At 60.9% G+C, this 57,671-nt stretch carries 48 protein-coding genes and 4 tRNA genes (2 of these 52 cut by a window edge); 42 read left to right on the plus strand and 10 right to left on the minus strand.

Annotation, left to right across the window (positions count from 1 at the left end):
- From H3T88_RS06240 to hemH, 9 genes are all read left to right on the plus strand, one after another.
- Positions 1–209, plus strand: the final stretch of a protein-coding gene (locus H3T88_RS06240) for a shikimate dehydrogenase family protein (RefSeq protein ID WP_198203969.1). 766 nt of this gene lie to the left of the window's left edge; 209 of the gene's 975 nt are visible here — the last part of the coding sequence; the start codon falls outside the window, past its left edge; it ends in the stop codon at positions 207–209.
- 2 nt (positions 210–211) lie between these two features.
- A complete protein-coding gene (gene rapZ / locus H3T88_RS06245; RefSeq protein ID WP_015021839.1) occupies positions 212–1,105 on the plus strand; it encodes an RNase adapter RapZ in 894 nt (297 codons plus the stop codon).
- Between the two features lie 120 nt (positions 1,106–1,225).
- Entirely contained in the window at positions 1,226–2,185 is a 960-nt protein-coding gene (gene whiA / locus H3T88_RS06250; protein WP_015021838.1) for a DNA-binding protein WhiA, read from the plus strand.
- Between the two features lie 79 nt (positions 2,186–2,264).
- Positions 2,265–3,461 carry a phosphoglycerate kinase gene (locus H3T88_RS06255; RefSeq protein WP_198203970.1) on the plus strand — a complete coding sequence of 399 codons (1,197 nt, stop codon included), beginning with the start codon at positions 2,265–2,267 and terminating at the stop codon, positions 3,459–3,461.
- A gap of 87 nt (positions 3,462–3,548) precedes the next feature.
- The gene (gene tpiA / locus H3T88_RS06260) at positions 3,549–4,331 is read left to right on the plus strand and encodes a triose-phosphate isomerase (protein ID WP_015021836.1); all 783 of its coding nucleotides are present in this window, start codon (positions 3,549–3,551) and stop codon (positions 4,329–4,331) included.
- A 60-nt stretch (positions 4,332–4,391) separates the two neighbouring features.
- A complete protein-coding gene (gene secG, locus H3T88_RS06265) occupies positions 4,392–4,640 on the plus strand; it encodes a preprotein translocase subunit SecG (RefSeq protein ID WP_015021835.1) in 249 nt (82 codons plus the stop codon).
- A 233-nt stretch (positions 4,641–4,873) separates the two neighbouring features.
- Entirely contained in the window at positions 4,874–5,632 is a 759-nt protein-coding gene (gene hemQ, locus H3T88_RS06270; protein WP_198203971.1) for a hydrogen peroxide-dependent heme synthase, read from the plus strand.
- A 55-nt stretch (positions 5,633–5,687) separates the two neighbouring features.
- On the plus strand, positions 5,688–7,034 hold the full coding sequence (locus tag H3T88_RS06275) for an MFS transporter (RefSeq protein WP_232347217.1): 1,347 nt from the start codon (positions 5,688–5,690) through the stop codon (positions 7,032–7,034).
- Positions 7,027–7,950: a ferrochelatase gene (gene hemH, locus H3T88_RS06280; protein ID WP_198203972.1), complete on the plus strand. Its 924-nt coding sequence runs from the start codon at positions 7,027–7,029 to the stop codon at positions 7,948–7,950. Before H3T88_RS06275 ends, hemH begins: the two co-directional genes overlap by 8 nt.
- A gap of 112 nt (positions 7,951–8,062) precedes the next feature.
- Here the strand turns inward: hemH and tal are convergent, their stop codons facing one another.
- Positions 8,063–9,172, minus strand: a complete 1,110-nt coding sequence (gene tal, locus H3T88_RS06285; RefSeq protein ID WP_198203973.1) for a transaldolase — start codon at positions 9,170–9,172, stop codon at positions 8,063–8,065.
- 157 nt (positions 9,173–9,329) lie between these two features.
- A complete protein-coding gene (tkt, locus tag H3T88_RS06290) occupies positions 9,330–11,432 on the minus strand; it encodes a transketolase (RefSeq protein WP_198203974.1) in 2,103 nt (700 codons plus the stop codon).
- A gap of 184 nt (positions 11,433–11,616) precedes the next feature.
- On the opposite strand from tkt, the gene hrcA reads away from it, so the two are divergent.
- A complete protein-coding gene (gene hrcA / locus H3T88_RS06295; protein WP_110417213.1) occupies positions 11,617–12,690 on the plus strand; it encodes a heat-inducible transcriptional repressor HrcA in 1,074 nt (357 codons plus the stop codon).
- 84 nt (positions 12,691–12,774) lie between these two features.
- A complete protein-coding gene (gene dnaJ, locus H3T88_RS06300) occupies positions 12,775–13,911 on the plus strand; it encodes a molecular chaperone DnaJ (protein ID WP_198203975.1) in 1,137 nt (378 codons plus the stop codon).
- A 10-nt stretch (positions 13,912–13,921) separates the two neighbouring features.
- On the opposite strand, the gene H3T88_RS06305 is transcribed toward dnaJ, so the two are convergent.
- A complete protein-coding gene (locus H3T88_RS06305; RefSeq protein ID WP_198203976.1) occupies positions 13,922–14,716 on the minus strand; it encodes a fructosamine kinase family protein in 795 nt (264 codons plus the stop codon).
- 145 nt (positions 14,717–14,861) lie between these two features.
- Between H3T88_RS06305 and H3T88_RS06310 the strand changes: the two genes are divergently transcribed.
- The 4 genes from H3T88_RS06310 to H3T88_RS06325 all read left to right on the plus strand — a co-directional run bounded on the left by H3T88_RS06310 (position 14,862) and on the right by H3T88_RS06325 (position 24,603).
- The gene (locus H3T88_RS06310; RefSeq protein WP_198203977.1) at positions 14,862–15,737 is read left to right on the plus strand and encodes an undecaprenyl-diphosphate phosphatase; all 876 of its coding nucleotides are present in this window, start codon (positions 14,862–14,864) and stop codon (positions 15,735–15,737) included.
- A gap of 258 nt (positions 15,738–15,995) precedes the next feature.
- Positions 15,996–19,259, plus strand: a complete 3,264-nt coding sequence (locus H3T88_RS06315; RefSeq protein WP_198203978.1) for an RCC1 domain-containing protein — start codon at positions 15,996–15,998, stop codon at positions 19,257–19,259.
- 493 nt (positions 19,260–19,752) lie between these two features.
- Positions 19,753–23,265: an RCC1 domain-containing protein gene (locus tag H3T88_RS06320; RefSeq protein WP_198203979.1), complete on the plus strand. Its 3,513-nt coding sequence runs from the start codon at positions 19,753–19,755 to the stop codon at positions 23,263–23,265.
- A gap of 684 nt (positions 23,266–23,949) precedes the next feature.
- On the plus strand, positions 23,950–24,603 hold the full coding sequence (locus H3T88_RS06325; RefSeq protein WP_015021824.1) for a helix-turn-helix transcriptional regulator: 654 nt from the start codon (positions 23,950–23,952) through the stop codon (positions 24,601–24,603).
- Positions 24,604–25,204: 601 nt separating this feature from the next.
- Here the strand turns inward: H3T88_RS06325 and H3T88_RS06330 are convergent.
- The 4 genes from H3T88_RS06330 to H3T88_RS06345 form a co-directional block, all read right to left on the minus strand.
- Positions 25,205–25,277 (minus strand) — tRNA-Val (locus H3T88_RS06330).
- A 31-nt stretch (positions 25,278–25,308) separates the two neighbouring features.
- Positions 25,309–25,380 (minus strand) — tRNA-Val (locus H3T88_RS06335).
- A 23-nt stretch (positions 25,381–25,403) separates the two neighbouring features.
- Positions 25,404–25,474 (minus strand) — tRNA-Cys (locus H3T88_RS06340).
- 27 nt (positions 25,475–25,501) lie between these two features.
- Positions 25,502–25,574: transfer RNA gene (locus tag H3T88_RS06345), tRNA-Gly, on the minus strand.
- Positions 25,575–25,736: 162 nt separating this feature from the next.
- Between H3T88_RS06345 and H3T88_RS06350 the strand changes: the two genes are divergently transcribed.
- The 17 genes from H3T88_RS06350 to H3T88_RS06430 all read left to right on the plus strand — a co-directional run bounded on the left by H3T88_RS06350 (position 25,737) and on the right by H3T88_RS06430 (position 43,348).
- Positions 25,737–26,567 carry a PAC2 family protein gene (locus tag H3T88_RS06350; protein WP_015021823.1) on the plus strand — a complete coding sequence of 277 codons (831 nt, stop codon included), beginning with the start codon at positions 25,737–25,739 and terminating at the stop codon, positions 26,565–26,567.
- Positions 26,568–26,643: 76 nt separating this feature from the next.
- The gene (gene thrS / locus H3T88_RS06355) at positions 26,644–28,689 is read left to right on the plus strand and encodes a threonine--tRNA ligase (protein ID WP_198203980.1); all 2,046 of its coding nucleotides are present in this window, start codon (positions 26,644–26,646) and stop codon (positions 28,687–28,689) included.
- Positions 28,690–28,692: 3 nt separating this feature from the next.
- Positions 28,693–29,367: a phosphatidylinositol phosphate synthase gene (gene pgsA / locus H3T88_RS06360; protein WP_198203981.1), complete on the plus strand. Its 675-nt coding sequence runs from the start codon at positions 28,693–28,695 to the stop codon at positions 29,365–29,367.
- 4 nt (positions 29,368–29,371) lie between these two features.
- Entirely contained in the window at positions 29,372–30,382 is a 1,011-nt protein-coding gene (locus H3T88_RS06365) for a phosphatidylinositol mannoside acyltransferase (RefSeq protein ID WP_198203982.1), read from the plus strand.
- The gene (locus H3T88_RS06370) at positions 30,357–31,643 is read left to right on the plus strand and encodes a glycosyltransferase family 4 protein (protein WP_198203983.1); all 1,287 of its coding nucleotides are present in this window, start codon (positions 30,357–30,359) and stop codon (positions 31,641–31,643) included. The genes H3T88_RS06365 and H3T88_RS06370 overlap by 26 nt, the downstream gene beginning before the upstream one ends.
- Before the next feature lie 61 nt (positions 31,644–31,704).
- Complete coding sequence (locus tag H3T88_RS06375; protein WP_198203984.1) at positions 31,705–32,460, plus strand: YebC/PmpR family DNA-binding transcriptional regulator; 756 nt, start codon at positions 31,705–31,707, stop codon at positions 32,458–32,460.
- Positions 32,461–32,464: 4 nt separating this feature from the next.
- Positions 32,465–33,046, plus strand: a complete 582-nt coding sequence (gene ruvC / locus H3T88_RS06380) for a crossover junction endodeoxyribonuclease RuvC (RefSeq protein WP_015021817.1) — start codon at positions 32,465–32,467, stop codon at positions 33,044–33,046.
- Between the two features lie 42 nt (positions 33,047–33,088).
- Positions 33,089–33,700 carry a Holliday junction branch migration protein RuvA gene (gene ruvA, locus H3T88_RS06385; protein ID WP_198203985.1) on the plus strand — a complete coding sequence of 204 codons (612 nt, stop codon included), beginning with the start codon at positions 33,089–33,091 and terminating at the stop codon, positions 33,698–33,700.
- A gap of 3 nt (positions 33,701–33,703) precedes the next feature.
- Positions 33,704–34,780, plus strand: coding sequence for a Holliday junction branch migration DNA helicase RuvB (gene ruvB, locus H3T88_RS06390; protein ID WP_232347218.1), 1,077 nt, complete (start codon positions 33,704–33,706; stop codon positions 34,778–34,780).
- A 66-nt stretch (positions 34,781–34,846) separates the two neighbouring features.
- Positions 34,847–35,461 carry a preprotein translocase subunit YajC gene (locus H3T88_RS06395; RefSeq protein WP_198203986.1) on the plus strand — a complete coding sequence of 205 codons (615 nt, stop codon included), beginning with the start codon at positions 34,847–34,849 and terminating at the stop codon, positions 35,459–35,461.
- A gap of 108 nt (positions 35,462–35,569) precedes the next feature.
- On the plus strand, positions 35,570–36,154 hold the full coding sequence (locus tag H3T88_RS06400; RefSeq protein ID WP_198203987.1) for an adenine phosphoribosyltransferase: 585 nt from the start codon (positions 35,570–35,572) through the stop codon (positions 36,152–36,154).
- A 22-nt stretch (positions 36,155–36,176) separates the two neighbouring features.
- Positions 36,177–37,391 (plus strand): ADP-forming succinate--CoA ligase subunit beta, encoded by a 1,215-nt coding sequence (gene sucC / locus H3T88_RS06405; RefSeq protein WP_198203988.1) that lies wholly within the window; start codon positions 36,177–36,179, stop codon positions 37,389–37,391.
- Positions 37,388–38,311 carry a succinate--CoA ligase subunit alpha gene (gene sucD, locus H3T88_RS06410; RefSeq protein ID WP_198203989.1) on the plus strand — a complete coding sequence of 308 codons (924 nt, stop codon included), beginning with the start codon at positions 37,388–37,390 and terminating at the stop codon, positions 38,309–38,311. Before sucC ends, sucD begins: the two co-directional genes overlap by 4 nt.
- The gene (locus H3T88_RS06415) at positions 38,308–39,684 is read left to right on the plus strand and encodes a cell division protein PerM (RefSeq protein WP_198203990.1); all 1,377 of its coding nucleotides are present in this window, start codon (positions 38,308–38,310) and stop codon (positions 39,682–39,684) included. Before sucD ends, H3T88_RS06415 begins: the two co-directional genes overlap by 4 nt.
- 52 nt (positions 39,685–39,736) lie before the next feature.
- Complete coding sequence (gene purH / locus H3T88_RS06420; protein WP_198203991.1) at positions 39,737–41,338, plus strand: bifunctional phosphoribosylaminoimidazolecarboxamide formyltransferase/IMP cyclohydrolase; 1,602 nt, start codon at positions 39,737–39,739, stop codon at positions 41,336–41,338.
- Between the two features lie 131 nt (positions 41,339–41,469).
- Positions 41,470–42,843, plus strand: a complete 1,374-nt coding sequence (locus tag H3T88_RS06425; protein WP_198203992.1) for an NAD-dependent succinate-semialdehyde dehydrogenase — start codon at positions 41,470–41,472, stop codon at positions 42,841–42,843.
- Positions 42,844–43,003: 160 nt separating this feature from the next.
- Positions 43,004–43,348, plus strand: a complete 345-nt coding sequence (locus H3T88_RS06430; protein WP_232347220.1) for a DUF3017 domain-containing protein — start codon at positions 43,004–43,006, stop codon at positions 43,346–43,348.
- Between the two features lie 30 nt (positions 43,349–43,378).
- Here H3T88_RS06430 and H3T88_RS06435 read toward each other — a convergent pair whose 3' ends face one another.
- Positions 43,379–44,608 carry an MIP/aquaporin family protein gene (locus H3T88_RS06435; RefSeq protein WP_198203993.1) on the minus strand — a complete coding sequence of 410 codons (1,230 nt, stop codon included), beginning with the start codon at positions 44,606–44,608 and terminating at the stop codon, positions 43,379–43,381.
- A gap of 170 nt (positions 44,609–44,778) precedes the next feature.
- Between H3T88_RS06435 and H3T88_RS06440 the strand changes: the two genes are divergently transcribed.
- The 4 genes from H3T88_RS06440 to H3T88_RS06455 all read left to right on the plus strand — a co-directional run bounded on the left by H3T88_RS06440 (position 44,779) and on the right by H3T88_RS06455 (position 50,174).
- Entirely contained in the window at positions 44,779–45,552 is a 774-nt protein-coding gene (locus tag H3T88_RS06440; protein WP_198203994.1) for a pseudouridine synthase, read from the plus strand.
- On the plus strand, positions 45,549–47,657 hold the full coding sequence (gene der / locus H3T88_RS06445) for a bifunctional cytidylate kinase/GTPase Der (RefSeq protein ID WP_198203995.1): 2,109 nt from the start codon (positions 45,549–45,551) through the stop codon (positions 47,655–47,657). The genes H3T88_RS06440 and der overlap by 4 nt, the downstream gene beginning before the upstream one ends.
- Positions 47,658–47,896: 239 nt before the next feature.
- Positions 47,897–48,373, plus strand: a complete 477-nt coding sequence (locus H3T88_RS06450; protein ID WP_198203996.1) for a GNAT family N-acetyltransferase — start codon at positions 47,897–47,899, stop codon at positions 48,371–48,373.
- Positions 48,374–48,815: 442 nt separating this feature from the next.
- Positions 48,816–50,174 (plus strand): HEPN domain-containing protein, encoded by a 1,359-nt coding sequence (locus H3T88_RS06455; protein ID WP_198203997.1) that lies wholly within the window; start codon positions 48,816–48,818, stop codon positions 50,172–50,174.
- 208 nt (positions 50,175–50,382) lie between these two features.
- Here H3T88_RS06455 and H3T88_RS06460 read toward each other — a convergent pair whose 3' ends face one another.
- Positions 50,383–51,111, minus strand: coding sequence for an SdpI family protein (locus H3T88_RS06460; RefSeq protein ID WP_198203998.1), 729 nt, complete (start codon positions 51,109–51,111; stop codon positions 50,383–50,385).
- Positions 51,112–51,121: 10 nt separating this feature from the next.
- Complete coding sequence (locus H3T88_RS06465) at positions 51,122–51,460, minus strand: metalloregulator ArsR/SmtB family transcription factor (RefSeq protein WP_110417199.1); 339 nt, start codon at positions 51,458–51,460, stop codon at positions 51,122–51,124.
- Between the two features lie 284 nt (positions 51,461–51,744).
- Between H3T88_RS06465 and H3T88_RS06470 the strand changes: the two genes are divergently transcribed.
- From H3T88_RS06470 to H3T88_RS06495, 6 genes are all read left to right on the plus strand, one after another.
- Positions 51,745–52,419 carry an HAD family hydrolase gene (locus H3T88_RS06470; RefSeq protein WP_198203999.1) on the plus strand — a complete coding sequence of 225 codons (675 nt, stop codon included), beginning with the start codon at positions 51,745–51,747 and terminating at the stop codon, positions 52,417–52,419.
- A gap of 189 nt (positions 52,420–52,608) precedes the next feature.
- Positions 52,609–53,163, plus strand: a complete 555-nt coding sequence (locus H3T88_RS06475; protein ID WP_198204000.1) for a DNA repair protein — start codon at positions 52,609–52,611, stop codon at positions 53,161–53,163.
- 306 nt (positions 53,164–53,469) lie between these two features.
- The gene (locus H3T88_RS06480) at positions 53,470–54,510 is read left to right on the plus strand and encodes a zinc-dependent alcohol dehydrogenase family protein (RefSeq protein WP_232347221.1); all 1,041 of its coding nucleotides are present in this window, start codon (positions 53,470–53,472) and stop codon (positions 54,508–54,510) included.
- A gap of 315 nt (positions 54,511–54,825) precedes the next feature.
- Complete coding sequence (locus H3T88_RS06485) at positions 54,826–55,557, plus strand: ABC transporter ATP-binding protein (protein WP_232347222.1); 732 nt, start codon at positions 54,826–54,828, stop codon at positions 55,555–55,557.
- A 32-nt stretch (positions 55,558–55,589) separates the two neighbouring features.
- Positions 55,590–56,978, plus strand: a complete 1,389-nt coding sequence (locus tag H3T88_RS06490; RefSeq protein WP_198204002.1) for a hypothetical protein — start codon at positions 55,590–55,592, stop codon at positions 56,976–56,978.
- Positions 56,979–57,290: 312 nt separating this feature from the next.
- Positions 57,291–57,671, plus strand: the 5' portion of a protein-coding gene (locus H3T88_RS06495; RefSeq protein ID WP_198204003.1) for a ClbS/DfsB family four-helix bundle protein. The gene runs 153 nt beyond the window's last position; 381 of the gene's 534 nt are visible here — the first part of the coding sequence; the start codon lies at positions 57,291–57,293; its stop codon lies off the right edge, out of view.

Here is a 57,671-nt window from a genome sequence, read left to right on the forward strand (position 1 = left end):
GACGACTGGGTCCGGTCCTGCTCGACGTGGTCTATGACCCCCGGCCCACCCCGCTCATGAGGGCCTTCCGCCGCCAGCCGGGCGGTCGGGTGATAAGCGGTGAACGCATGTTGCTCTATCAGGCCGTGCGTCAGGTGGCACTGATGACCGACCGACCCCTGGCCGCTGTTCCGGTGGCTGCTATGGACCAAGCTTTGAGGGAGGCATGACGATGACGACGGAAAAACCGCCCTTCGCAGGCTTCGAAGTATTGCTGATCACGGGCATGTCCGGCGCAGGCCGCTCCCGCGCTGCCGATTCCATGGAGGACATGGGCTGGTATGTGGTCGACAACATGCCCCCGCGCCTGCTGGTGCCACTGGTCGACATGATGACCTCGGCCGGGAGTTCCCTGCACCGCCTGGCTGCCGTCATCGATGTTCGCTCCCGCTCCTACTTCGACGACCTGTCAGCTGTGCTCAGCCATCTGGACGACCTGGGCGTACGTTGCCGCATCCTCTTTCTGGATGCCTCCGATCAGGTGCTGGTCAAACGATATGAGTCCGTCCGCCGTCCCCACCCCCTGCAGGGCTCGGGCCGCCTGATCGACGGCATCCACGAAGAGCGCCGCCTGCTGGGTGGACTCAAGGAGCGCGCCGATATAGTTATCGACACCTCCAACCTGAGCATCCACCAGCTCTCAACCCGACTCTATGAAATGATCCTGGGCTCCGGTCCGACCACCGTGGGCGTGCACATCATGAGCTTCGGATTCAAATACGGCCTGCCCATCGATGCCGACTTCGTCGCCGACGTCCGCTTCCTGCCCAACCCCTACTGGGTCCCCGAGCTGCGCGACCTGAATGGCCATGATGGCCCCGTCCGTGACTATGTGATGGCCAGCAAGGGAGCCAAGGAGTTCCTGGATGCATACACCACCGCCATTCTGACCGCGCTCAGCGGCTATGCGCGTGAGGACAAGCACTATGTGACCATCGCCTTTGGCTGCACTGGCGGACAGCACCGCTCGGTGGCCATGGCCGACGCTCTGGCCGCCCGTTTGCGGTCCCGGGGAATGGAGGTGACCGTCTCGGCCCGCGAGCTGCCGCACCGTTCCCGCGGATAGCCAAAGGCGCAATTTGTCCAAGATATTCGGTATCACAGTAATCCGGTGGTTTGCACGGCTGGTGTGTCGCGCGGCCTGGAAGTATTCATTTTTCAGTATTTTTTCGTAGGAGGACGGCTCTTGGCCCTACTTGATGATGTCAAAAGCGAGCTGGCCGCGATTGACAACGAACCCCCCTCTGCCAAGAAAGCACAATCGGCGGCCATGATCCGCTTCGGTGGCGGTCTGCACATCATTCAGCGCCACATTGTGGTGGAAGCGCAATTCGACTCCCTGCCGGCAGCGCAGTGGTTGCAGAACACCATCAGGGACGTCTATGGCCATGATTCCGATCTGATCCAGGTCAACAGGCAGGCCCCCACCGGGAACCTGACCCGCTACTCGGTCCGCGTGCTGCGGGCGGGCGGTGCCCTGGCCCTGCAGACCGGTCTGCTGGACCGCCGCAAGCATCCGGTTCGTGGTCTTCCCGCCGACATAGTCTCCGGCAACATCGCCCAGGTCAAGGCCGCCTGGAGAGGGGCCTTCCTGGCCCATGGCGAGCTGTCCGACCCGGGCAAGGCATCCTACTTGGAAATCGTCTGCCCCGGATCCGAGGCCGCCCTGGCCCTGGTGGGCGCAGCCCGCCGTCTGGGCATCAACGCCAAGGCCCGCCAGGTGCGCAGCTCCGAGCGCGTCACCCTGCGCGACCCGGACGTCATCGAACGCATGCTCAACCTCATGGGCGCCCCCAAGTCCTCCAGGGAGTGGACCGGCAAGCGCAGCGACGGTGAATCCCGTGGCAAGGCCAACCGCCTGGCCAACTTCGACGACGCCAACATGCGCCGCTCCGCCAAGGCAGCTGTCGAGGCCAGCGCCAAGGTCACCAAGGCCTTTGAAATTCTGGGCGACGACATCCCCGAGAATCTGCGTGCAGCCGGCCAGCTTCGTCTGGATCACCGTGAGGCCTCCCTCGAAGAGCTGGGCCGCCTGGCTGATCCGCCGGTCACCAAGGATGCCATCGCCGGGCGCATCCGCCGTCTGCTGCAGCTGGCCACCAAGGTGGAAAAGAAGAGGGCCGAGGAGCAGGCCAAACAAGAGTGAGATATCTCACACAGGTCGGTCTGCCTGAGTACCATGGCAGGGGAGCGGGCGCATGGACCCGCAGTCAGAAAGGATACGCATGAAAACACTGAAGAGCCTCGGTGATCTCAAGGGCAAGCGCGTGCTCGTCCGCGCGGACTTCAACGTGCCGCTGGACGGCACCACCATTACGGACGACGGCCGCATCCGCGCCGCCTTGCCAACCATCGAGCAGCTTCGTGGCGAGGGCGCCAAGGTCATCCTCATGGCCCACCTGGGTCGCCCCAAGGGCAAGGTCGTTCCCGAGCTGAGCCTGGCCCCCGTTGCCGCTCGCCTGGGTGAGCTGCTGGGCGTGCAGGTTCCTCTGGCTGAGGACACCTACGGCCCCGATGCCCATGCCAAGGTGGCCGCCATGAACGACGGCGACGTGGTCCTGCTGCAGAATGTGCGCTACAACCCCGAGGAGACCAGCAAGGACGAGGCCGAGCGTGACGCCTATGCCCGCAAGATCGCCGATCTGGGCGACGTCTTCGTCTCCGACGGATTCGGCGTGGTCCACCGGGCCCAGGGCTCCAATTACTCCGTAGCCAAGTTCCTGCCTTCCGCAGCCGGCCTGCTGGTCGAGAAGGAAGTCAAGGCCCTGTCCAAGGCGACCGAGAACCCCGAGCGCCCCTTCACTGTGGTCCTGGGCGGCTCCAAGGTCTCCGACAAGCTGGGCGTCATCGAGAACCTGCTCAGCAAGGCCGACCGTCTGGTCATCGGCGGCGGCATGGTCTTCACCTTCCTCAAGGCCGAGGGCTACGAGGTCGGCTCCTCCCTGCTGGAGGAGGACCAGGTCGACACCGTCAAGGGCTACATGGCCACCGCCCGCGAGAAGGGCGTGGAGCTGGTCCTGCCCACCGACATCGTGGTGGCTGATGAGTTCAAGGCGGATTCGCCCCACCAGGTGGTTCCTGCCGACGGCATCCCCGCAGACAAGATGGGTCTGGACATCGGTCCCGACTCCCAGAAGCTCTTCCACGACAAGATCGTGGACTCCAAGACCGTGGTCTGGAACGGACCCATGGGCGTCTTCGAGTTCCCGGCATTCGCCGATGGCACCAGGGCTGTGGCCCAGGGCCTGGTCGATGCCACCAAGGCCGGAGCCTTCACCATCGTCGGCGGCGGTGACTCCGCCTCGGCCGTGCGCAACCTGGGCTTCCCCGAGGATGGCTTCTCGCACATCTCCACCGGCGGCGGCGCCTCCCTGGAGTTCCTTGAGGGCAAGGAGCTTCCGGGCCTGAAGGTGCTGGAGTAAAATCGGCAGACAGACGGGCAATGCCGGGTCACCGGGTTTCGCATCCGGCGGCCCGGCATTGTTGTTGCGCGGATGGAAAGGTCTGGTATGGCACGCATTCCCTTGGTGGCCGGCAATTGGAAGATGAACTTCGACCACCTGGAAGCCACCTATTTCGTACAGAAGCTGGCTTGGCTCCTGCGCGACGCCCACTTCGACCGCAGGCGCTGCCGGGTGGCTCTGATGCCCGCCTTCACCGCCCTGCGTTCCGTCCAGGTGCTGGTGGAGGCCGACAATCTGCCCATCGAATACGGGGCACAGGCCGTCTCGGTCACCGCTCAAGGGGCCTTTACGGGGGACGTGTCCGCCGACATGCTGGCTCAGCTGGGCTGCAGCTACGTCATCGTGGGCCATTCCGAGCGGCGCAAGTACCATCCGGAGGATGATGCCAACATCGTCGACCAGGTCCGGGCCGTCCTGGCTGCGGACATGAAGCCCATCCTCTGCGTGGGGGAGAGCTACGAGGAGCGTCGCCAGGGCATACAGCTGGACTTCGCTGTAGGGCAGGTCAATGACGTCACCCGAGACCTGGCCAAGGAGGACATGGCTAACCTGATCGTGGCCTACGAACCGGTATGGGCCATCGGTACCGGCATGGTCGCTACTCCCGACACCGCCCAGCAGGCCGCCAGGGCCATCCGCGACCACATCTCAAACAAGTTCGGGGAGCCAGCCGGCCAGGCCGTGCGCATCCTCTACGGCGGCTCGGTCACCTCCAAGAACGCCTCCCAGATGATCACCCAGCCGGACGTGGACGGCTTCCTGGTGGGCGGCGCCTCCCTGGATGTGGAGGAATTCTCGCGAATCGTGCGACTGGCCGCCAAGGGCTGATGCGTTTTTCCCCGGGTATCTGTATACTTGTTCCCAGTTCCTTACATGGAGGTATGCGCTGTGACCATTGTCAAGATTGTGCTCGAAGTCGTTGTGATCCTCGCCAGCATACTGCTGACCATGCTGATTCTGTTGCACAAGGGCAAGGGCGGTGGCCTGTCCGACATGTTCGGCGGTGGAATCGGCTCCAACGCGGGCACCTCGGGCGCAGCTGAGAAGAATCTGAACCGGCTGACCATTATCGTAGCCCTGATCTGGGTGGCCATCATCATCGCCCTGGATCTCATCGCCAAGTACAAGCTGGCCTGATTCCAGCAACCAATACCTGCAATACCTGACCCCGGCATCGACCGGGGTTTTTCCATATCTGGGCGACGGTGGCGCAAGGCTCATAGTCCTTGACTATTACCACAATATGTCATTCACAATGCACCGATAATCCAACGATCCAGCCGCCTGACGGATAGAGTGGAAAACGGTGTGCCCGACGAGCGGCGCACCACACAATGTCGTGCAAGCTAAGCAAGCGAAAGGATGTGCTCATGGCTGAGCAAGCTGCACCGAGCCTGGAGGGCTGGTTTTGCCTTCACCTCTTCTGGAAAATCGATTGGGCCAAGTGGCGCCGAGCGCCGCAGGACGAACGCCGGGAATGCCTGGACGAGTTCAAGGCCTTGGCCACACGGCTGGACGCGGTCCAGTCCCAGGGCCAGGGGAGCCACTACTGGTGCCGGGTCAATGGACAAAAGGCCGACCTGGGCCTGATGGTCCTCAGGGAGACCCTGGACCAGCTGCAGGAGGTCGAGACCTCCTTGGAGAAGCTGCGACTGTCCGATTACCTGGAGCCGACCATCTCCTATGTGTCGGTCACTGAAGTGGGCCTCTACTCGGGCAAGCCGACCACGGACCGTGGATGGTCCTATGTCAATGCCAGCCTTCATCCCAAGACGCCCGACAAGCCATACATCTGCTTCTATCCCATGTCGAAGACCCGCGTTCCGGGCGCCAACTGGTACACGCTGCCCTACGACCAGCGCAAGGCCTACATGCACGACCACGGCAAGATCGGCCGCTCCTACGCCGGCAAGGTCTCCATCATCCTGACGGGCTCCATCGGCCTGGACGACTACGAGTGGGGCGTCACGCTCTTCGCCGACGACCCCGTCGAATTCAAGAAGATCGTCACCGAGATGCGCTACATCGAAGCCAGCTCCATCTACGGCGAATTCCCCTACTTCCTGGTAGGCACCCAGACCGATCCCGAGCGCATTGACAGGCTGCTCACGGACCAGATGGGACAGTAACACCATGTCTGCAAGAGAGAGAAGATCGATCCTTTCCACGCCCATATGGTTCTTCATGGTCATCGTCTTCATCACCCAGCTGGATGGGGGAGCGGTGCCGACCATGCTGCCGTCCATCACACGGACCTTCGGCCTGACCACCATGGGCTCCTCCTGGGTGGTCGGACTCTACACCCTGGGCCTGGTGGTGGGCACCCCCATCACCTCCAACCTCTCCGACGCCCACGGGACCAGGAAGGTCTTCCTCTGGGAGCTGGCCTTCTGGTTCCTCGGATGTCTGATGACGGCGGTCTCGCCCAACTATGCGGTCATGCTGCTGGGCCGGTTCATCCAGTCCCTGGGAGACAGCGGCATCATGGTCCTGTCCATGAACGTCCTTCTGCAGCGCGCCCGCAGGAACAACCAGGGCAGGAAGGTCTCCACGGTGGGCATCATCGCCGGCCTTTCCGCCATGGTCAGCCCGGTCCTTTCGGGCATGCTCCTGGGCATCACCCACGGATGGCGGGCCTACTACTTCATGATGCTGCCCTTCCTGGCCATTTTGTTTATTCTGGCCTGGTTCATGATGGGCGACTCCCAGACCGACCGCGCCTGGAAGACCGACTACCTGGGCCTGGGCTCCTTCAGCATCGCTCTGGCCCTGCTGATGGTGGCGATCACCTTCCTCCAGTACGGCACCGCCTATCTGGCCCTGATCATCGGATGCCTCCTGGTCACAGTGGTGGCCGGCGCGGTCTTCCTGGTGCATGAGCGGGGGCTGGGCGACTCCAAGGAGACCATGCCCTTCCTGCCCATCCGCCTGCTGAAGCTGCCCTCCTACGGGCTCACCCTGCTGCTGGGAACGCTGGGAGGCATGTTCTTCTCCCTCTTCGTCTACATTCCGACCTATGTCCACTCCGTCTTCGGGCTCCCGGTCCGCTCGGCCGGCATGGTCATGGTCGGCGTCGGGCTGGGCTCCGTGGTCGGATCCTGGTTGGGCGGGCTCCTGGTCGACAAGTTCGGCTACCGGACCACGCTCGTCTTTTCATCGTCGCTGATAGGCCTGATGGCCCTGGTGATCACCCTGACCCTGCACAACCTGCAGCTCTTCATGGTCCTGTCCTTCCTGATGGGGGTCGGCATGGGCTCCATGATGTCCTCGCCGCTCCAGGTCATCGCAGGAAGGCTGGCCGGGCCCGAGAACCGCATGCAGGCCATCGGCGGGCTGTCGGCCTGCAAGAAGATCGGCACCACCATCGCCCCCCTGCTCTTCGCCTCGGCAATTGAGCTCGGCAAGGTGGGCGGACAGGCCGGTCTGGCCTCCTACAGGAACATGTTCCTGGTGGTCATCGTCATAGCCCTGGTCAATATCGGCCTGACATACTGCATTCCATTTTCACAGAAAGAAGTTGCTGATGACTGAACCTACAGCAGTCCTCCTCATGGCGTACGGCACCCCCTACCAGGAGTCCGACATCAGGGGGTACTACACCAACATCCGCCATGGGCAGGAGCCGCCCAAGCCGCTCATGGACCAGCTGGTCGGCCGCTACAAGGCCATCGGCCTGCCCTCGCCCCTGGCCAGGATCACCACGGCCCAGCGCGACGGCCTCCAGGCTGCGCTGGACAAGGCCCACCCCGGCGCCTACAAGGTCTACGAGGGGCTGAAGTACATCACCCCCTTCATCAAGGATGCGGTCGACCAGATCGCCGCCGATGGCATCACCAGGGTGATCGGCCTGCCCCTGGCCCCGCAGTACTCCTCCTATTCGAGCGAGGACTACCACAATCGCGCCCGCAAGGCCATCGAGGCCCATCCGGGCATGGAATACCTGCCGGTGCGGTCCTGGTGGAACCACCAGGAGCTGATCCACTTCTGGAGCGACCAGCTGGTGGCCAAGAAGGATCTGACCGACCGGCCGGACACCAAGGTGATCTTCAGCGCCCACTCCCTGCCCTTGCGCATCATCCAGGGAGGGGACCCCTACAAGGATGAGGTCATCGGCCTAAGCAATGCTGTGGCTCGGGCAGCCGGTCTCGATGAGGACCAGTACGTGCTGGCCTGGCAGTCGGCAGGCCGCACCGAGGAGCCCTGGATCGGGCCTGATTTCGTCAAGGTGGCCAAGGATCTGATCACCAAGAGCGGCATGAAGACCATCGTCTCCGCCTCCATCGGCTTCATCGCCGACAACCTGGAGATCTGCTACGACGTGGACATGGAGCTGGCCAAGGCCATCGAATCCGCCGGCGGCACCCTGACCAGGCTGAACATGCCCAACGACAGTCCCGCCCTGATCGCCACCCTGCAGCATGTGGTCGAGGAGACCAAGGCAGAGTAGTCCCACGGCAGCAAGATATCCAGCAAAATCCAGCACGGATACCAATTGTGCCCCGCCGGTTCAAAACCGGACGGGGCACAATCTTTAATAGCAGCGACTTTCGGCTAGGCGCTCAGCCGTTGACTCGGTCGATGCCCTTCTGCACGTCGGAGAGGACCGAATCCCAGGAGTCGATGAAGGCGGCGACGCCATCGGCCTCCAGCTTGTCGGTCACGTCCTTGATGCTGATGCCCAGGTCAGCCAGCTTCTGCATCACCTGGTGGCTCTCCTCGTAGGTGCCCTTGACCGAAGGAGCGCCGTTGCCGTGGTCGGCCAGAGCGTTCAGGGTCTTCTCAGGCATGGTGTTGACCACGTCAGGGGCCACCAGCTCGTCCACGTACTTGCAGTCGGAGTAGGCGGCGTTCTTGGTGCCGGTGGAGGCCCAGAGCGGACGCTGACGCTTGGCGCCCTTGGCTTCCAGATCGGCCCAGCGGGGATCGCTGTCGAAAGCCTTCTCGAAGAGCTCGTAGGCCAGGCGGGCGTTGGCCACAGCGGCCTTGCCCTCCAGGGACTTGGCCTCGTCCGAGCCATTGGCCTCCAGCAGCTTGTCAACCGCGGTGTCCACGCGGGAGACGAAGAAGGAGGCGACCGAGCCCATGTGCTTCAGGTCATGGCCGTTCTTGTCGGCCTGGACCATGCCCTCGATGAAGGCGTCGATGACCTGCTTGTAGCGCTCCAGGGAGAAGATCAGGGTCACGTTGACCGAGATGCCCTTGGCCAGGGTGGCGATGATGGCAGGCAGGCCCTCCAAAGTGGCGGGAATCTTGATCATGGCGTTGGGACGGTCGACCTTGGCCCAGAGTTCCTCGGCCTGCTTCTCGGTCTCTTCGGTGTTATGGGCCAGACGAGGATCGACCTCGATGGAGACACGTCCATCCACATAGTCGGTCTTCTCGGCAACTTCCCGGAAGATGTCGGTGGCGTTGCGCACGTCGGTGGTGGTCAGCTCGCGGACGGCTTCCTCGACGGGGATGCGGCCCAGCTGCTTGAGCTGTTCGTCATAGGGACCCACCTGGCTCAGTGCCTTCTGGAAAATCGAGGGGTTGGTGGTCACGCCCACCACATTGCGCTCGGCGATCAGCTGCTGCAGATTGCCCGATTCGATGCGGGTGCGGCTCAGATCGTCCAGCCAGATCGAGACACCTGAATCGCTGGTGCGCTGGGTGTTTGCATTTTCTGCCATCTTGTCACTCCTTATTTGGGTTCCCGATGGAATCACATTCACTATGCACTACCGGGAAGTCTGTTGCTGTATTCCCACAGGCCCGCGTTTCGGGCGTGCCTGCAAGGGGAGGGGGCCGGCGTCGCGGACGGCCCCCCTATTGATCACGATGCCGGGTTCAGTTGGCCCGACGGACTTCCTCCAGGGAGGCCTGTGCTGCTTCGACCACATGATCGGCGGTGATGCCCAGGTCACGCATGTTCTCGTCGCCGCTGCCCTGCAGGCCGAACTGCTCGATGGAGACGGGCTTGCCATAGCTGCCCAGGTACTTGTACCAGGGCGTGGCCAGTCCGGCCTCGACGGAGACGCGGGCCTTGACGGAGGCGGGCAGAACAGCTTCCTTGTACTCGTCGTCCTGCTCCTCGAACCACTCCAGCGAGGGCACGGAGATGACGCGGGCCTTGACGCCCTGCTCGGCCAGGGTCTTGGAGGCGGCCACAGCGTGCTGCACCTCGGAGCCGGTGGCCATGATCAGTACGTCGGGCTGGCCCTCGGTGTCGACCAGCACGTAGGCGCCCTTGCGGACGCCCTCGCGGGCCTTGGCCTTGGTCTCCTCCAGGGTGGGCACGCCCTGCCTGGTCAGGATCATGGCCGTGGGGTGGGTGTTGTCCTTCTCGAAGAAGGCGCGGTAGGCTTCAGCGGTCTCGTACTGATCGGCCGGGCGCACAACCTCCATCCGGGGGATGGCGCGCACGGCGGTCAGGTGCTCGATGGGCTGGTGGGTGGGGCCATCCTCGCCCAGGGCCACGGAGTCGTGGGTCCACACATACAGGTTGGGGATGTCCATCAGGGCGGCCAGGCGCACCGAGGGGCGCTCATAGTCGCTGAACTGGAAGAAGGTCCCGTTGTAGGGCCTGGTGTCCGAACCCAGCAGGATGCCGTTGGTGATGGCGCCCATGCCGAACTCGCGCACGCCGAAGTGCAGTTGGCGGCCGTACTTGCTGGCCTTGGGCCACTGGACGGTCTTGTCGGCCTCGGGGGCGAAGGAGACGGCACCGTTGATGTTGGTGTTGTTGGAGCCGCCCAGATCGGCGGATCCTCCCCAGAGCTCGGGCATGATGGGGGCCAGGGCGTTGATGACTGCGCCGGAGGCCTTGCGGGTGGCCACCTTGGAGCCGGGCTCGAAGCCAGCCTCCAGGTCGTCCAGGGCCTTGTCGAAGCCCTCGGGCAGCTTGCCGGCATGGATGCGGTCGTAGAGGTCGGCCTTGTCGGGGTTGGCCTTGCGCCAGGCCTGGTACTTCTCGTCCCAGTCCTTGTGGGCGGCCAGGCCGCGCTGGGCGACCTCGCGGGCGTGGGCCAGGGCCTCCTCGTCGATCTGGAAGCTCTGCTCAGGGTCGTAGCCCAGGGTCTTCTTCAGGCCGGCGACGGCCTCGGCGCCCAGGGCTGAGCCGTGGGCTGAAGGATCGTTGGTCTTGCCGGGGGTGGGCCAGGCCATCAGGGTGTCCACCTTGATGAACTTGGGACGGTCGGTGACCTGCTCGGCCTTCTCCAGGACGGCAGCCAGGCCCTCGACGTCCTCCTTGTAGGAGCCGTCGGGCTGGATGAAGCTGAACTCGTCGGTGTACCAGCCGTAGGCCTGGTAGCGCTTGAGAATGTCCTCACCCAGGGCGATGCGGGTGTCGCCCTCGATCTGGATGTGGTTGGCATCGAAGATGACGGTCAGGTTGCCCAGGCGCTGGTCGCCGGCCAGGGAGCTGGCCTCGGAGGAGACGCCCTCCTCGACGTCGCCCTCGCCGCAGATGACCCAGATCTTATGGTCGAAGGGGGACTGCCCCTCGGGCGCGTCCGGATCCAGCAGTCCGCGCTCGTAGCGCTGACCATAGGCGAAGCCCACGGCCGAGGCCAGACCCTGGCCCAGCGGGCCGGTGGTCATCTCGATGCCGGGGGTCAGGCCGTACTCGGGGTGGCCGGGGGTCCTGGTGCCGGCGGTGCGGAAGCGCTTCAGATCGTCCAGGGTCAGTCCGTACCCGGAGAAGTAGAGCTGCACGTACTGGGTCAGCGAGGCGTGGCCGCCGGAAAGAATGAACCGATCACGCCCAACCCAGTCGGGGTCGTTGGGGTCGTGACGGATGAAGTGCTGGTAGAGCGCGTAAGCGATGGGCGCCAGCGAAATAGGGGAGCCGGGGTGGCCGCTTCCGGCCTTCTCGACCGCGTCGGCCGAGAGGACCTTGGCCATCTTGACAGCCCGCTCATCGAGCTCGGACCATGTGAAATCTGCCATATGGTGCTGCTTTCCTTCCAATTCAGAGGTCTTCATGTTCGACTTGTGTCGAAAATGTTCGATTACCTTCACATTGCGCTTCCATCGTATCGGTTTGAGACGACACAATTCGGCTCTTCGCGCGACATTTTGGCACTCTCATGGCCCGAGTGCTAATAATGAAACCATGACGGAAGGAGCGACATTGCCTAATACCAGACGCATGCTGGTGCTGCGCGCGGTCGTCGAGGACTATATTCGTTCTCGCGAGCCGGTAGGGTCAGGTTCGCTCACCAGAAATCATCAGCTTGGAGTCAGCTCCGCCACCGTGCGCAACGACATGGCGGCCCTGGAGAGCGAGGGCTACCTGGTTCAGCCCCACACCTCGGCCGGCCGCATCCCCACCCAGAAGGGCTACCGCTACTTCGTCGACAGGCTGGCCACCATCGTGCCCCTGTCCGCCGCCCAGCGCCGGGGGATCAACGCCTTCCTGTCCGGGTCGGTCAATTTGGAGGACACGCTGCAGCACGCCGCCCGGCTTCTGGCCCAGATCACCGGGCAGATCGCCGTGGTGGCCTCGCCCTCCCTGGCCAGCTCGAACCTGCGCAGGGCCGAGCTTATAGGACTGAGCCGGGGGACCGTACTTATGGTGGTCATCACCGACACCGGCCGGGTGGTCCAGCGCACCCTGCACGGGCCCCTGCAGGAGGATCCGAACGCCCTGGCGGATCTGTCCGACCAGATCAACCGACAGTGCCAGGACCTGCCCCTGGACCGCGCCGCTGACCGCTGCCGCATGCTGGCCGACTCCCTGACCGAGGGCCGAGACAAGTCCATGCTGCGCCTGGTGGCCACGGTCTTCGACGAGATGGCCACCCGGGAGCAGACCAGCGGCCTCTATATGGCCGGCACCTCCCAGCTGACCCACAGCCAGGCCGTCTCCCTGGGGGACCTGGGCTCGCTGCTGGACGCCCTGGAGGAACAGGTGGTGCTCATGCGGCTCATGCGGGCCCAGAGCGAGCTCTCACGTGAAAGCAACGGAGTCAGCGTGGCCATCGGCACCGAGACCCGGACCCCGGAGCTGGCCCACGCCTCGGTGGTGACCAGCGGATACGGGCATGCCCGGTCCAGGCAGACCGACGGCTCCGAAGCGGACGAGCCCGTGGCCTTCGTGGGTTCCATCGGCCCGACCCATATGGACTATCCGGCGACCATGAGCGCGGTTCGTGCCGTGGCCTCCTATCTGACCGGTTTCCTGGCCGGCGACGGGGAGCCGTGACCGTCAGGGCAAGGGCATAAGTCATAGGTATCGTGGGCCCATGCAACTATGGGTCGAGAGGGCATCAAACGAAAAGGATGATCGGTGGCAGATTACTACGAGGTTTTGGGAGTCGAGCGCGGCGCGAGCGATCAGGACATCAAGCGCGCCTATCGCAAGATGAGCCGCAAGTACCACCCGGACATCGCCGGGCCTGAATACGAGGACAAGTTCAAGGAGGTCAACAGCGCCTACGAGGTGCTCTCCGACCCCGAGAAGCGGCGCATGTACGACGCGGGCGTGGACCCCAATGATCCCCAGGCCTCCCAGGCAGGCGGCCCCTTCGACATGGGCGACGTCTTCAACCAGTTCTTCGGCGGCGGCTTCGGAGGCACCACCCAGGGGCCCATTCCGCGCACCCAGCCGGGCCGGGACGCCCTGGCCCAGGTCTCCGTGGACATGAAGACAGCCATCTTCGGCGGCGTGGTACGCACCCCCATCAGCACCTACGGCCTCTGCCAGGAGTGCGGCGGCTCGGGGGCACAGAAGGGGACCTCACCGGTGACCTGCCCGGTCTGCAACGGCAAGGGCTATGCCCAGAAGGTGGTGCGGACCCTGCTGGGGCAGATGATGAGCCAGGCCCCCTGCGAGCGGTGCGAGGGCCACGGCACCATCATCGAGCACCCCTGCCCGGTCTGCAACGGCCACGGCCGTGTACGCACCAGGCGCGAGGTGGGCGTCAACGTGCCCGCAGGCGTGGCTGACGGTTCCCGGCTGCGGCTGGCCTCCCAGGGCGAGGTGGGCGAGGGCGGCGGCGCAGCCGGCGACCTGTATGTGGACATCACCATCAAGCCCGACAAGCACTACACCCGCAGCGGCCAGGATCTGCACTGCTGGATCGCCGTGCCCATGACCTGGGCCGTGCTGGGCCACCAGGTCGACCTGGAGACCTTCGACGGCCAGCGCCAGGTGGACATCCCCGCCGGCTGCCAGCCTGACCAGGAGATCACCATCAAGGGCCTGGGCGTCACCAGGCTGGGCAACCGGGAGGAGCGCGGCGACATCATCGTCCACGTGCTGGTCCAGATCCCCACCAAGCTTGACGACGATCAGCGCCGCCTGATTGAAGACTTCGCCAACAGCCACGACTCCGAAGCCAAGCAGGTCCCGCAGAGTGCCAAGCCTGCCGGAGTCGGGGGTCGCAAGGGGATCTTCGGCAAGCTCAAAGACATCTTCAGCTGAGTCGGCTGAGTCAGCCCAGCAGCGACCTGCACATGGACCGGTACTCGCTCACATAGCCGCCTCCGAAGAAGGCGCAGTGCCCGGCGATGGCGTAGAGCTGCCAGAGCGTGGTCCGGTTCTGGTAGCCGGCCGCCAGGGGATGCACGCTCTGGTAGCCGTCCAGAATCTGCCCCAGGTAGGGGATGCCGAACAGCTGCAGCATGGCCAGGTCCTCCTCGCGGTGGCCGCCGTGGGCCGCAGGGTCGATCAGGACGGCCTGGGTGTTCCCGTCGTTCCTGGTCCACATGACGTTCCCGCTCCAAAGGTCCCCGTGGACCCTAGCGGGCTTGTCATTGGCAGCCGCGCCCAGCAGCTCCGGCAGGGCCTGGATCACCTCTTCGGTCATCTTCATGTCATCGCGGTTCAGGGCCCGCCGATCCATGGCCATGCCCACCATGGGCTTCAGCCGTCCCTCGCCCCAGTAGGTGGCCGGGTCTTCCCAGTCACCCACGTCCATGGGCAGCGGATCCTGCAGGGGTCCGAAGTAGCAGGTGCCCGTGTAGCCCTCGGGCGCGGAGCCGAAGTGATCGGCCCCGGCATCATGCATGTGGGCCAGTTGGGCACCGAAGCGGTAGGCGGCACCAGGCGTGGGGGAGGCGGAGGTCACCTCCTCGATGTCCAGGTAGTCCGGGCCCCAGTCATAGACATCCACCACCCGGGGACCGCCCTGCGCCTGGGCCTGACCCAGCCATTGAAGCCCGCGCCCCTCGCACTCGAAGAATCCCGCCGGGGCCCCGCCCCTGGATTTTCTGTAGGTCTTGGCCATGATGATCCACACCCCTATTCGTCGAGTCGTCGATTCCGACAAGACCTATTGTGGGCATTCTGCGAGACATGCCCGGCCCTTGGCTCTGCCTGCCCAGCGTGGTGGCTATGCTTGCCATTGTTGTCCGACATAGCAAGAGGGGTCCATGAATTTCTTCGAAGCCATTCTGTTCGGCCTGGTGCAGGCCCTGACGGAGTATTTCCCCGTCTCATCCAGCGCCCATATCCGCATTGTGGGCGGCCTGCTAGGCCAGGATCCGGGCGCAGCTTTCACAGCCATCATCCAATTCGGCACCGAGCTGGCGGTCCTGCTCTACTTCCGGCATGACATCGCCCGCATACTGACCCACTGGTTCCGCTGCCTGGCCGGCAAGGACGGCTCCTCCTGGCGTGAGCGGATGGGTTCCAAGGACCATGACGCGGCCCTGGGCTGGTACATCATTCTGGGAACCCTGCCCATCGTGGTGGCTGGCCTGCTCTTCCAGAAGATCATCGAGACCAAGCTGCGCAACCTCTGGATCACCGTGGTGGTGCTGATCGTCTTCGGCCTGCTGCTGGACTACTTCGACCGCCACGGCCGCCAGAACAAGGAGATCCGCCAGATGAGCGCCCGCGACGCCCTGCTCTTCGGCATCGGGCAGATGCTGGCCCTGATCCCCGGCGTATCCCGCTCGGGCGGCACCATGACCTTCGGCCGCGCCCTGGGCTACACCCGCGAAGCCGCCACCCGGGTCAGCTTCCTCATGGCCATCCCCGCCGTCTTCGGCGCCGGCATCCTCGAGACGGTAAAATCCTTGAAGAACATCAACGCGGACGCCGCCTTCCCCGGCTGGGGGGCCACCATCTGCGCCACCGTGGTCAGCTTCCTGCTGGGATACATCGTCATCATCGCCTTTTTGAAGATCGTCTCGCGCTTCTCCTACCGGGGATTCGTCATCTACCGGATCGGCCTGGCCATCTTCGTGGCCATCATGCTCATGGTCGGCGCCCTGCCCGCAGTAGGCGGCGTGGCGGCCAGCTGAGCCTTAGTGAACTGCCGGGGGATTCGACGCTCGGATGGCTGCGTGATACGATTTGCTCATGTGTTGCCCATGGTTGCGGGGGACTGGGTCAGCCAAGCGTTTTGAATCCTTTTGGGAGGTTTGTTCTGGTTTCTTCGTCGACGTCTGCCGGTTCTCGTAAGCATAGGTTTGGCCTGCGGTCGTTCATGTCAGCATTGGTGCTGATACCCCTGCTGCTGACCGGCATGGCCACCGGCACCGTCTTCGCCTCCGGCTCAGATGTCAACTGGGGAGGGGGGTCGCTATACCGCTCAGGTAGATAACGGTTCCCTGAGCGATCTACCACCAACAAGCCTGCCTTCCCCCTCGCCGCTGACGACGTCATCTGTTTCTTCTTCCCCTGTTCAAACCCCGACAGGTTCTTCCCAATCCCTTGGAATCTCGCCATCCAGCTCTTATTCACCTACTGGGACCCAGTCTGCTGCTGATTCTCATACTGTGGTGTTCGACCCTGCCGATGGAAGCAAAACGGAACATGTAACTGTGCCGGATGGCTCCTTGGCGTCGCCTCCTGCTGATAATCCGAAGCGCGACGGCTACCGTTTCGACGGCTGGTCCGAGCATGACGCAATGATGGATTTCCGCACCCCGATCACCAGGGACATCACCTTGAAGGCCGAGTGGACCCCGGTGACTGATTGGGTTCTCAGCCCAGACCATGGTCCGGCTTCCGGCGGCACCAGCATCACCATCACACCACCGAGTGCGGGTTCACCCTCGTTCAGCACCTTGGAAGCCCATGACGGCAAGCTGATGGGTGTGACCGGCGATGGCCGCCTATTCACCTGGACAACGAACGATAAGAAGCCTGTTCAGGTACCATCACCCCGAGATACGTCTGGCGAGAGGCGATTCACAGCTGGAGTTGTTGGCGATGACAGTTACGCGGCCTTGAGCCGGGACCACCGCATCTACACTTGGAGCAAAAGCGGGGAGACGCCAGCTCTGCATGACGCAGATTCTACGGCATACACCAGCATTACCATGGCTGCTGACCACCTCATGGCAGTGGATCATGAAGGCCGTATACACACATGGACCAGTAAGGGTGAACCAACAGGAAAGGCTATAAGCTTACCCAAGCAGGCATTGGCAGTCAAGGTGGCTGGCAACACCGATCGACTGCTTGCCTTGGACCGCCAGGGCCAGGTATGGACTTGGAAACCCGATGCCATTGATTCCGATCAGATCCAACCCTTCAAGCTTGCCAGCCGAATTGTTCAGATATCAGCCATGGATCATGGCTTTATACTTCTGGACTCAACAGGCCAAGCCAGCTATCTGGACAACAGACAAAACCAGACAGAGTCGCTAGTCCTGCCCGACCATTCTGCCGTGGCTGCAATAAGCATTAATACAACACAAGCAGCTTTGGTTGATTCCAATGGCCACATCTGGGCTTGGAAGCCCGGCGAAGCCCCCAAGCGGACGAACAACGGGAGCCAGCAGTACGTGCAGGCCGCCGAAGCCGGCAGCAGGATCATCGCCATCGGCAGGCAGGGCAGCCTATACAGGTGGAGCTTGGACGGGCAGGGCCAGCCCGGCACGCCAGCCAGACTCGACACCACAGCCGCCCTCACCCTGGAAACGGCCAGTCTGGACAGCCAGCCGCTCAAACTCACCAGGAACAACGACTCCTGGCGGGCGGACATGCCCGCCCATAAGCCGGGAGAAGCCGTCATCTTCATCGCCGGCAGGCAGGACGGGCAGCCCTTCACCAGAAGCCTCAGCTACACGGTCGATCAGACACTGACCAGAGGCGCCGAACCGAGATCCACGCTCATGGTCCATTTCGACACGGGCGAAGGAAGCCCCGTACCAGCAGACCAGCTTTTCCCCGCCCCGAACGGCAGGGTCCAGCGCCCCTCACCCGACCCTGCGAGAGAAGGCTTCCTGTTCGACGGATGGTTCATCGGGCAGGCCGCCTACGATTTCAGCAGGCCCGTCACCAAGGACCTGACCCTGACCGCCAAATGGTCGCCGGCAAGCCGGAACAGCACGTGGAGCATCAGCCCAAATAAGGGCAGCCAGCTGGGCAGGGAATCCACCACCATCACCCCGCCTAACAGCGCCAGCGGGGGCATCAGATTTAGCCAGGTCAGAGGATCAAAAAACGAAGTTAACTATAGCTATAATTTTTCTTTGGCTGTGGGCAGCGACGGGAACGCCTACGCCTGGGGAAACAACGGCGATGGACAACTCGGCGACGGGACGACCACGGAACGGCATACGCCGGTCAGAGTGAGGAAGCCTGACCGCATGACGTATCCGGACCTGCCGGAGGATTTCACGTACATGCAGGTCAGCGCCGGAAATAATTTTTCTCTGGCCCTGGGCAGCGACGGGAACGCCTACGCCTGGGGAAACAACGGCGATGGACAACTCGGCGACGGGACGACCACCGGCCGGACTACGCCGGTCAGAGTGAAGACGCCCGACCGCAACACCTATCCGGACCTGCCAGAGGATTTCACCTACGTGCAGATCAGCGCCAGCGGATACTATAACTCGCTGGCTGTGGGCAGCGACGGATACGCCTGGGCATGGGGAAATAACGAATTTGGCCAGCTCGGCAACAACACCAGCTCTTCGTATATTCCTGTGCGTGTGCGCGACCCCGCCAGCCCCAGGGACGCGAGCAAAGGCCTGAAGGCCGTGCAGGTGAGTGCCGGATGGGATCATTCGATGGCCTTGGGCAGCGACGGATACGCCTACGCCTGGGGATGCAACCTTGTTGGCCAGCTCGGCAACACCGCCAGTGGCTCCTATCGGAATCCTGTTCCTGTGCGTGTGCGCGACCCCACCAACCCCGCTGACGCGAGCAAAGGGCTGAAAGCAACACAGGTTAGCGCCGGAGTCCATCTTTCTCTGGCCGTAGGCAGCGACGGAGACGTCTACGCCTGCGGAGACAACAACTATGGCGAGCTCGGCAACGGCACTAAAAACCCCTCGTCTGTTCCTATACACGTGCGCGACCCTGCCAATCCCACCGACAAGAGCAAAGGACTAAAAGCCACACAGGTCAGCGCCGGATACTGGTATTCGCTGGCCGTGGGCAGCGACGGGAACGCATACGCCTGGGGATACAACAGCAATGGTCAGCTCGGTGACGGCACCAGAAACGACAAGTCGGTTCCTGTGCCGGTGGCGTTCAACCTGCAGCTGGTGATCACCGGTGTCAGGTTCGACCAGACACCCGTATCAGGCCTGACGCGCGGCGACGGAAATAGCGTCAGCCTGCTCACGCCCGCACACCAGCCGGGCACCATCACGGTCAGCGTGGACTACACGCTCGGCGGCGCACCCCAAACGCCGGACACCTCCCTCAGATACACGTACCTGCCCGCTGGCGTGCTCCCCAAGGCCGGAGGGGAAGGCATCCTGCTCGCCCTGGCCATCGGCATGACCGGCATGGGCGGGGTCCTCGCCTCACGCCGCCACCGAAGGGAACTACACCAGCTACTACACGCTTCGCACGAGTAAGAGCGGCCGGGCGGCGTATCAATCCCCCCGCCCCCGGCCCTACATAGGGGGAGCAGGGAGGAACGTGCCATTGAAGGCTCAAGCCCCAAGAGAGCCGACACTTCCTCCCGCGCCCCCACCAGACTTCTAAAAGCGGGAGCCGAGGGCAGGCATGCACGCCCGGCTCCTGCCCGGGAGAGAGGGAAGCACGGCTAGGCCGTCCCGAAGGCTTGACAGCCCCAACCAGCCGGGCCGCTGTTTGTTCGTCAAAGCATAAGTTCATATAGGCCCGTTCGGCTTCTGTAGCAGAGTGGCTCTCGGATTCAACTGTGTTCGGGTGAGCTGTCGGGGGATCGACGCTCACATGGTTGCGTGATAACATTTGGTCAGTGATGCCCAAGGTTGCAGGGGACGGTGTCAGTAAGGTATCCTGGATTCTTTGGGGAGGTTTTTCGTGGCTTCGTCGTTGACGTCTGCCAATTCGTGTACGCACAGGTTTGGCCTGCGGTCGTTCATGTCAGCACTTGTGCTAATACCCCTCCTACTGACCGGCATGGTCACCGGCGCTGTCTTCACCTCCGGCTCAGATGTCAACGAGGGAAGGGGTCGCTATACCACTCAGGCAGATAACGATTCCCTAGGCAATCTACAACCGACCAACCTGCCTTCCCCGTCACCACTGGCCACTTCATCTATTTCCCCTTCTACTAGTCAGTCTCCGACAGGTCCTTCCCAGTCCTTTGGAATCTCGCCATCCAGCTCTTATTCACCTTCAGAAACCCAGCTAGCTGCTGATTCTCATACTGTGGTGTTCGACCCTGCCAATGGGGGCGAGGCTGAACGTGTAACTGTGCTGGATGGTTCCTTGGCGTCGCCTCCTGCTGATAATCCGAAGCGTGACGGCTACCGTTTCGACGGGTGGTCCGAGCATGACACAATGATGGACTTCCGATCCCCGATCACCAGGGACATCACCTTGAAGGCCGAGTGGACCCCGGTGACTGATTGGGTTCTCAGCCCAGACCATGGTCCGGCTTCCAGTGCCACCAGCATCACCATCACACCACCGAGTGCGGGTTCACCCTCGTTCAGCACCTTGGAAGCCCATGACGGCAAGCTGATGGGTGTGACCGGCGATGGCCGCCTGTTCACCTTGACAACGAACGATGAGATGCCTGCTCAGGTGCCATCACCGCAGCGCGAGTCCGGCGACGTGCGATTCACAGCTGGGGTCGTCGGCGATGACAGCTACGCGGCCTTGAGCCGGGACCACCGCATCTACACTTGGAGCAAAAGCGGGGAGACGCCAGCTCTGCATGACGCAGATTCTACGGCATACACCAGCATTACCATGGCTGCTGACCACCTCATGGCAGTGGATCATGAAGGCCGTATACACACATGGACCAGTAAGGGTGAACCAACAGGAAAGGCTATAAGTCTTCCCAGTCAGGCCTTAGCAGTCAAGGCGGCAGGCAATGCTGATTGCATGCTCGCTTTGGATGGCAAGGGCCAGATCTGGTTTTGGAAGCCAGATGCCATTAATGTCAATCAGATCCAACCCGTCAAGATTGCCAACCGCATTGTTCAAATATCAGCCCTGGACCATGGCTTTATGCTTCTGTACTCAACAGGCCAAGTCAGCTATCTAGACAACGGACAAACCCACCCAGAACCACTGGTTTTGTCCGACCATTCTGCCATCACAGCCATCAGCAGTGACGCCGCCCAAACGGTATTAGTTGATATCAGAGGCCGACTCTGGGCCTGGCAACCGGGAAGCAAACCCATCCGGGCGGACGACGGGAGCCAGCAGTACTTGCAGGCTGTCAAGGCCGGCAGCAGAATCACCGCCATCAGCAGGCGGGGTGGAATATATAGGTGGGGCCTGGACGCTCAACAAAGCAATCCGGGGAAGCCAGCAAAAGTCGAGACCGCCACAGCGCTCACCTTGGAATCATCCAGTCTGGACGGCAAGCCTCTCACGCTTACTAAGAACAACGGCTCATGGAAGACGGACATACCCGCCAGCAAGCCTGGATCAACCGCCATCACACTCGTCGGGAGGCAGGACGGCCAGCCTTTCAGCATGAGCCTCAACTACACGGTCGACCAGCCGCTGACGCAAGGCGTTGAGCCACGATCCACGCTCACGGTCCGATTCGACACGGACGGAGGAAGCCCTGAACCAGCAGACCAGCATTTCCCCGCCCGATACGGCAGGGTGAAGCGGCCGTCCCCCGACCCGGCGCGCGAAGGCTTCCTGTTCGACGGATGGTTCACCGGCGAAGTCGCCTACGACTTCAGCAGGCCCGTCGACAAGGACCTGACCCTGACCGCCAAGTGGACGCCCGCAGGCCGGAACAGCACGTGGAGCATCAGCCCCGACAAGGGCAGCCAGCTGGGCAACGAGGCCACGACCATCACCCCGCCAGACACCAGCCGAGGCATCAGGTTCAGCCAGATCAGCGGAGGAACAGACTACAATGACGGTTTTTCCTTGGCTGTGGCCAGCGACGGGAACGCTTACGCCTGGGGAAGTAACCAGTATGGCCAGCTCGGCGACGGGACGATCACCAGACGGACTACGCCGGTCAGGGTGAGCAAACCTGTAGGCGCGCCGACGGATTTCACCTTCGTGCAGGTCAGCGCCGGATACTGGCATTCGCTGGCCATCGGCAACGACGGCAACGTCTACGCTTGGGGAGACAACAGGTATGGCCAGCTCGGCAACGGAACAACCGGCGGCTATCAGACTAAGCCGGTCAGAGTGCAGACGCCTGACCGCAAAACATATCCGGATCTTCCAGCGGATTTCACCTACGTGCAGGTCAGCGGCGGAGGCAATAATTCGCTGGCCGTAGGCAGCGACGGGAACGCCTACGCCTGGGGACTCAACCAGTATGGTCAGCTCGGCAACGGGACGACAACCAACCGGAATACGCCCGTCAGGGTGAGCAACCCCGCAGACACGCCGACGGATTTCACCTTCGTGCAGGTCAGCGGCGGAGCCTATTATTCGCTGGCCGTGGGCAACGACGACAACGTCTACGCCTGGGGAATCAACCAGTATGGCCAGCTCGGCAACAACACCAGCAACACTTTTGCGAATCCCATTCCTGTGCGCGTGCGGGACCCCGCCAACCCCACTGACGCGAGCAAAGGGCTGAAAGCCGTACAGGTCAACGCCGGATGGCGTCATTCGCTGGCTGTGGGCAAGGACGGATACGCTTACGCCTGGGGATACAACGACGATGGCCAGCTCGGCAACAACACCAGTAACACTTTTGCGAATCCCATTCCTGTGCGCGTGCGGGACCCCGCCAACCCCACTGACGCGAGCAAAGGGCTGAAAGCCGTACAAGTCAGCGGCGGATACGAGCATTCCCTAGCACTGGGCAGCGATGGATACGCCTACGCCTGGGGACGCAACTACGAAGGCCAGCTCGGCAACACCGCTAGCGGCTCCACTGTGAATCCCATTCCTGTGCGCGTGCGGGACCCCGCCAACCCCACCGACACGAGCCAAGGACTGAAAGCCGTACAAGTCAGCACAGGATTCCAGCATTCCCTGGCCGTGGACAGCGACGGATACACCTACGCCTGGGGAAACAACCAGTATGGAGAACTCGGCAACGACAGTATCTCCACAGGGGACTATAGTCCTGTTCCTGTACCGGCGGTGTTCAATCTGATGCCTGTGATTACCGGCATCAGATTCGATAGCACACGAGCTTCAGGGCTGACGCGCGGCGCTGGCAACAGCGTGACCGTGCTCACGCCTGCACACCAGCCGGGCACGGTCACGGTCAGCGTGGACTACACGCTGGGCGGCGCACCCAAGCAGCCGGACACCTCACTCAGATACACATACCTGCCTGTAGGAACTACAGTCGTGATTCCCCGTGCCGGCGGGGAAGGCATCCTACTGGCCCTGGCCACCGGCATAACAGGCATGGGCGGGGTCCTGGCCTCACGCCGCCACCAAAAAGAAACACAGCAACTGCTTCATGCTTGGCACGAGTAAGACAGGCCGGGTAGCGTATTAATCCCTCCCCCCCCCCGCCCCCGACCAACCACTGGGGAAGTAGGGAGACCAGTGTCACTTAAGGCTCAACCCCCAAGAGAGCCAACACTCCCTCCCGCACCCCTACCACACTTCTCCAGGCAGAATTAGGAAGGCAGGCATGCACGCCCCCACCCAGGAGAGAGGGACAAAGCTCCGAGACAGCCTGGCCGCCTTTACTGATCAAGCCATGTGTCATATAGAACCAGATGACATTTTTACAAAATCTCAGTTAAATCTACCCGACATCAAAAAGACGTGACCAGGTTCACATTTTCCTCGGCCGGTTGCAGGTGCTTATGTTTAGCTAAAGGATCCCGGTCTCGTTCTTGCAAGCTGGATTCATGGGGAACAGCCGTGGAAATGCCGAGTCCGTTACGACTGGCCGGGTTTGCGAAAAGCAAGATTCAGCCGCTTTCGTGCGCTACCATGAAAACTCCTTCGGTACTTCGGCTCTCCTGCGGCCTCGATAGGCCGTATGCAAAGGACTGAAGTGCGCAAAAGAAGGTCTAATATACGGGATTAGAGGAGGCCGATTGGCTGGTATGGAGGTGATGGACCATATCACGCCATCCAATACCTTTCGCTTCCCGCAGCACCAACCGGTGGCTACAAGCCGCCCTGTTAGGATGTTGAGGATCAGCCATGCATTTCACAGTAGACAACCTTGAAGAGGTATTTCCCCTGGCAGAATTCATAGCCGATTCCTTCGGTCCTATGGCCGAAATTGTTGTGCATGACATCACCCGCCCGGAGAATTCCATCGTATTCATCCGTAACGGTCAGCTCTCCGGACGCTCCCTGGGTGACGGGATTACTGATCAGACGCTCCAACTGGCCATACGGGCCGACCAGGACGGGGCCGACTTCGTCTCCGACTATCGTGGGCGCCGCCTGAACAAGCACGAGTTCCGCGTTTCCTCCTATCTGGTCCGCAACCTGGAGCAAACCGTCATTGGCCTGCTCTGCATCAGCATCAACATCACCGAGCTACAGCAGGCCGCCCATGTGCTGCAGACCCTGTCCTCGATCGACTCCGACGATGTGCAGATCTCCACGGAGACCTCGCGCAGCCGCATGAGCGAGGAGCCTGCGGAGAACATCCGCAGGATCACCAGGGATGAGGTCCGCCAGTTCAACATTCCAATGGACAAGCTGACCAAGCAGGACAGGTTGGACATCATTCGCAACATCAAGGACCGGGGCATCTTCCTGATCAAGGGCGCGGTGGGCATCGTAGCCCCCGAGCTCAAAATATCGATTCCAACCCTTTACAGGTACCTGCAGGCCCTCAAATAGGGCCTAAAAGTAAAACCTCCGGCAGCAGGAGAGGGGGGTATATTTCTGCGCCGCCGGAGGAGCTCTACAGCACGGCCGCCGCCGCTGGCGACAACCGGAACGTGGCCACACATACAGACCACGCAAGTATTGCATAGGTAAAACAGGGAGACCACAGTTTCCTCAAGCTGTGGTGCATTGCAGATTCAGCCAGGCTAGTTACGTGCCCTCATTGGCCTAGGCCTTTCTTCATGCTATCACCTCTTCAAGGATGCATCAGGTACTCCCGTTTCTGGCAGGTCCCCCGACCTGTTGCTAAGAGCAAATTATCACAAGGTCCCGGACATGCTCAACACTCCGTTCGCTATCCGCCATGACAACCAGCATTGCAAGCGCCAGACAGTGCGAAATTCAGCGGATACGACCACTGTAAGTGAGCCTGAACAACAAACCCCAGTTGGATTGGTAACAATAATTTATTACCTGAATTTCCGCTAGGGGAATCAGAAGTCAGGAATTATGGAAAATTCGATCACTGATAATTCAGCAGGTGGGTTGGCTGCCAATCGCAGACTGAGAACTGTCCCTAAATGAAAGATAGGGGAGAGGTAGAAAATCCAGGTGGGCGATGCAGGAATCGAACCTGCGACCCCTTCGGTGTGAACGAAGTGCGCTAGCCGCTGCGCCAATCGCCCGGATTGGAAAAGACCACCGAAGTGATCCTCGTGGGCGATACTGGATTCGAACCAGTGACCCCTTCCGTGTCAGGGAAGTGCGCTACCTCTGCGCCAACCGCCCGGGTCATTCTCGTTTCGAGAGAGAGGTGGGTACGAGAGTCGAACTCGTCTATACGGCTTTGCAGGCCGCTGCCTAACCGCTTGGCTAACCCACCGTATTGGTTAAACTGCTCGAAACCTCGAGCGGGCAACGGGACTCGGACCCGCGGTCTCGACCTTGGCAAGGTCGCGCTTTACCAACTAAGCTATGCCCGCACATTCAACTTTCACCGTGGTGGTGACTGCCGAAGCACGTTGCACTACTGTAGCGTAGACCTCCGCACTTGGCAAAAAGCGCGTGTCGCCGCGTCATAGAGCCACCCTCCGCTGACGGCAAAGCCGCGCAATACTAGGCTTCCTACCGGTAGGGTGAGAGGTATGAGTGAAGAAGCCAGGCAGCACTGCACCATGGTGGCCGCCTTCGATGGCTGGAACGATGCGTGCTCAGCCTCGACCAACGTCATCCGCCACCTTTTGAACGTCTACGAGTCCCACGAGATCGGCAGCATTCCGGGCGACGGGTTCTACGACTATCAGATGTCACGGCCCATGCTCTGCCATGTGCAGGGTCGGCGGCGGATCATCTGGCCCTCCGCCAAGATCTACCGGGTGCAGATTGATGACACCCACACTCTCCTGCTGGAGATGGGTCCGGAGCCCAACTACCACTGGAGCGACTTCTGCCGACGCAGCATCCACTGGGCCGAAGACGACGAGGCGGAGGCCATCATCACCCTGGGCGCCATGTTCGCCGACTGCCCCCACACCAGGCCCCTGCCCATCGACGATCTGGCCGGCGACCAGCCCAAGACCGACACCGACGGCCACTCCGGCCCCATAGGAATCCCCACCGTCCTGGATGCCCTGGCCACCCAGGACGGCTACAGCACCGAGTCCATCTGGGTCTCCGTGCCCCAGTACCTGGGCAGCGACGAGTGCGCCCAGGGCACCCTGCAGCTCCTGCAAAGACTCTCGGCCATGCTTGGTGTCCACCTTGACGAGGGGGAGCTGCCCCGCAAGGCCGCCGAATGGAAGGCCCAGGCCGGCATGCTGCTGCGCTGCAACGACGACCTGGCCAACTACGTCCACCGTCTGGAGATGGATGTCGACCAGGCCCAGGTGGACGAGCCGGCCGCCGAAGAGCTGGTCCGGGAAGCCGAGGATTATCTGCGCTCCATGGGCAACAAAGGCCCCTCCTTGTCTGAGTGACGACCTAGGCTGTGGCTCGATAACCATGTCCAGCCTGCACCCTGTAACGCGGGCTCCGATAGCAAGGACGGCATTCATGACACAGTCGAGCATCTCCATCATCGTCAAGGGCGAACGGAAGGAGGTGGCGGCGGATCAGACCGGCGTCCAGCTTTTTGCTGACGACAAGGACATCATCGCCGTCGACCTCAACGGGCAGCCACGTGACCTCTACACACCCCTGCATGAGGGCGACAAGGTCGAGCCCATCACCCTGGAGAGCGACCAGGGATTGGCCATCATGCGGCACTCGGCCACCCACGTCATGGCGCAGGCCGTCCAGGAGATTCGTCCGGACGCCAAGCTGGGCATCGGTCCGGCCATCAAGGATGGCTTCTATTACGACTTCGACGTGGACAGGCCCTTCACCCCCGACGACCTCAAGCAGATCGAGCAGCGGATGAAGCGGATCATCAAGTCCTCCCAGAGCTTCCGCCGGCGCGTGGTCACCGAGGAGGAGGCCCGCAAGGAGGAGGCCGACCAGCCCTACAAGCTGGAGCTGATCGGAGCCAAGGAGGCCGAGATCAACAGCGAGGAGGCCACCGAGGTGGCCACCGGCGGCGAGCTGACCATGTATGACAACCTGGACCGCGAGGGCAACACGGTCTGGAAGGACCTCTGCCGGGGCCCCCACCTGCCCAACACCCGCTACATCCGCAGCTTCAAGCTCATGCGCACGGCAGCCGCCTACTGGCGCGGGGACGAGAAGAACCCCATGCTCCAGCGCATCTACGGCACTGCCTGGGCCAACAAGGACGACATGAAGGCCTACGCCGCCCGTCTGGAGGAGGCCGCACGCCGCGACCACCGCAAGCTGGGCGCCGAGATGGACCTCTTCTCATTCCCCGACGAGATCGGGCCCGGACTGCCCGTCTTCCACCCCAAGGGCGCGGCCGTCATCAACGCCATGGAGGACTACTCCCGTGAAATGCACCGGCGCAACGGCTACTCCTTCGTGCAGACCCCGCACATCACCAAGGGCCACCTTTACGAGATCTCTGGCCATCTGCAGTGGTACAAGGACGGCATGTACCCGCCCATGCATCTGGACGAGGAGAAGGACGCCAACGGCAAGGTCACCCGCCAGGGCTTCGACTACTACCTGAAGCCCATGAACTGCCCCATGCACAACCTGATCTTCAAATCCCGCCAGCGCTCCTACAAGGAGCTGCCCCTGCGTCTGTTCGAGTTCGGCACCGTTTACCGCTACGAGAAGTCCGGCGAGGTCCACGGCCTGACCCGCGTGCGCGGCCTGACCCAGGATGACTCCCACATCTACTGCACCCGGGACCAGATGAAGGGGGAGCTGACCAACCTGCTACAGTTCGTGCTCAAGGTCTTGAAGGACTTCGGCCTCAACGACTTCTACCTGGAGCTGTCCACCAAGGATCCCAACAAGTTCGTCGGCTCCGACGAGGTCTGGGAGGAGGCCACCAACACCCTGGCCGAGGTGGCCAAGGACTCCGGGCTGGAGCTTGTCGACGACCCCGAGGGCGCCGCCTTCTACGGGCCCAAGATCTCCGTCCAGGCACGCGACGCCATCGGGCGCACCTGGCAGGTCTCCACCATTCAGCTGGACTTCAACCTGCCCGAGCGCTTCCAGCTGGAGTACATCGCCGCCGACGGCTCCCACCAGCGTCCGGTCATGATCCACCGGGCCCTCTTCGGTTCCATCGAGCGCTTCTTCGCCATCCTGCTGGAGCACTACGCCGGCGCTTTCCCAGCCTGGCTGGCCCCGGTCCAGGTGCAGGCCGTGCCCGTGGCCGACGAGTTCGCCCCCCACCTGGAGCACCTGCTGGACCAGCTGCGCGATGACATGGTCCGGTGCGAGATCGACCGCTCCGACGACCGCTTCGGCAAGAAGATCCGCAACGCGGCCAAGTCCAAGGCCCCCTTCATCCTGATCGCCGGCGAGGAGGATGTCTCCAAGAACGCGGTCTCCTTCCGCTTCCGCGACGGCAGCCAGCTCAACGGCGTGCCCGTGGAGCAGGCCCGCGCCTGGATCAACGAGGCCATCAAGGTCCGCGCCCAGATCAACTCGGCGGACGACTTCCGAGCAAACACCTCCTGCAGTCAGGACTGACCAATGTTCGAGCATCTACGGCGCCCCTGGAAGCGCATCATCGCCCCCATCGCCCGCGGCCTGGTTCGTCTGGGCGTGAGCGCCAACGGTGTCACCATCATCGGAGCCGTAGGCACCACACTGGTTGCCATCGTGACCGGGTTCACCGGCTGGCTCCTGCCCGGGGCCATCGTCCTGGCCATCCTGGTGGCCTTCGACTCCCTGGATGGGTCCGTGGCCGCGCTGACCGGCGGTGGCACCCAGTTCGGGGGCTTCCTGGACTCCACCCTTGACCGGATAGCCGACTGGGCCGTCTTGGCCGGGGTCATCATCTTCTTGCGCCGCCACGAGCTGGCCTGGGTGGCCGATGGCAGCCACCAGGGTCCCGACATCTGGGCCCAGGTGGGCATGGCTGCTGCGCTCTTCGCCATCATGACCTCCTTCGTCACCTCCTACGCCCGGGCCCGGGCCGAGGCCGAGGGCTTCGAGGCCAAGAACGGCATCGCCACCAGGTCCGACCGGCTGGTCATCATCCTGGTGGGCATGGCCCTGACGGGAGCCGGGCTGCCCCTGGCCGTGCTCAGCTGCTTCCTGGTCCTGCTGGCCCTGCTGGGCATCGTCACCGTCTGGCAGCGGATCAGCCACGTCGCCAAGGACATGAGCCGCAACCCGCAGCCCGCCAACCCCAACCACGAGTGAGCCTATGCCGGACCGACTGCTCATCTTTCTGGCGCAGCATGCCCGTCTGGTGCCCGAGGGGCTGCTGCGCGGCCTCTTCCTGGCGGCGGCCGACCTCTGCTGGCTGTTCCGGATAGGCGGCGTCAGACAGCTGGAGCGCAACCTGGCCCATGTCATGCCGGAGGCCGATCATCGCAGCCTGCGGCGCACCTCGCGCCAGGGCATGCGCTCCTACTTCGTCTACTTCGTCGAGGCCCTGACCGTAGGAGCACGGACCAAGGAGCAGCTGCTGGCGCGCATACATGGCGGCGGCAGCGCCTACCCGGATCCGGCCAAGAGCAACATCGGCCTGCGATCCCTGCCCATCGGCATGGGCCACCAGGGCAACTGGGACTACGCGGGCTTCTGGGCCTGCTCCACGGTCGGCCAGGTCACCACGGTGGCCGAGCGGCTGCGGGACCAGGGCATGCTGAACACCTTTGCGGACATCCGTCGCCGCCTGGGCATGAACATCCTGCTGACCGGCGAGCCGGACATCACCGGCCGTCTGACGACCCTGCTGCGGAAGCCCGACCAGGTGGTGCCCCTGCTGGCCGACCGCGATCTGAGCCGCCGAGGCGTCTTCGTCAAGGCCTTCGACTCCTGGATTCGTGTGGCCGCAGGTCCTGCCGTCATCGCCTTGGATGCCCGTCTGCCCCTGTATACCGTGAACATGCACAGGGAAAGGCTGACGGGGGAGCGCCGCCGGCAGGCCAAGGCCCCCTATGGTTATGTCTGCCAGGTGGATGGGCCCATCGCCATCGAGCCCTACCTGGACATGCCCCGGGAGCAGGCCATCAACGACCTGACCCAGGCATGGGTGGACCAGTGGGCCCAGGGCATTCGCGAACATCCCGAGGACTGGCACATGCTCCAGCCGATTTTCCTTGAGGATCTGGATCTTTCCCGGATGCACGACCTGCCGGACTTCATCCTGGCCCAGGCATCCACGAACAAGGGAGGTGACGGGCATGAAGGCACCCGAGCAAAGGCCTGATCAGGAGCCGGAGCGGGCCGCCATCAAGGCGCCCCTGCGGGTGGGGATCATCTCGCCCTACTCCTTCGAAACCCCGGGCGGCGTCCAACTGCACATCCGCGACTTCGCCAGGCATCTTATGGACCGTGGCCACCAGGTGCAGGTCCTGGCCCCGGGCCGACGCACACAGGACATGCCTCTCTGGGTGCAGACCACCGGTTCCTCCTTCTCCATTCCCTACAACGGATCCGTGGCCAACCTGAGCTACTTTGGCGTGGCCGGCCACAAGACCAGGCAGTGGGTCAGACAGGGCCACTTCGACATCCTGCACCTGCACGAGCCCGAGGTCCCCTCCCTGAGCCACAAGCCTCTGAGGCCCGGATTCATTCCCTGCCCCTATGTGGCCACCTTCCATGCGGCCTTCGATTCGACGCCGCTGGCACTGAGACTGACCAGGCGCTACCTGCGCCGATACCTGGCCAACATCAGCCAGGCCATCTTCGTCAGTCCCTCGGCCATGCAGAACGCCAAGAATCTACTGGAACCGGGCATACCCAGCCAGATCATCCCCAACGGCATCGAGACCCGAGCCCTGCGCAATGCCCGGCCGCGACCAGAATGGCAGGGGAGCGAGCGGGAGCCCACCATCGGCTTCCTGGGACGGATGAAGGAGGAGCGCAAGGGGTTCAGGATTCTGGCCCAGGCCGCACCTGCCATTCTGCAGCGCGTGCCCGGAGCCCGCTTCCTGTGCGCTGGGGACGGCCAGGCGGAGGCACGGAAAATACTTGAAGCCGTCGATCCCGGACTGGCCCGACACTTCACCTTCCTGGGTCGGATCAGCGACGAGGACAAGGCCTCCTTCTATCACAGCCTGAATCTGTATGTGGCCCCGCAGACCGGGGGGGAGAGCTTTGGCATCGTGCTGGTCGAGGCCATGGCTGCTGGCTGCCCGGTGGTGGCCTCGGACCTGCCGGCCTTCGAGGATGTCTCCCAGAAGGGCCGCAGCGCGCGTCTGTTCGCCATCGGGGACCCCCAGGACTGCACCCGGGTGATCCTGAGCCTGCTGGATGACCGACCCGCACGGCTGAACCTGGCCTCGTGCGGAATGCGTCGGGCCAGCGACTACGACTGGGAGCGGGTCACCGACCAGGTTCTGGATGTCTATGCCCGTGCCCTGGCGGCCCGGCCCGATCATCGCCGTGGCCTGCTGGGCAGACTGGTGGGCCGGAAGGCTGGTTCTCCTTACGATGAAGCCCCCACGAACGGGCCTGAAAACCCGTAAAATTGTCGAAGAGCGGAACTAGAATTCCATTCGTTTACGCATTCGTACCGTCAGGAGACATATGTCAGGGCATTCGAAGTGGGCGACCACCAAGCACAAGAAAGCAGCCATCGACGCCAAGCGTGGCAAGCTCTTCGCCAAGCTGATCAAGAACATCGAGATCGCTGCCCGCACCGGCGGCGGTGACCCCGACGGCAACCCCACCCTCTACGACGCCATCGTCAAGGCCAAGAAGTCCTCCGTGCCCGCGGACAACATCACCAGGGCCGTCAAGCGCGGCTCGGGCGAGGAGGCCGGAGCGGCCAACTACGAGACCATCGTCTACGAGGGCTACGCTCCTGCCGGCGTGGGCATCATCATCGAGTGCCTGACCGACAACCGCAACCGCGCGGCCGCAGAGGTCCGTTCCACCCTGACCAAGGGCGGCGGCTCCCTGGCCCAGAACGGATCGGTCAGCTTCAACTTCGAACGCAAGGGCCAGATCATCGTCCCCTCGGAGGGCCTGGATTACGATACGGTCTTCGAGAAGGCCGCCGAGGCCGGTGCCGAGGACGTGCAGGACAACGGCGACAGCTACACCGTGCTGACTGCCCCCGGCGACATGGTCACCGTCCGTAAGGCCCTGCAGGATGCCGGTATGGACTACGACTCCGCCGACCTGATCCTCAACCCCAAGAGCGAGGTCACCCTGGACCTGGACTCCGCCCGCAAGGTATCCAAGCTGATCGACAACCTGGACGACCTGGACGACGTGCAGGAGATCTACAGCAACTGGACCGCCCCTGACGAGGTCATGGCCCAGTTGGACGACGAGTGACCCTATGATTGTTCTCGGCGTCGACCCGGGGCTCACCCGATGCGGCGTTGGCGTCATTGAAGCCGGTGCATCGCGCCGGCTTTCCTTTGTTCATGTGGACGTCGTGCGCTCAGACCCCGAACAGAGCCAGGACCTGCGTCTGCTGGCAATCTACCAGGGGCTGACGGCCGCCCTGGACCGTTTCAGTCCCGATGTGGTATCCATCGAGCGGGTCTTCGCCCAATCAAATCACAACACCGTGCTGGGCACGGCCCAGGCAGCCGGGCTTGCCATGCTGGGAGCCGCGCAGCGGGGGATTCCCGTGGCCCTGCACACACCCACCGAAGCCAAGATGGCCGTGACGGGCAACGGGCAGGCTGACAAGATTCAGGTACAGCGAATGGTGGCCCGCATCCTCGGGCTCAACCAACTGCCCAAGCCCGCCGATGCGGCAGATGCTCTGGCCCAGGCCATCTGCCACGCCTTACGGCCCGCCGGTGCCATCCAGGGCGGGGAACGCGAGGAACATCTGACCCAGGCCCAACGTCAGTGGGCCCAAGCCTCTGCCAAATACGGCAGGCACCGGGGAGTCCAGCGAGACATGTAAGCTGATTCGAACAGACGTTCGATTTCATCGAGGGGTGATCAAGTGCTGGCAATGCTGACTGGGCGGGTGGCCGCCATCGAAACGGGCTCTGCTGTCATCGATGTTTCGGGAGTGGGTTTCGAGGTGCGCATGCCCCAGTCGGACTTGGCCTCCATGCGGGCCGAATCCACAGTCACCGTCTACACAGTCCTGTCCCTGACCCAGGATGCGCTGACCCTCTACGGGTTTCTCAGCCGCACATCCAAATCCCTCTTCGCCCAGCTGCAGAAGGTCAGCGGCATCGGACCCCGAGTGGCCCTGTCCATCCTCTCTACCCTGAACTCGGACCAGCTGGCCCAGGCCGTGGCTGACGGCGATGCTGCGGTCCTGTCCCGGGCGCCGGGTCTAGGCAAGAAAGGCGCTCAGAAAATCATCCTCGAACTCTCCGGCAAGCTGGATCTGGATGCCGGCAAAGGCCGACAGGGACCCGCCCAGACGGACGACGGCGCCCACCAGGTGGTTGAGGGACTGATTTCCCTGGGCTGGCTGCAGCGTGATGCCGAACAGGCCGTGGAGCAGACCTGCAAAGAGGGCGACTACACCCTGCCCCTGCAGTCGGCCGACATTCCCAAGGTGCTCAAGCAGGCTCTGACCCGGCTGGACAGGGGGCGCTGACCCATGGCTGACAAGCAGATGACCACGGGTTACATCGATTCCCAGAATGGCGACGCCCAGGAGGAATCCCTGCGGATGGTCTCGGCCAGGCCAATCGAAGGCGAACCGGTCAGCGACGAGGAGCTGAGACCGGAAAACCTGGACGGATTCATCGGCCAGCCCAGGCTCAAGGCCCAGCTGGGGCTCTTCCTGGAGGCTGCCAAAAAACGGGACGTGGCACCCGATCACATCCTCCTGGCGGGCCCTCCTGGCCTGGGCAAGACAACCCTGGCCATGATTGTTGCCCACGAGCTGGATGTGCCCATCCGTGTCACCTCGGGCCCAGCCGTCCAGCATGCTGGTGACCTGGCCTCCATCCTGAGCTCCCTGGAGGCCGGCGAGGTGCTCTTCATCGACGAGATCCACCGTCTGCCCAGGGCCGCAGAGGAGCTGCTCTACATCGCCATGGAGGACTTCCGGGTGGATGTCATGGTGGGCAAGGGCCCCGGAGCCTCCTCCATTCCGCTGACCCTGCCCAGGTTCACGGTCATCGGCGCCACCACCCGTGAGGGCATGCTGCCATCGCCCCTGCGCGCCCGTTTTGGCTTCACCGCACACCTGGACTTCTACCCGCAGGAGGAGCTGGAGAAGCTGGTCGAGCGTTCAGCCAAGGTCTTGGGTATCCTCCTGCAGGATGACGCCGCCCATCAGTTGGCCCTGCGCTCCCGTGGCACGCCCAGGATTGCCAACCGCTTGCTGCGCCGTGTACGCGACTGGGCCATAGTCCACGATCTTCCCCAGGTTGGTCCTGATGACGTCAAGCAGGCCCTGGCCCTCTACCAGATCGACTCCGAGGGGCTGGACCGCCTGGATCTGGCCGTTCTCAAGGCCATCGTCAACAGTTTCGACGGCGGTCCCGTGGGTCTGAACAACCTGGCCGCCATGGTAGGCGAGGAGGCCGAAACCGTCGAGACGGTCTGTGAGCCCTATCTGGTGCGCGAGGGCTTCCTGGTACGCACACCCAAAGGGCGTGTAGCCACCTCCAAGGCCTGGGAGCACCTGGGCCGCAAACCACCCGAGGATGTCATGAAGCTGTTCTAGACTGGGGTCTTCGCAGCAATGCGCATCGCCGTTTGATATCCGAAGAAACAAGGAGTGGAAACAACCATGGGATCCATGATTTTCATGATCGTCATCATCGCCCTGATGATCGCCATGATGTGGGGAAGCTCCCGCAAGAGCAAGCAGCAGCAGGCCGCCGTCCAGGACTTCCGTGAGTCTCTGCAGCCTGGTGACGCGGTCGCCACCACCACCGGTCTTCTGGGTAAGGTCGTCTCCGTAGACCTGGAGAAGGAGCAGGTAGTCATCGACTCCGAAGGTTCCCAGTCCCGCTGGCGCATCCAGGCCATCACCAGGCCGCCGATCGTCCCCGCCTATGTCCACGACGACGAGGTTGACGAAAACGGCAACCCCCTGCCCGAGCAGGTCGAAGGCCAATCCAAGGACGCGGATGCCACAGCCGAGGTCACCGCCGCTGAAGACGACGACAATGCCAGCGACAATGCCGATGGTGAAGAAACCGCTGCCGACGATACTGCCACGCAGAACTTTGCCGCTTCCGAGGACAAGGCTGAGGCCGAATCCCAGTCGGAGCCTGAAAACGAATCAGACAAGGCCAAGACTGCGGAGAAGTCCGAAGACGCTGCCGATGCGGATGCATCCAAGGATTCCGACGAATCCAAAGAGTCCGAGACTTCGGATTCGACTTCCGCCAAGTCCTGAACCTTATACGCGCGCCACACCTTCCGTCGGGTTGACTCTGAACGGAAACGCGGCGCGCGTATGATGGCCCCGGCAACCACTTCCTAGGAGCAAGACAGAAAGAAGATCATGGCTCAATCGGACGATATCAAGGTTGGAGAACTTAAGCAGGTGGGCGATGACGACGCCGCTTATCTGATCTCATTGATCCGTACCATTCCGGACTTTCCCAAGAAGGGGATCCTTTTCAGGGACTTCATCCCGGCCATGTCGGATCCCAGGGGATTGGCCATCATCCTAGATGCCATGAAGCGCACCCTGCCCGTGAAGCCAGAGGACTTCGACCTGGTGGCCGGCCTTGAGGCGCGCGGCTTTCTGATAGGCCCACAGCTGGCCAGCGACCTGGGCAAGGGCTTCCTGCCCATGCGCAAGGCAGGCAAGCTCCCTGACCCCACCTACAGCCAGGAATATGCCCTTGAATACGGCAACGCCCGCATCGAGATCGAGCAGGACTGTCTGCAACCAGGCCAGCGAGTCCTGATAGTTGACGACCTGATCGCCACCGGAGGATCCGCCCAGGCAGCTGCACGTCTGGTGGAGCAGGCCGGAGGCCAGGTGGCCGGTTTCAGCTTCGTCATGGAGCTCAATGGGCTGGATGGCCGCAAGGCCTTGGGGGCCTACCCGGTCACCTGCCTGATGAACATGCCCGCCTGAGCACGATTGGGGGACCATCACCATGGATTTGTACGAATACCAGGCCAGGCAGCTGCTCGCTGAACATGGCATCTCCCAACCCAGGGCCGTCTATGCCTCAACCGCAGAAGAGGCCGGCCAGGCAGCCGACGTCATCGGCTACCCATGCATGATCAAGGGCCAGGCCACCATCGGTCACAGGGGACAGGCGGGAGCCGTCAAACGAGCCGAGAATCATGACCAGGCCGTAGCCTTGGCCGAGGCCATTCTGCCCATGAACATCGACGGCCATCCGGTCAGCGGTATTCTGGTCACCGAGGCCCGCAACATCCTGCACGAATACTACCTGTCCATTTCTGTGGACCGCACCTCACGGGACTATGACGTTTTGGCCACGGCCAGCGGCGGCACCGAGGTGGAGACCATCGCCCGAGAACACCCCGAATCGGTCCGGCGCCTGCACATAGGCCCCTTGGAGGATTTCGACAGACAGGCAGCCCGTACCATGGCCGAGCGCATCGGCTTCTACCACGCAGACCTGGAGCAGGCCTCGCAGATTCTTCTAGGAATGTGGCACACCTTCCAGGACAGCGATGCAACCCTGGTCGAAATCAACCCCCTGGCCAAGGTGGGTGATCCGGACGACGAGGCCACCAAGCACCTGGATGCCCTTGATGCCAAGATCTCCCTGGACGGGAACGCGGCCTTCCGGCACGACGGCTGGAAGCGGTTCGCGGATCCGGCTCAGGTGGACCCGCTGGAAGCCAAAGCCAAGGCCGCGGGCCTGCATTACGTTCGCTTGGACGGCCAGGTGGGCGTCATCGGCAACGGCGCAGGGCTAGTCATGAGCTCCTTGGATGCTGTCGCCGGGTCGGGACGACGACAGGGCGTGCCCGTGGGACCGGCCAACTTCCTGGACATCGGTGGCGGAGCCTCGCCCGAGGTCATGCGCACCAGTCTGGACGTGGTCCTTTCTGACCCCAAGATCCGTTCGGTCATGGTCAATGTCTATGGAGGCATCACCTCCTGCCAGCAGGTGGCCCAGGGCATCCTGGCCGCCGTGAACGCTACGGGAGAGCAAGACCAGAACGACGACCGGCCCATCGTGGTCCGCTTCGACGGCAATGAGGCCGCCGAAGGGCTGGACCTGCTGGCCAAGGCCCAACAGCCTCGGCTCAGGGTGGCCCGGACCATGGAGGAGGCGGCAGACCAGGCTGTGGCCCTGGCCGCTCGAGCGGGAAGGGAGACGGGCCGATGACCCTCTTCATTGAAGACGGCGCCCCCGTCATGGTCCAGGGCATGACCGGTCACCAGGGCATGGTCCACACGGCCCGCATGATGGCGGCAGGCACCAATATCCTGGCTGGAGTCAACGCCCGCAAGGCCGGAATGACGGTCGACTTCGACGGTCCAGACAATCAGACCCGTCATGTGCCCGTATACGCCGATTGCGCAACCGCCCGTCAGGCAACCGGAGCCCGGACCTCCGTGGTCTTCGTTCCACCCAGGTTCGCCAAGGATGCCATGGTCGAGGCCATCGAGGCCGGCATCACCCTGATCGTGGTCATCACCGAGGGCATTCCAGTGGCCGATACTGCATACTGCGTGGCCCTGGCCAGGGAACACGGCTGCCGCATCGTCGGCCCCAACTGCCCGGGACTGATGACCATGTCCGACCGGCCAAACGGCACCGGCGTGGACCTTGGTATCATCCCGCAGGGTATCGCCGGTCGAGGCCCGCTTGGACTGGTTTCCAAGTCCGGCACCCTGACCTATCAGCTCATGGGGGAGTTGTCCTCCATCGGTTTCACCGCCTGCCTGGGCATCGGCGGCGACCCCATCGTGGGCACCACCATGCTGGAGGCTCTGCAAGCCTTCAACCGCGATCCTGACACCAAGGCCTGCGTCATGATCGGAGAAATCGGCGGTTCGGCCGAACAGGAGGCTGCCCACTGGGCCTCCACCCACATGACCAAACCCATCGTGGCCTACATCGCCGGCTTCACCGCTCCGGAGGGCAAGCAGATGGGCCACGCCGGAGCCATCATCTCGGGTGGCAAGGGTACGGCCGCCGACAAGAAAGAAGTGCTTGAGTCCGTCGGTATCAAGGTGGGCACCACACCCGGGGAAACCGCCCGGCTGACCCGTGACCTGTTGCGGGAGCATGCCATCATATGACCGACATGGTGAAGGCATGGCTCAGAGGGGCTCTTGAGGCCTTCCTGGCCATGCTTATCTACACCATCGCCCTCGGCGCCTGCATGGCACTGCTCCTGCTCATCATCTCCATTGAGGAGGGCGGGCCCTCCCTGTCCATGGCCACCGTTGCCCTGACAGAAACCATCACCCTGCTCACCCAGGGTTGCGGGTTCAGAGCTGGAGCTCTGACCTTGACCATCATTCCCTTGCTGCTGACGGTTCTGCTGATCTGGGTGATCCGCGCACTAGTCGGTCGACTGGGCATGTCCTTCGGTGGCTGCATTGCCGGCCTGGTCGTCTGGATGCTGTGCAACCTCATCCTCATGCAGGGCAGCCAGACCATCCAGGTCGACAGCACCCCGGTCATTCTTCTGCGGACCAGCCTGGTCTTCCTGCTGGGTTACGGCTGGGCCTGGGTCCGCTCTGAACCATTCCGACAGGCTTTTGCCAAGCGGATCAAAGAGGCCTTGCCAGTCCAGGCCCGCAGGACCATCCAGCTTGGGCTCACGGCCGGTTTAATCCTCCTGGCTGCCACGCTGGTCGCCGGCCTGATCGCCCTGATCGTCTGGATCGCCCTCTATCACACAGATGTGGGACGTTTGTTCGAACTGACACGTATGGGCACTTCCTCGGCCTTGACGACCAGTCTGGCTTCCCTGGCCTGGCTGCCCAACCTGATCATCTGGGCTGCCTCCTGGCTCTTCGGAAATGGTTTCAACATCGGCAGTCTGGCGACCTTCACCCTCTGGTCAGGCCACGCCTCCAGTCTGCCCTCGCTGCCCCTCTTTGGACTTTTCCCAGAGCCGGTTTCCCGGCAGGAGGTTCGTCTGATCCTGCTCAACCTGCCTCTGCTGGTCGGCCTGGTTGCCGGAATTCTGTTGCTGACCGGGCCATGGGGGGTCAGAATTCACGCCGCCGTGCGTCAAGCAGGACTGAAGTCCCGAGATACCGGCGTCTGCTTCCTGATGGCAACCCTGGCCATGGCCCTGGCCTGGCTGGTCACCTTGGTCGGCCTTGCCCTGCTTTTTCAGCTCTCCAATGGGGCCCTGGGCCGTCAGCGACTGGCCGGGGTGGGCGTGCCCATAGCCTCCTCCCTGCGCATGATCGGGACCTCCCTGGGGGTCGGTCTGCTGGGAGTATGGCTGCTGGCACTCGTCATTGCTGCCCTGATCGTCATCAAGGACGCTCTGATCGTCTACCTGCGTCAGTCAGGCGACAAAAAGACTTCCGCCAAGGCGGAAAACGAGGAAAAACACAACCAATCACGCGGTCAGGAGGGAAAGGAGCCCAAGGCAACCGACCGAGCAGACACACCACGACAGGTCTCGTCCACCCGCAGACCGGGAAAGTAGGTCCGAAGGTGGCGGGGCGCCTCGGCATTCAAGCATAGGAGTAGGAGTTTCCATGGTCACCACGAATCGAACCATCAACCGAGCGCTGGTCTCGGTCTACCACAAGCAGGGGCTTGAGGCCCTGGCATCGGCTTTCCGCCAGGCAGGCACCGAGGTCGTCTCCACCGGCAGCACCGCAAAAAGGCTGCAGGATCTGGGCGTCCAGGTCACCCCGGTGGAAAAGGTCACCGGTTTTCCCGAGAGTCTAGACGGCCGGGTCAAAACCCTGGATCCGCACATCCACGCAGGACTGCTGGCCGACATGACCAACCCTGACCATGTCCAGCAACTCAAAGACCTGGGCATAGCCCCATTCGACCTGGTGGTGGTCAACCTTTACCCCTTCGAGCAGACCGTCCTTGAGGGCGCCGACTCGGACCAGTGCCTGGAGCGCATCGACATCGGCGGTCCCGCCATGATCCGCGCCGCCGCCAAAAACCATGCCAGCGTGGCTGTGATCACCGACCCGGACGACTATGCCCTGGCCGCCGAACGTATAGCTTCCGGCACCGGTTTCAGCCTGGCCGAGCGTGGACGTCTGGCTGCAAAAGCCTTCGCCCTGACCGCCTCCTACGACGCGGCCATAGCCGAGTGGACAGCGCGCACATGGGTCGACGACAAGCAGAACAAGGCCAATGATCAGGGCCCAGCTCAGGCGTTGACTCGCACCTGGCGCCTGGCCAGCCAGTTGCGCTACGGGGAGAACCCCCACCAGAAGGCCGCCCTCTACCTGGATCCGCTGGACCGGGACGGGTTCGCCGCAGCAGAGCACCTGGGCGGTGCCAAGGAAATGAGCTACAACAACTATGTGGATGCGGATGCCGCCTGGCGCTCCGTCTGGGACTTCCCCGACCTGCCCGCAGTGGCCGTGGTCAAGCACTCCAACCCTTGTGGTCTGGCCGTGGGGGAGGACATCGCCCAGGCCCACCGCCGCGCCCACGCCTGCGACCCCAAGAGCGCCTATGGCGGGGTCATCGCCGCCAACCGCACGGTCACCCTGACCATGGCCCAGCAGATCAAGCCGGTCTTCACCGAGGTGATTGTGGCACCGGGCTATGAGCCCAAGGCCCTGGACCTGCTGCGGACCAAGAAGAACCTGCGCATCCTGTCTGTGGAACGCCGCCCGCGTCTGCGCCCGGTCATCCGTCCCATCGACGGGGGAGCCCTGGTGCAGACGCCCGACCTGATCGATGCCCCGGGGGACAATCCCTCCACCTGGCGTCTGGTCTCCGGCAGCCCCGCCGACCAGGCGACCATGGATGACCTGACCTTCGCCTGGCGGGCCATCCGCTCGGTCAAGTCCAACGCCGTGCTCCTGGCCAACCAGGGAGCCACCGTGGGCATCGGCATGGGCCAGGTCAACAGGGTTGACTCCAGCCACCTGGCCGTGGAGCGGGCCAACACCCTGGACGAGGGCCGTAATCGCGCCAAGGGTTCAGTGGCCGCATCCGACGCCTTCTTCCCCTTCGCAGACGGTCTGGAATATCTGATCCAAGCCGGGATCAGAGCCGTGGTGCAGCCTGGAGGATCGATCCGTGATCCTGAGGTGATCAAGGCCGCCCAGGACGCTGATCTGACCATGTATCTGACCGGGACTCGCCACTTCTTCCACTGATGAAACCGGACCCCGCGGCCGAATGTCGCCCTGCGACAAAATCATTGACCGCGGGGTCCAATGCGGTGCTATGCTGAATGAACTGACCAGCGAAGATGCTGACTGGTTATCAATCATTCGAAGGAGAAATTGTGACCTATCAGACTGTCAATCCCTTTAACAACCAACTGATCAAGACCTATCCGGATGCCACCGACGAGGATCTGGAGAATGCCCTGGCCCGTGGCCATGACCTCTACAAGACCTGGCGCAAGCAAGAAGGGCCCGGAGACCGTCCCGCGCAACTGCGCCAGGTCGCCAAGCTCTTCCGTCAGAACGAGGACGCCCTGGCAGCCAACCTGACCCTGGACATGGGCAAGCTGGTCGGCGAGGCCCACGCCGAGGTGGAGCTGTGCGCAGACATCGCCGACTACTTCGCCGACCACGCCGAGGAGCTGCTGGCTCCCGTCCCTCTGGACAACCCCGCTGGCAAGGCCTACTACATCAAGCAGGCCACCGGCATCGTGTTCATGGTCGAGCCTTGGAACTTCCCCTACTACCAGATCATGCGTGTGTTCGCCCCCAACTTCATTCTGGGCAACCCAATGATCCTCAAGCACGCCTCCAACGTGCCAGGCTCGGCTGTGGCCTTCGAGGAGACTGTGACCGAGGCAGGAGCCCCCAAGGGGAGCCTGACCAACCTCTTTGTCAACTATGACCAGGTGGACCGTGCCATCGCCGATCCCCGCGTCTCAGGCGTGGCCCTGACCGGGTCGGAACGCGGCGGTGCTTCCGTGGCCAAGTCGGCTGGAGCCAACCTGAAGAAGTCCTCCATGGAGCTGGGCGGCAACGACGTCTTCATCGTCCTGGATGACGCTGACTGGGATCTGCTCAAGAAGGTGGCCCCGAGTGCCAGGCTGATGAACGCAGGCCAGGTCTGCACCTCCTCCAAGCGCTTCATCGTCACGGAGAACCTCTACGACGACTTCGTCTCGCTCATCGTCGATGCCTTCTCGCACGCGGTTCTGGGCGATCCCAGCAACCCCGAAACCACGCTGGCCCCTATGTGCATGGTCTCCGCCCGCGACAACCTGGCCAAGCAGGTCGAAAAGGCTGTGGCCGGTGGAGCCAAGGTCGCCTACGGCAACAAGCCCTACGATTCGCCGGGGGCCTTCTTCACCCCGACGGTTCTGACGGACATCGATCGTGACAACCCCGTCTACAACCAGGAGATGTTCGGCCCCGTGGCCTCCATCTACAAGGTGGCCAATGAGGATGAGGCCATTGAACTGGCCAACGACTCCAGCTATGGCCTGGGCGGTGTGGTCTTCTCCTCGGATACCGATCATGCGGATGCCCTGGCCCGTCGTATCGAGACCGGCATGACCTTCATCAACGGCAGCTGGGTGACCATGCCTGAGCTGCCCTTCGGTGGCGTCAAGAACTCCGGCTATGGCCGCGAGCTCTACAGCCTGGGCTTCGACACCTTCGCCAACGAGCATCTGATCTTCCAGCACAAGAACTGATCCACCTGCACCCACTCCTTGTTGAAACAGCGACCGTGCCATCATCGTCCGAGGGCGATGGCGGCACGGTCGCTTTGTATCAAGAGCGCTGGTAGGCTCGAACCGGCAAAGCAAGTGCAGCAGCAAATGGAGGTCGTCGGGAATGCAGGAATTGGGAAGCATGACAGACGCAGATGAGGACGAGAATCCGGACCCCAAGCCCCCGCAGTCGGCCAGGGCGGCAAATCGCCATCCCTTCGTCTCGGAGGCTCAGGAGGGTCGTCCTATCTGCGAGGGCATCATCTTCCTGGTAGTGCTGATCGCCGCGCTTGTTGCCTTCCTCGGATACACCTGGGCCGCGACTGGACTCGTGTCCGTCGCGGCCCTGGTTTGCGGTACTCTGCGTCTAACGCTCAAGGATCGCAGCCCTTGGAAGGTGCGGTCAGTGCCCTTCGATGTCTTCATCAGCATCGGCCTGGGCATCGGCCTTCTGGTCACCTACTTCAGCATTCAGCTGCTGCTGTGACCCCTTTCAGGTTTTTCGATCCTCGGTGGTTCAGTCTTCAGTGGGCTTGTTTTTGTGTTCCTCGTCACCGTCTTCTGTTTCGGATGCAGTGTGAAGGGGCTCGACCTGCAGATCGGGAATGGTTCCTGCCTCGGCAGGGGTGACATCATCCTGGCTGGTATCGGCATTCTTACCTGGATCGGCATCCTGTCCAGCATCGACATCGGAGAGAGCCGACACATCGACAGTCTGAGCCGTGGTGTCTGCAGGAGCGTTTTGAACTGGAGCAGGAGAGGTCTGGGTCGATTGATCGTGAGCCTGGACACCTGTGGGAGCATAGGCATAAGCCTGTGATTCTACGCCCGCCTGGATACCGGTGACAAAAGCTTCAGCTTGTGCTTCCGGCTGGGCATCTGTGGCGGCACCCATGGCGCGCATGGCCATGTTGTCGGTGATGATGCTGGTCACGATGATGACCAGGGCGACCAGAGAGGCAGCCAGCAGGGGGCAGATCCAGAAGAGCCAGAGCTGTGAGATCGGGCTGACGGCCATGTGCTTGGACTGGGCGAAGATTGCGATGCCGGTGGAGCGAGCCGGGTTCAGTCCCGCGCAGGTGATGGGATAGGTGACCAGGACGCCGACGCCATAGGCCAGCCCGGTATAGAGAGCATGGTTGCGGCGGGCGCGGCCATCGGAGCGAAGGGTGGTGATGGCCGCAGCCACCACGATTATGCATCCGATGAGCTCGACCACGATGGCCATGGGCGCTCCGAAAGCGATGTGCTGCTGACTGAGGGTGGCCGCAGCGGGCGAGCCGCCGGAAAAACCGTTGACCGAGAACATGAGCCAGGTTCTTTGCGGCACGGACTTGCTGACCGGAATAAGGGCGACGGCGATCGCGCCGGCCCCAATAGCGCCAATCACCTGGGCGACGATGTAGATCAGCCCATCCACCATGCCGATCTGCGAGGTGAACATGGCGGCAACGGTCACGGCGGGGTTGAAGTGCCCACCGGAGACGCCGCCCAGCATGGCCGTCACGGCCAGGTAGGTCAGGGCGGTTCCCAGGACCGGCAGCACCACGCTGGGCTGGCCCATGACCAACTGGCCGAAGCTGTAAGACAGGTAGATGACCGCGCAGATCAGAAAGGTGCCCACCAGCTCTGCGGCCGCACGAATCCAACGAACATCACGGGGCCTGATCCGCATGCGGACGGGCTTTGCGGCAACCTGCGCGTCGGCCTGTTCGAGAACCGGCTCAGCACTTGCTTCCATAGTCATGTTCCCCACCTTGCAATCCCTTCGACGACAATGAACAACAACAGTTTCTACCTTAGGGCAAGCCAACAACACTTCCCTAGGCTCCGATATAGTATGATATGACCTTTCGGCGGCTGCAGTCGTCCAGAACGGTATCCGTTACATAACTATCAGGCCACGTTGGGAGAACGATGCCACATCCATACACACAGGCGATCAGAGCGCGCGAACAGGGGGAGGAAGGCATCCGCCTCCAGAAGGTGCTGGCCCAGGCCGGATTCGGCTCTCGTCGCAAATGCGAACAGATCATCACCCAGGGCAGGGTCGAGGTCGACGGCGAGCTGGTCACCACCTTGGGCAGCCGGGTGGATCCCTCCCACCAGCAGATCCGCGTGGATGGATCCCGCATCCATCTGAACGACAAACACGTCACGCTGGCCCTGAACAAGCCCCGCAAGGTCCTCTCGACCATGGACGACCCCAAGGGCCGGTTCACCCTGCGCGACATCATCGGGGATCGCTACGAGCGGGTCTTCCACATGGGCAGGCTGGACTACGACTCCGAGGGCCTGATCCTCATGACCGATGACGGGGAGCTGGCCCAGCACGTCATGCACCCGCGCTACGAGGTGGAGAAGACCTATATAGCCACGCTCAGCGGCCATATTGGCGGCAACGTCTGCCGGCGGCTGGTCAGCCAAGGGGTGGAGCTGGACGACGGCCTCATCCGCCTGGACCATTGTGCCATCATCGACCACAACCGCGAGCACACCATCGTCAAGGTGGTCCTGCATTCGGGCAAGAACCGGATAGTCCGGCGCATTTTCGGCGCCATCGGCTACCCGGTGACCAGGCTGGTGCGCACCCAGATTGGCCCCATCCGGCTGGGCGAGATCCGTCCGGGCTCCTACCGGGTGCTCTCCGCAACCGAGATCAAGGCCCTGGATAAGGAGGTCGGACTGTGATCACCGTCGCCATCGATGGCCCTGCGGGAGTGGGCAAGTCCTCCACCTCGCGGGCCCTGGCCGAGCATTTCGGACTGGCCTACCTGGACACGGGTGCCATGTACCGGGCGGCCACCCTCTGGTGCATGGACCGCGGGCTGGACCTGGACACGGATCAACCCGACCAGGAGGCGATGACCGAGGCCGTTGCCGATTCCATCACCGGTGGCCACCTGGTCATGGGACTGGACCCCGAACATCCCAGAGTCAGCCTGGACGACCGTGACGTGGATGAAGCGATACGCTCCACCAGGGTCTCCGAGCACGTTTCCGTAGTCTCTTCCATTCCGGCCGTGCGCCATGTCCTCATCGCCGCCCAACGGGCCATCATGGCCGACCAGGAGCGTGGCGTGGTGGCCGAAGGACGGGACATCACCACAGTGGTGGCCCCGGATGCCCAGGTCCGTGTGCTGCTGACAGCCCGTGAGGAGGTCCGCCAGGCCCGTCGCAGCGGCCAGGCCCAGGCTGGATCAGCAGGCGCCGAGGATCTGGCTGCCCGGGATGCCCGGGATTCCAAGGTCACCTCCTTCATGAGCGCCGCGGACGGGGTGACCACCGTGGACAACTCCGATCTGACCTTCGAGCAAACGCTGCAGGTCCTGATCGATCTGGTCTCCTCGGCCATGGAGGAGGACTCCTACGACGAGTACGCCCGGAACCTGGACGACTATGAGCTGGACGAGGAGGACCGTGCCCTACTGGAGGGCGGCTCCGAGAACCGGGATGACCGGGACCAGGGCCCCAAGGCCGTAGGCGTACTGGCCGTGGTGGGAAGGCCCAATGTGGGCAAGTCCACCCTGGTCAACAGGATTCTCGGACGCCGTGCCGCTGTGGTCGAGGACACCCCTGGCGTGACCAGGGACCGGGTCAGCTACGAGGCCGAGTGGGCCGGCACCCAATTCAAGCTGGTGGACACCGGCGGCTGGGAGAGCGATGTGGAGGGCATCGAATCCGCCATCGCCTCCCAGGCACAGGTCGCCGTATCGCTGGCGGATGCCGTCATTCTGGTCGTGGATGGCCAGGTGGGGCTGACCGCCAGCGACGAGCGAATCGTCACCATGCTGCGGGCCGCGGGCAAGCCGGTCGTCCTGGCCGTCAACAAGCTGGATGACCGGATGGCCGACTACACCGCATCCGAATTCTGGAAGCTGGGTCTGGGCGAACCCTATGCAATCTCCGCCATGCACGGCAGGGGGATAGGCGATCTGCTGGACGCCGCGCTGGAACAGCTCAGCAAGGCCGAGAAGACCTCGGGATTCCTCACTCCAGAGGGCTTGCGACGGGTGGCCCTGGTCGGCCGGCCCAACGTGGGCAAGTCCTCCCTGCTCAACCAGCTGGCACACGAGGAGCGGGCCGTGGTCCACGATGTGGCCGGCACCACCCGCGATCCGGTCGACGAGGTGGTCCAGGTGGACGGCGAGGACTGGCTCTTCATCGATACCGCCGGCATCAAGCGCCGCCTACACAAGATCTCGGGTGCCGAATACTACTCCAGCCTGCGCACCCAGGCGGCCATCGAACGCTCGGAACTGGCGCTGATCCTCTTCGATGCCTCCCAGCCCATCGCCGACCAGGACTTGAAGGTCATGAGCCAGGCTGTGGATGCGGGCCGGGCCATCGTCCTGGTCTTCAACAAGTGGGATCTGCTGGACGACTTCGGCCGGCAACGTCTTGAGCGGCTCTGGCAGACCGAATTCGACCGGGTCACCTGGGCCGAGCGGGTCAACCTTTCCGCCAAGACCGGCTGGCACACCAACCGGCTGGCCAGGGCCATGCGCACCGCCCTGGAATCATGGGACAAGCGCATACCGACCGGCAAGCTCAACTCCTTCCTGGGCAAGGTTCAGGCTGCACACCCGCATCCTCTGCGGGGCGGCAAGCAGCCGAGGATACTCTTCGCCACCCAGGCCTCCACCAGACCGCCGCGTTTCGTGATCTTCGCAACCGGTTTCCTGGAGCATGGCTACCGCCGCTATCTGGAACGCTGCCTACGCGAGGAGTTCGGCTTCGAGGGCACTCCCATCCAAATCTCCGTGCATATCCGCGAGAAAAAGAAGCACAAATGAAGCAGGTCCCTGGCCCGGTTCTATAGTCGGCCCAGGGACCTTTCCATAACCCCGCAGCTCGGGCGCAACACCGCGACCATCTCACTCCAGCCACAGCGCAATTCGTAATTGGCTGACGGAATCCGTGTCAATCTCGCGGTTTAGATTTTATTGATCAACTTTTGAAACACCTGAACGGGGTCTTTGTACCATCACTAGCCGTAATAACCCTGAGCCTGAAGATTGAATAAGGATCAAATATGAAATTTAAGAAAATAGCACACTTAACTCAGGCAAATGCAGACCAGATTGCCAGAAAATGGCATTACAGCGATACTTATGGTTTTTATGATATGGAAAATGATCTAGAGGATTTTGAAGAAATAATCACTCCAAAATTGCGTGGAGATAAGTATTACCAGGTTTTGGATGATCAAGATGAACTGGTTGGTTATTTTTGCCTGGAAAGGCTATCAGAGGAAAAAGTGGAAGTCGGATTGGGATTGAGACCGGATTTAACCGGACGAGGTCTGGGATTGAATTTTGTTACAGAGATCGAAGCATTCATACAGACTAATTTCAATTACAGAATATTAGTTCTATCAGTAGCTAGCTTCAATAAACGTGCAATTAAAGTTTATCAGAAAGCTGGATTTAAAACGGATGGTTCTAAACTGCAGAAATCAAACGATGGTGTATATGAGTTCATTAACTTAAGCAAAACTTTGAATCGATAATAATGAAAAACAATCCTCCACGATTGTAGAGGATTATCGAAGAATCGATATAAAGACAACCTACAATCTGCGAGCGGGCAGTCAGATAAACATTGGGTAGGGCACTGTTGAAACGAGTGGATTCGAAATTTGCTCCTCCCGCAAGAGGCCATTCTCGGATTTGCCTCATGAATGACTCAGATAGGCCGCGGTTTAGGAATTGAATAAATCTGATAAGTATCCGCACTGCGCTCTCCATCGGTTGATGGCGAGATTGCTTAGCTGTTCGCGGTGAGTTTAAGTCCCAAAGGATTGGAGACCGCTCCGGACCAGAAGAGGCTTGATAAGCGGAGACTAGATCTGTCTAGACAGCTATACACAAAATCTCAAGAGTGTAAATGATTTATAGTATGGATAATATCAATTACTAATTATCAACTATTTCGATTGTGAGTAGTTAAAAATGGCGCATAATAGCAATGTTCTTTTACCGGGGGTGATTAGAGTGGGAACTCTCGTCAGCGACAATCCCCGATTCCCTGAGATGCAGGTGCCGATACGTGTCACTGAAGCCGGCATTGAGATAACTATATCGTGGAAAGATGAAGATTCTATTTCTCGCTTATGGTCTGATGGTGTGACCTATGCGGACGATCTTGATAAGACACAATACCTATATGAAGTACCTCGAAATCTCTGGTTTTACGATGTAGACGGTAGTATTGCTTTATTAAATTGCCGCGAAGACAGTATGACTCGGAGAATAGGCGGATACGGTGGAGGCAGGGGGACAATAATTGCGGATTGCGCCGTGATGGGTGCAAGGTTACATAAGAATTATCAAAAAATATATGGATTGCGAACTTCAATCGTCGGTCTGAGGCAATGGGTTGGAAACAGTAGCATCGCAATAGAAAGTCCGTCAGATAAAGATTCTCATAACATGTCCGAGACGCTTAACATTAAAAGCCCTGATGACATACATCTTGAAAACAATCCTCTCGGGTACATTCACTTTGATTGGTCACTTTCTTATTCTTCTAAAAATAACATCTGTACAATAAACGACAAGACATACATAGAGACCAAATCATCCCGACTTCTGTCTTGGCGAAGCGCAAAGCACTTGTCTAGAGCACTACAGGATTTGCTGCGCATCTCATATGGAGAGAACCGTGATTTAACTGATTCACAAGTCCTCCGTTCGCCCAATCCTGCAACTACTGTAAACAATGAAATCGCCACTGAAAAATGGTTGCCACTAACTAAGGCGATTCACGAACCCTATGAACCAAAATATAATCTAAACTTGATTCCCTATAAAGAGTTGAAGGAAGATGGCATACAAAAATGGCTCTCATTGTATGATCAGATACCGCGAGCAATTGACCCAATTGTAGATTCTTTTACATTAAACAAAGCTACAGCTGATGTTCGGTTATTAGAAGTAGGTTCTGGCATGGAGGCCTTAGGATATTATTTGCTGAAAGCCGGCGGCAAGAACAAAAAAGATGCCAACAAGTTTAGTTTTAAAGATAGATTAAAGCTAATAACTGAAAATCTCGAAGATATCCTTCCTTTTGATGTTAACGACTGGATAGAGCAAACCACATCGGCGTATAACGGAATAAAACATGCAAATAGGAAGAGACCTGACATAATAGTGTGCCTAAATACGTGGCAAAGAGCAGTTCTTGCCTTCAGATGTTGGATAGCGCTCGAACTTGGAATTGATGAAGATCTTTTAAAAAATCGTGCGAAGATGGATCACATGCAAGGTCGATACAAATTACTTTGGGATGATGACAAAGAGCAGGAATGAACATCATCAAATAGGTCTTTACGTATTCTCTATTTCCTTAATTACAGGAAACAATCTATAAATTGCTGTAATAAAGTATTACATTGCCGGATACTTGATTTGATCTAAATCAGCTTTAAACCCCTTCTAACTAATTCAAAAAGGCTCTTACTTATATCCTGATTAAGCGTTTACAGTCATCTTTTAACCTCGGTATGACATACAAGAACTAGCGGTGGTAGACGGGTCCGCCCTGGCCGGCATACTTTCTTCCAGCGTATGAACCATAGGCAAAAATGAGTACAAGGACGATTGCCAGAGCCGTTCCACAGGTCCAATAGAGCCTAGCTCCGCTATAAGCCAGGGCAGACAGGATCATGACCACGCCCAGAATCATGAAGAGCACACCGCCAAACTGCTGACAACGGCGCCAAGCCTCGCGGCTGGAGTAGGCACCTGGCACCCGAAAACCGCTGATGCCATTGGGTCTGATTTTAGGAGCAAAATTGCCGATGACTATGAGAGCCAGACCGGTCAAGAGAATGACGACCTTATCAATGCCGAAATCCGTCGGCCACCAGTTCAAATGAGGATCGGCAGCGGCTATGGAGAACGTATCTATAACCGCGAAAACAATCTGCATGTATAGCCCACCCAGCAGAAAAACAGTTAAGGTATGTCCCGCTTCATCACCACGTTTAATCAAATATGCGCGCAGGACGAACATCATGATGGTCCAGATCAGCGCAATGACCAGACAGATGCATGGCATCCAAACCAGCTCCTGGGGAGAGCCCCAGCGATCCACCTGGTTCTTTGCATTCCAATGAAGCGGGACCTTTTTATTCTGCAGATGATTAACCACTATGCGGGTTACGCCCAGCATGATCATCCCCGGCAACCACTGAGCCACGACCAGGGTCGGGACGAACCGACCCGCTTTGCCGCCATCTGCCATGAAAGTCCCCTTAGGACTCCGAAACCGCCGTCGAACCAGTTCCCTTGCTCACAGTCTGCGGCTCGGGCAGACTTCTCTTGTCGCTGGCGCTTGTCCGCAGGCGGTAGAGCCACTGAATGGTGCTGTCCAGCACACTCAGATTGAGTTCGTAGATGACCCTGGTGCCCTGCTTGTGGCCGACAATCAGGTCTGCTTCTTTCAACTTCCTCAGATGATAGGACAGCTTGGATGGCGTCATTCCCAGCTTTTCGGCCAGGCGTCCAGCCTCCATGCCGCCCTGCTCCAAAAGATCCAGCACACGACGACGCAGGGGATCAGCCAGAGCCGCTGTTGTTTCCTGAATAGCCATAAGTCTCCTTTTTCGATGATTTTCTCTAGTATTTGCATGCTAACATTGTTTCAACCAATATTGTATATCTTCTTCAACTTTTATCTGCTTTTCACTCACTGAGCGCAAAATATTTGACAATCGAGGGGACTAATGCCTTACGCGGGAACACTAAACTGTTGAACATACCTGCTTTTCTGAAGCCAAGGGTGATTGAGAGGAACATTGGCTCAAACCCGGTGAGCCGGACCTGATCCGATGTCATGCTACTATGAATAACTTCGGCGAATAGGAGAATTTGCGGCATGGGCGAAAATGAAATAAAAGTCAACAATGGCAAGGCCGCCATCTTCGACCTCGACGGCACACTTCTGGATTCCATGGGAGTCTGGAAGGAAATCGACCAACGATTCTTTGCTCGCCGCAACATCCCCATGCCGGACGATTACGCATCTGTAGTAGCCTCCATGCAGACCGGTGCCATTGCCAGATACACCATCAACCGCTTCCACCTTGACGAGCGCCCAGAAGATCTTGTGGAGGAGTGGAACGAGGACGCACTCCTGCTCTACGCCACAGCTGTGCAGCCCAAGCCACACGCACTCGATTACCTGCAAGCGCTAAAAGCCAGCGGTGCCGCCCTGGCTGTGGCAACCAGCCTCCCTCCCCGCCTGCGACAGGCTGCTCTGAAGCACGCTGGGATGACCGATTGTTTCGACCAGGTCTGCAGCGTAGATGATGCCAAAAGCATCGGCAAGGAGGAACCGGAAATCTATCTGTTGGCTTCGCGGATGCTGGGCGTCACGCCTGACCATTGCACAGTGTTCGAGGATCTTCTGGTCGCCGTCGATTCGGCCAAGCGCGCTGGGATGAAGGTCTGGGCCATGTACGACCAGTCCTCGGCAAAGGAATGGGATTCCATCCGCTCTGAGGCCGATGGCGCTATCACTGATTTCGCCCAGGCGCCTGCCATACTCTGACTCGCTCCGCACCGGCTGGAGCCGGCTGTTACCATGAAAAGCGTCAAATAATTCGGTGGAGGCGTTATGGGCAATTCAGGCAAGGTAAATGCCGGTTGCTCAAGGTGGCTGTACTCACGTTTGCTCGCTCGTCTGGGATTGCAGAATTGGTGGCCAGCAGAGACTGACTTCGAAATGATGATAGGAGCGGTGCTGGTCCAACATACAGCCTGGGGAAACGCGGCCATGTCCATCGAGCAGCTGCGCAAGGCCAACCTGCTCAACCCCTACAACATGGCCGACGTCGACCTGGCAAGACTGACGAACCTGATCAGATCAAGCGGCTTTATGAAGGCCAAGGCACGCACCTGCAAAGCCCTGGCTAAGTGGCTGCTAGCTCACGGCATCCGCAAGGCTGATGTTGAGGACTGCACGGATGAAGGTCTGCGTGACAGCCTGCTCACCATTGCCGGAGTCGGACGTGAGACGGCGGATGTCATACGGCTTTATGCCTTCGGCCAGCGTTGCTTTATCTGGGACGCCTATGCACGCCGGATGTTGGACGGTCTGGGGTGGGCCTCCTTACGGTCATACCAGGAGGGCGAAGAGTACGAGGCGGATTTTATTCGGGTTGATCAATGGTCACTGAACGATCTGCGTGAATATCACGGGCTGATTGTCCAAGCAGGCAAAAACCATCGCAACCCCCAGGCCTATGCTGCCTTCCTTACGGAACTTGGCAGCCCACAAAGCTCCTCCAAATGAGTTCAATCGTTGAGGTTCGGCCTATGACGTGCATGCAAGGATGCATACGATTTATCACAAGACCTATGACGATACCTCAATACGCCACCTCTACATAGCAACCCTTATACGGCATCCCTATAAAGCACCTATATATGGCTGCATCTTATGACCGTATTCCCGTGTGACAATCTTGTCCGCACCTCTGTGAATCGCGCACAATAAGGCATCGACTTGACTTCAAGCGGATTGAACTCCGTAGACTATGTTTCATCCGCATACTTGGCAGACATATATGCCAGGTAGTGAAGAATGGGGAGCATGAGCATGAAGGCAGCAAAGTTTGTGAAGCCAGGCCGCATCGAGCTGGAGGAAGCACCGATGCCGACCATCGAAAAGCCCGGAGATGCTGTGATTCGGGTCGTCCGGGCCTGCGTGTGCGGATCCGACCTGTGGTGGTACCGGGGGATTTCCTCAATGCCCTCAGGCAGTCACGTAGGGCACGAAGCCATCGGCCTGGTCGAAAAGGTGGGCTCCGATGTCACCCACGTCAAACCTGGTGACTTCGTCATAGCGCCATTCACCCATGGCTGCGGGCACTGCGCGGCCTGCAGGGCCGGCTTCGACGGTGACTGCCTTGATCCGGACAGGCGGGGGAGCGGCGGGTACCAGAGCGAGTATCTGCGATTCACCAATGCGGATTGGGCGCTGGTGCAGATTCCAGGCCGGCCTGAGGACTACAGCGACCATATGCTCAACTCTCTGCTGACCCTCTCCGACGTGATGGCCACCGGTTATCATGCAGCCGCTACAGCCCAGGTCAAAGGGGGCGATACGGTCGTAGTCATGGGCGATGGAGCGGTGGGTCTGTGCGGAGTCATAGCAGCCAAGCTGCGTGGGGCCGAACGCATCATCGCCATGAGCCGGCATGAGGACCGCCAGAGGTTGGCGCGTGAATTCGGGGTCACTGACATTGTGGCTGAACGCGGAGACGCTGCCGTGGAGCAGGTCATGGCCCTCACCGACGGAGCCGGAGCCGATGCCGTCCTGGAATGCGTGGGCACCGAACTGTCCACCGACACCGCCATCAGGGTGGCCCGGCCCGGCGCAGTGGTCGGCAGGGTGGGTGTGCCGCAGCAGGCCACCATGGACACCTCTAAGCTGTTCTGGCGCAATGTTGGGCTGCGAGGAGGCACGGCCGCAGTCACCACATATGACAGGCATCTGCTGCTTGATCAGGTGCTCAAGGGCAGCATCCAGCCAGGCAAGGTCTTTACCAAGCGCTTTGCCTTGGATCACATCCAGGAGGCCTATGAGGCCATGGACCAGCGCACAGCTATCAAATCCCTACTGCTTGTCAGCGAATGAGGCTGCAGCAGTAATCAGCTGATTCCCGCCGCTACTGACTTTGCCAGTGGCGGCGCGTAAGCATGGCTGCTCGAACATGTCCGTTATTTCGAAAAAATCAGGGCCGAGTCAGGGATAATTCAGGGTAAATCAGGGTATTTCATCCCTTCTTTCGCTGATATCAATGGAATTGACTGATGACGACAAGGATGACCGTCATACAGGGGCAAGCGACGAACGAGGGCACATGACATCTGCGAGGCGAATCAGCATTACTGGGCGTAGATGCCTCCGTCTGGAAGGTCGTCGATGATCATCCAAGGGAAAGATGCAACTATGAATAACCCCAACGTAAGCGAAAGCAGAGGCCCGACACCAACGATTGAAGCTACGGGGCTGTCCATGGTGGTCTCCCCGCGCCGCGGCGATTCACTGACCATTCTCAATGACATCGCATTCACTGCCTATCCGGGGGAGATGACCGGCATCATCGGGCCGTCAGGTAGCGGCAAATCGACGCTGCTGTACTGCCTGGCTGGGCTGGAGAAGGCCACTAGCGGCACTGTGCTTCTGCTGGGCAAGGACATAACTCGTCTGGGGCTGTCGGCCATGACCAAGTTCAGACGCCAGCATCTAGGCTTCGTATTCCAGTCCTACAACCTGATCACCAGCATGACAGTCGAACAGAATCTGGCTCTGCCATTCACCCTTCGCGGATCCCGCTTTCCCAGAAAGACGGCGGATTCCCTCTTGAAGTACTTTGGCCTGATCGATCAGAAAAAGAAAAGCGTCACCCTGCTGTCGGGCGGCGAACAGCAACGTGTTGCCCTGGCCCGCGTCTTGTTGTCCGACGTAGACGTGGTATTCGCAGACGAGCCGACTGGCGCTCTGGATCAGGAATCCGGAGAAAAGGTCATATCGGTGCTGAAGGAACTTGCCAACCACGAAAAGAAAACCATCGTACTGGTGACGCATAACAATGAGGTGGCGGGTCAGTGCGATCGGCTGTTTGCCGTGCGCGATGGCCGTATCAGCCAATCATTCTCTGCGAAAGCGCCCATGGCATGAGAGGTGCCCTGTCCGAACTCAAAGCAGCGCCCATGGTCTGGAGCGCCGTCTTGCTGGCCATGGTCGTATCCCAGACCGTCATCTGCTCCCTCATTGCGGTCGCCACGATCATTGATCAGGACCATCAGGGCCCGGAGCAGGAAATTGGATCCACATACACTGGTCCCGCCTTGGCATTCAGCGTGATCATCACCGTAGCTGTGCTGCTATGGGTCATGAACTCAGCACTGAATCAACGACGGCATCAACTGGCGCTCATGGTTTTGCAAGGCGCTTTGCCTTGGCAACTGCTGGCCTGCAATCTGCTGATTGTCATGGGATTATTCATCCTGTCTGTTGCAGCCACCTGCCTTTTGCTGCCGGTGATTACGCCCTTGACCTTCGCCATGGTGACAAATCCATTAGATTTGCATTTGACCTATGCCGGCAGCCACCTGTTCGATTCGCCGGGCAAAGGCCTCGCTTTCAGCGCTGCGCCCATCTTCATAAGCACCTTGTTGACTATCCGTTCGCTCTCGAAAATACGACCAATGGAAGCCCTCAGGCAATCCCAGAATCCGCCAAAGCGGATAGGCGTCTTCCGCTTCCTCCTGGGAATCGTATGCTTGATTGGTGCTGGCTGCATGTTGCTGATTCCAGCTTTTGCACTTGCAACTAACCCTCGTGCCAGTCAGATGAGCAGCGATGCCGCTGCGGATCGGATGACGGTATTTCTCGCCTTCGCCATGGGCGGCATGTTCCTCCTGATATTCTCGCTGGCAGCTTTCGCGCCATACCTCTTGCCCGGCTTCACGGCGATATGGACACGTATTGTGGCGTTGCCATCCAGAACCTGGAGGCTGGCAGGCCAGCAGGCTGTCGGCAGCATACAGCGCCAGGGAGCGACGATAATCCCGATGACTGCGGGTCTATCATTGCTGATGACCGTCGGCGGAGGGTTGAGCACAATGATCACCACCTTGCTAGTCGCTTTTCCCCACACACCAGGCAGCACTGTTCCGGCGACCACAGACATGTTTGCGAGTCTCTCGGCGCTCACCGGACCGCCAATGATCATCGCGATAACAGGTGCAATTGCAGGCACCTTGATCACTACCAAAGGCAGAGGACTTGATCTGGCGTTGACCTACGTATCAGGTGCTGGAATCGGCCAGCTCAGAGTATTGGGCGCGCTTGACGGCATCATCACTATGATTACCAGCACACTGTTCTCCCTGGTCATCACCTTGCTCTGCACCTCATCCCTGACTTTCATGCTCTCACGCTTCATGGGCAAAGCACAGATGAGCGTGCAATGGGGCGCTTGGATTGTAGTGGTGCTCATCGCATCCCTGCTTGGTGCCGCAGCCACAGGTATCCAAGCCCTGACCACCAGGTTCGAGAACTCTGTCAGTGTCATATCTCATGCCATCGGCGAGTAATAAAGCCTCGCCGCATACACGCGAATACATATTTGAGCCACAGCGAGCCTGCCGACCTCTGTCATTCCTCCATGTCTCTTGTTAAATAAATTAAGTCGGTATATGCAGCGCTCGGCTTGATGAATTCAATTGGTAGGTGCAACTGTGGGCACTTGATGGCTTTCCACCAATACAGGTAAACACAGGAGTATGCGACGATTTCCTACACGCGAGCATTTGCAAGGCTCATATAGGGTACAGTCAATGACAAACCGTGAAAGGTGACGATGAACCAGTCAAACCTTGTCAACAACAGACAAATGGAGGACCGTCATGGCGCGACCGACCACCAAGGAAGAACTCATCAAGGCGGCTGATGATGGCTTCGACAAAATCATGGCGCTGCTTGAGCCACTGACACCCGAAGAACGCAATGGCCGCTTTTCCTTCGACCTGAGCAAGGAGAAGGGGGCTCATTGGGCACGCGACAGGAACATCAAGGATGTGCTCGTCCATCTCTACGAGTGGCATCAGCTGCTGTTGAACTGGGTGGAGGACAACCAGGAGGGCAGGACCCACGACTTTCTTCCGGACGGCTACAACTGGCGCAATTACGGCGAGATGAATGTGAAGCTGCGGGACAAGCATGATGACACCACCTATGATCAGGCCTTGAACCTGTTTATCGAATCCCATAAGAAGGTCATGGCCCTG

Source organism: Bifidobacterium sp. W8110, assembly GCF_016101375.1.
Classification (GTDB): domain Bacteria; phylum Actinomycetota; class Actinomycetes; order Actinomycetales; family Bifidobacteriaceae; genus Bombiscardovia; species Bombiscardovia asteroides.

Excerpts from the sequence above, each read along its gene's own strand:
- rapZ (WP_015021839.1), top strand. The coding sequence starts at position 212 with ATGACGACGGAAAAACCGCCCTTCGCAGGCTTCGAAGTATTGCTGATC.
- H3T88_RS06255 (WP_198203970.1), top strand. The coding sequence starts at position 2,265 with ATGAAAACACTGAAGAGCCTCGGTGATCTCAAGGGCAAGCGCGTGCTC.
- tpiA (WP_015021836.1), top strand. The coding sequence starts at position 3,549 with ATGGCACGCATTCCCTTGGTGGCCGGCAATTGGAAGATGAACTTCGAC.
- hemQ (WP_198203971.1), top strand. The coding sequence starts at position 4,874 with ATGGCTGAGCAAGCTGCACCGAGCCTGGAGGGCTGGTTTTGCCTTCAC.
- H3T88_RS06275 (WP_232347217.1), top strand. The coding sequence starts at position 5,688 with ATGGTCATCGTCTTCATCACCCAGCTGGATGGGGGAGCGGTGCCGACC.
- hemH (WP_198203972.1), top strand. The coding sequence starts at position 7,027 with ATGACTGAACCTACAGCAGTCCTCCTCATGGCGTACGGCACCCCCTAC.
- tal (WP_198203973.1), bottom strand. The coding sequence starts at position 9,172 with ATGGCAGAAAATGCAAACACCCAGCGCACCAGCGATTCAGGTGTCTCG.
- tkt (WP_198203974.1), bottom strand. The coding sequence starts at position 11,432 with ATGGCAGATTTCACATGGTCCGAGCTCGATGAGCGGGCTGTCAAGATG.
- H3T88_RS06305 (WP_198203976.1), bottom strand. The coding sequence starts at position 14,716 with ATGGCCAAGACCTACAGAAAATCCAGGGGCGGGGCCCCGGCGGGATTC.
- H3T88_RS06310 (WP_198203977.1), top strand. The coding sequence starts at position 14,862 with ATGAATTTCTTCGAAGCCATTCTGTTCGGCCTGGTGCAGGCCCTGACG.
- H3T88_RS06315 (WP_198203978.1), top strand. The coding sequence starts at position 15,996 with ATGTCAACTGGGGAGGGGGGTCGCTATACCGCTCAGGTAGATAACGGT.
- H3T88_RS06320 (WP_198203979.1), top strand. The coding sequence starts at position 19,753 with ATGTCAGCACTTGTGCTAATACCCCTCCTACTGACCGGCATGGTCACC.
- H3T88_RS06325 (WP_015021824.1), top strand. The coding sequence starts at position 23,950 with ATGCATTTCACAGTAGACAACCTTGAAGAGGTATTTCCCCTGGCAGAA.
- H3T88_RS06350 (WP_015021823.1), top strand. The coding sequence starts at position 25,737 with ATGAGTGAAGAAGCCAGGCAGCACTGCACCATGGTGGCCGCCTTCGAT.
- thrS (WP_198203980.1), top strand. The coding sequence starts at position 26,644 with ATGACACAGTCGAGCATCTCCATCATCGTCAAGGGCGAACGGAAGGAG.
- pgsA (WP_198203981.1), top strand. The coding sequence starts at position 28,693 with ATGTTCGAGCATCTACGGCGCCCCTGGAAGCGCATCATCGCCCCCATC.
- H3T88_RS06365 (WP_198203982.1), top strand. The coding sequence starts at position 29,372 with ATGCCGGACCGACTGCTCATCTTTCTGGCGCAGCATGCCCGTCTGGTG.
- H3T88_RS06370 (WP_198203983.1), top strand. The coding sequence starts at position 30,357 with ATGAAGGCACCCGAGCAAAGGCCTGATCAGGAGCCGGAGCGGGCCGCC.
- H3T88_RS06375 (WP_198203984.1), top strand. The coding sequence starts at position 31,705 with ATGTCAGGGCATTCGAAGTGGGCGACCACCAAGCACAAGAAAGCAGCC.
- ruvC (WP_015021817.1), top strand. The coding sequence starts at position 32,465 with ATGATTGTTCTCGGCGTCGACCCGGGGCTCACCCGATGCGGCGTTGGC.
- ruvB (WP_232347218.1), top strand. The coding sequence starts at position 33,704 with ATGGCTGACAAGCAGATGACCACGGGTTACATCGATTCCCAGAATGGC.
- H3T88_RS06395 (WP_198203986.1), top strand. The coding sequence starts at position 34,847 with ATGGGATCCATGATTTTCATGATCGTCATCATCGCCCTGATGATCGCC.
- H3T88_RS06400 (WP_198203987.1), top strand. The coding sequence starts at position 35,570 with ATGGCTCAATCGGACGATATCAAGGTTGGAGAACTTAAGCAGGTGGGC.
- sucC (WP_198203988.1), top strand. The coding sequence starts at position 36,177 with ATGGATTTGTACGAATACCAGGCCAGGCAGCTGCTCGCTGAACATGGC.
- sucD (WP_198203989.1), top strand. The coding sequence starts at position 37,388 with ATGACCCTCTTCATTGAAGACGGCGCCCCCGTCATGGTCCAGGGCATG.
- H3T88_RS06415 (WP_198203990.1), top strand. The coding sequence starts at position 38,308 with ATGACCGACATGGTGAAGGCATGGCTCAGAGGGGCTCTTGAGGCCTTC.
- purH (WP_198203991.1), top strand. The coding sequence starts at position 39,737 with ATGGTCACCACGAATCGAACCATCAACCGAGCGCTGGTCTCGGTCTAC.
- H3T88_RS06430 (WP_232347220.1), top strand. The coding sequence starts at position 43,004 with ATGACAGACGCAGATGAGGACGAGAATCCGGACCCCAAGCCCCCGCAG.
- H3T88_RS06435 (WP_198203993.1), bottom strand. The coding sequence starts at position 44,608 with ATGACTATGGAAGCAAGTGCTGAGCCGGTTCTCGAACAGGCCGACGCG.
- H3T88_RS06440 (WP_198203994.1), top strand. The coding sequence starts at position 44,779 with ATGCCACATCCATACACACAGGCGATCAGAGCGCGCGAACAGGGGGAG.
- H3T88_RS06450 (WP_198203996.1), top strand. The coding sequence starts at position 47,897 with ATGAAATTTAAGAAAATAGCACACTTAACTCAGGCAAATGCAGACCAG.
- H3T88_RS06455 (WP_198203997.1), top strand. The coding sequence starts at position 48,816 with ATGGCGCATAATAGCAATGTTCTTTTACCGGGGGTGATTAGAGTGGGA.
- H3T88_RS06460 (WP_198203998.1), bottom strand. The coding sequence starts at position 51,111 with ATGGCAGATGGCGGCAAAGCGGGTCGGTTCGTCCCGACCCTGGTCGTG.
- H3T88_RS06465 (WP_110417199.1), bottom strand. The coding sequence starts at position 51,460 with ATGGCTATTCAGGAAACAACAGCGGCTCTGGCTGATCCCCTGCGTCGT.
- H3T88_RS06470 (WP_198203999.1), top strand. The coding sequence starts at position 51,745 with ATGGGCGAAAATGAAATAAAAGTCAACAATGGCAAGGCCGCCATCTTC.
- H3T88_RS06480 (WP_232347221.1), top strand. The coding sequence starts at position 53,470 with ATGAAGGCAGCAAAGTTTGTGAAGCCAGGCCGCATCGAGCTGGAGGAA.
- H3T88_RS06485 (WP_232347222.1), top strand. The coding sequence starts at position 54,826 with ATGAATAACCCCAACGTAAGCGAAAGCAGAGGCCCGACACCAACGATT.
- H3T88_RS06490 (WP_198204002.1), top strand. The coding sequence starts at position 55,590 with ATGGTCTGGAGCGCCGTCTTGCTGGCCATGGTCGTATCCCAGACCGTC.